The organism is Nocardioides sp. NPDC000445 (assembly GCF_040300245.1).
In the GTDB taxonomy this organism is placed as follows: Bacteria; Actinomycetota; Actinomycetes; order Propionibacteriales; family Nocardioidaceae; genus Nocardioides.
Map to the genome: position 1 here is coordinate 228323 of NZ_JBEPDH010000005.1, position 57671 is coordinate 285993.

A 57671-nucleotide genomic window follows, 5' to 3' on the forward strand; every position below is an offset into this window, starting at 1 on the left:
GTCACGCCCGAGCGGGCAAGATAGGTGCGCGCGGCCCGGACCGCGGCAGCGGAGTCGATGCGGGCATACCGTCCCTCCACCGCTGGTGCTGCCAGGACCTCCTCGGCGCCGGCGCGGGCGGCCTGGGCGGCGAGGTCGTGGGCGCGCTGCTGGGCGTGCACCTGCCCGCCGAGGTCTACCGCGAGGCCGACGAGCATGGACATTGCGAAGGCGGCGGTGACCAGCCAAATGGTCGCCGAACCGCGCTCGTCACGTGCCATGGCCGATGTCATGACTGCCCCCAGACATCCGCGTACGCGTCAGGAATCCTGAACCCGCGAGCTGCCCGCTCACGCCAGGTGTCGATGGGGCTGGACATGGTGGCGCGCACGACGCGCGATCCGGGTATCCCGGGGACGGAGAGATCAGAGAGGTCCAGGCGGCAGCTGACGGTGACCGTGACATCAGCGGCCTGCCCGACGGGGACACGGAAGGCCGCGGTCGACACGGAGACACGAGTGCTGCGGCAGTCGATCTGCTGGTTGGCCAGGCTGGCTTCGGCCTCGCGCCGAGCGGTGGCATCGGCTGTCCTCGCATCGCGGGAGATCGACGCGGCGCGCGCCGCATCTGCGGCTGCGGCCTGGACGGACTGGTGGGCGATGGCGAGGCGTCCGCCGGCGATGATCATGCCAACGAAGAGGACGAAGGCCGGCAGGCCGATAGCTGCCTCGATCGCTGCTGAGCCACGTTCGTCGCGTACGCGGGTGGTCATCCTGGTTCCCCGGGGGCGGTGGTGCGTTCGCGCTCGGCGCGTCCCTGCTGTTGGACGGTGGGTCGCCATCCTGGGATCACGGACAACGACCGTCCCCGGACGGTGACGATGGCTGTCGTCGCGGTGTGACGGGCGGTGACCGAGGAGGACTCCAGGGCGTCAGTGCCCGCGTCGGCGAGGTAGGCGCGTGCCGCCGCTGTTCCGGAACCGGCGGTCCCGTGCTCGGCTGCGGCGGCACGGGCTCCTTCCTGTGCTGCGGCGATGGCGACGGTGCGGGCGTGGTAATAGAGCGCGGCCTGCATTCCGAGGAAGAGCACGGCGAAGAGAGCGGGTAGCAGCACGACCATCTCGAGCGAGGCCGCGCCCCGCTCGTCGCGTAGCCGCTCTTCCGACGCCATCGGTCCTACCTGATGTTTCCGGACTGAGAGGTGACGTACGCGCGGATAGCCGCGACCACGATGGCGACGATCGCGATCACGGCCACGGCCCACAGGACGTTCTCGATCGTGACCGAGCCGCGCTCATCCCTCTGCTGGGGTGGGCGGACCAGGCGAGTGAAGAGAGCGGCGGTGAGCGTGGTCAGCCGGACGTAGGTGCGGAGCATGGGTGTGTCCTTTCATCCAGGGAGTCAGGCGGGGAGCATTCGGAGCAGGGAGGGGGCGAGCAGGATCGCCATGAAGATCACGCCGAGGAGGGATCCGGGGATGGTCATGCGTTCGCCGATGGCGTTGGCCTCGGTGAGCTCGTCGTTGAGCATGGCGGTGCGCATCGCGGCCGACCGGGCGCGGAGGGTCGCGTAGCTGGCGGCTCCTTCCTCTCCGGAGAGACGCATGATGTCGGCGAAGTCGTCGAGGTCGGGCAAGCCGAGTTCTCCTGCCAAGGTGTGCAGGGCGTCCCATGGCGGGAGACCGGACCAGCGGGACCGGGTGAGCTCTTCGGAGAGACGGGTGAAGACCCACGAGTCGCCGATGCTCGCGGCGGTCTCCATTGCTTGGCGTACGCCGGCGCCGTTGGTCCGCTCGAGGGCGACCAGGTCGATGTAGGCGCCGAGGGCTCGGTTGAACTCGAGCCGGGCCTTCTTGGCATCGTCGATGGCGTTGTAGTTGGGGATGAAGAACATGACCACGGCAAGCACAAGACAACCGAGGACGGGGATCGGGAAAGGGAGAGGCATCCCGAGCAGGCCGAGGAAGCCGGCCAGACCGACCGGGATGACGAATCCGAGCAGCGCGAAGATGAGCTTGTCGCCGTAGAACCGGACTAGCGGGATCCGCAAGAGCGCCAGTTCTCGGGTCGGGGTGCGGATCCATACACCGGCAGGGAGGGTGCGCATCGCCCATAGGCCGAGGCGCTCCTTGCCGGTCGTGGAAGCGGCGGCGACGCCCGCCTGGTGGGTCGGGGAGCCGGAGAGACGTCTGAGCGCGTCGGCGAGGTCCGGCACGGCCGGGGTGAACCATATGACGGTCCCCGCCAGCCCGAATCCGATGAGTGCTCCGGCGATCAGCACCAGGGAGAGTTCCGGGATCATGAGCCGGCTCCCGGGACCGCTTGCAGGCGGCTGGAATCAGGATCGGCGAACTCACGGCCTTTCCCGATGATCCGCGGGATTCGCCGTCCTTCAGCCATGCGCCGCATCCACAGGAGCGTGGCGACGTAGGCGGTGAGGAGCAGGGCAAGGATTACCTGACCGAGCGGGCTGGAGTACGGGGCCACGTACGATCCCGTCAGCCCGAGCACGAGGAGGACCGAGGCGCTGATGATCGTGACCCAGCGGGCAGTGGCGCGGGGTTTGGCGCGGTCGGCCTCGACCTGTCGACGGGCGCGTACGTCGGCGGCGACCGACTCTGCCAGGCCTTCCAGGACAGCCGCGAGGCCGGCGCCGCGGCGGCGGGCCCCGAGGATGAGGTTGGCGGCGACCAGGTCGCCGGTGGCGTCATCGAGGTCGTCAGCGAACGCGCGTAGTGCTTCCTCGGTCACCCACCGGGCGCGGAGACGGGCGACGAGCCGTCCGACCTCCTCGGCGATCGCGTCGGGGGTGGAGCGCAGAGTGTTGACGAGCGCCTGCTCCAGGCCGATGCCGACAGTGAGCACTCCGGACAGCGAGCGTGTCCACTCCTCCAGGGCCTCGAGCCGCTCGATGCGGTCGCGGGCGTCGGGCGCAGCCAGCAGGTAGGGCAGGCCGACGGTCGCGGCCGGCGCGATGACCACGGCCAGCGGCCAACCAGTGACGAGCCAGCCAAGGGCACCCACGACGATCCCGGCCACGAAGAGGAATTGCGTACGCCGCGACAGGGCGGGCAGGCGAAAGCGTCGGCGCGGCTGGCCCTCGGTCACGGGTACGCCGCGGAGCTCACGCACCAGGTTGACGACGCCTCCGAAGGCGAGGGCGCCGCCGAGGCCGACCAGCATGAGCGAGATGTTCATCGGAGGGCGCCTCCAGGACCTTGGGAGGCAAGGTAGCCGGGCAGGTCGAAGCCGTGCTTTGTGAGGGCGCGGTACTCGTCAGGCAGGACGTGTGGCATCGCGGTGCCTGACGCATCAGGTCCGAAGACGTGGGTGGTGGCGAAACCCGTCTCCCGTTCGCCGGGGGTGAGCGCGATGACCTCGGCGACGCGGCGGGTCCGCTGGGGTCCGGCACCGTTGGTGGTCGTCTCCAAGTCGAGCTGCACGATCAGATCGATGGTGGCCGCGAGTTTGGACGTGGCGAGGTCGTGGGTGACATGAGGTCCGGCTTCCATCGCACAGGTCACCAGCTTGCGGATGGCGGCGACCGCGTCGGAGGCGTGGGTGGTGGAGATGGAGCCGGTGCCGGACTCCATCGCCTTGATCATCGCCCAGATCTCCTTGCCGCGGACCTCGCCGACGATCTGACGCGACAGGTTGAACCGGAACGAGTCGACCAGCGCCTCGTCCAGCGTGAACTCGCCAGCTTGGCGACCACCAGGGCCGCGCTCCCCGGAGCCTGGGCGTGCCTCCCACGCGTGGACGACCCTGTGACGCTCAGGGAGCAGATGGAGGTGCAGCTCGTACTCCGTCTCGAAGGTCCCGATGGCCTCGGCCGGATCGATCTCGCCGCACAGCGCTCGGACGAGCGTGGTCTTGCCGGCGCCCTGCGCGCCAGAGACAACGATCGACTTACGTGCCTTCACCGCGGCTCGGAGGAATGAGGCCGCGACGGGGGTGAGCATGTGCCGGCGTACGAGGTCTTCGAGGGTCACCTCCATGAGCCGGTGGCGGCGAATGACGACCGATGGGCGGGGCGTCACCCAGGCAGCGGCGGCGAGGCGGGAGCCGTCATCAAGGCGCAGGTGGAGACGGGGTTGGGCTTCGGAGAACCCGCGGGCATTGACCTCGCTGCGGGAGGCGAGGAAGACCAAGAAGTCGATGAGCTCCTGATCCGACTCCGCCACCGGCGGTCCTGGGACTTGTGAGCCATCGACGAGGTCGAGGGTGACGTTGTCGTGGCCGCAGATGATGATGTTCTCGACCCGATCGTCATCGACGAGCGGCTGGAGCCGGCCTAGCCGGAACAGCGAGTCGAACACCGCCCGGGCCATCGCGCGCTGCCTGGGATAAGACCAGGACGGGTCGCCCTGCTTGACCGCCCCGGCCATCGTCGCCTCGACCTGGTCCAGGATGACCGACCGGCCGAGCTCCTCCTGCGCCTGACGATCGAGCTGTGTCGGCTGGGCCGCCACCGCGCGGGAGAGCTGCTCGGACGCCTGAGAGCGCAAAGTCGCGACCACGGTCCAGTCGACCGACTCCGCATCGAGTTCGGGGTCGGGGACCGCGTGGATCGGCCTCGTGCGCCTCGGGGTGTCGTCGGCCGGGGTCTGTCCGTTTGACGTACTACCGGTTCCCTCGACGGGTCTCAAGTGCGGGGCGAACAGGGGCAGGTTGGTGATGTCGGGACGGTAGGGCTCCCAGTTGTCCGTCATCGGTCGGCCTCCTCGGCGAGTTCCTGGCGGGAGCGGTCGATCTCGGTATGGAGCGCCTCGATGGCCGCTCCCAACGCCCGCGCGTAGCTGCCGGTCTCGAAGCGCTTGGGCCTCAGCGACCCGCGATGGAAGACCGCCGCAGCCACCGGGTCATCGGCTAACTCGGCCACGATCGGCAGACCGAGGACCCGCGTCACCTCGCGTGCCGTGTAGGGCTGGCCCTCGCCGACCAGCATGAGCCCGCCCCGACGCCAACCAATACCCGGTTGGCGCACCGTCTCAGCCCATGAGCGAGCTGCCGAGATCGCCGGGAGGTCCGTGCGAACGACGAGCATGGTGATGTCGGCGGCGGCTAGAAGCGGCTCCGGCGACCCGATGAGCCCCAGACGGCCAGCATCGACGAGGACGTCCTGGCCCGTCTCCTCCAGGTTTGCCAGGGCCGCGGCGAGGCCCGCCCAATGATCCCGCAACGCTCCGGCCTGCTGGTGCGTGCGCGGCCCGGCGACGTACGAGACCGAGGTGCCGGAGATCGGACGGACGACTTGCGGGAGCGCGTCGGTGATTCCGGTCGGCGAGAGCGCGAGATCGACCAGGTCAGGACCAGGTTCGACGTGCCCGCGCAGGTAGCCGGCCAGGATCGCCGATCCACCGGTCGGATCGGCCTCGACCACCAGCACCGGGCGAGGCCATCCGATCGCCAGACCGAGTGTCGTCGTCGTGACACCGGGGGAGCCCGAGGCGGAGCAGAGCGCGATGACAGCCATCTCAGTGCTCCCGCGGGTCGACCACGACTGCCACGTCTCCTGACGCGGCCCGGGTGGCAAGGACAGACGCATCGGCGTACGACACCAGCACGTTGACCACGGTCTCGCCGGAGACGTCATCGATCTCCATGCCCACCACCTCCGCGTCCGTCGTCAACGGGGCGCCAGAGGCCGGCTCCTCACCCTCGGCCGGTGTCGAGACGACTCGGACCAGATCCCCGGTCTCGAAGTCGACCTTCGGCGCTCTCCCGAAGGTCAGCGGAATCCCGACCAGCGAGCGACCCGACGGCGGCCAAGCTTCCTCGGTAGTCGCTGTCGGCGTCAGTAGGCCACCTTCCGCGATGTCGAGCGCGGCCCGCTTCCCGATCAGGTCATTGAGGTCGGAGCCGGGCACGACCGCGACCGTCGCATCACGGGAGACTCGGGTTGTGGCGAGGTCGTCGGCTGTGATGACCTCGCCCCGGTGAATCGTCGAACTCGCCACGACGGCCTCCTCGCTGGTCGTCGTCCCCAACCAGGCCCACGAGGCGATCGCGGCGCCGACGAGTGTCGCCACGATCGTGGCAACGATGTGTCCGGGGCGTCGGCGGATCTTGACCGGAGGTACGAGGCGGGGTCCGGGCGGCCCGCTGCGGCCGGTGAACCGGCTGTCGTCGGTGGCTGTCCTGCTCATGCTTCGATCCCGCTCCCCGCGCTGCTCGCTACTGCACGAGCACCTGCGCTTCTCCAACCGCGATCTGGACCGAACGGCTCAACCCGTCCAGCCGGATCGTCCCGGTCTGACCTGCCCCTTGCCAGTTGACCACCCAGGACGAGGACGCGGTGACGGTGTACTTCTCGCCCGGCTTCCTCGAGGAGCTCAACGTGTAGACGTGGCCGCAGTCGGGCGACGCCTTCCTCCCGTACGACGCCTCGTACGGCGTCCCAGGCGTATCGCAGGTGATGGTTGTGCCGTCACCCATGTCCCAGGTGATCTGGTGAACCCGCGCCGTCGCGGTCACTGTGATCCCACCCGCCGATGCCGAGGCGGTCGCGGGACCGTACGTCTGACTGTTGGGTTGTTGCACCCACAGCCAGACCGGCATGCCGACCAGACCGACTCTGTCCTCGCCTGGCTCGGGGGTGATGCCGATATCGATGGCGGATAGGTTCATCTGCTCCACCGCCATCTGTGCCACTTCACGAGGCGACGGTCCTGATGCGGCGCCCTCAGGTGGATCGGCCGACCAGATCTGGGTCAGCAAGGACGTCTGCGGCTGGTAGCAGTTGTAGACCGCACCATCGCCAGGCTCATGCCCCTTCCACACCGGATCACCCGCCGGCGGCGCAGGGTCGACTGCCTGGATGTAACAGTTATACGCGTTCGACCATGAACCGTAAGGCGAGGTACACGGCACCGTCGCGCCGCTTCCCGACAATCCCTGCTTAGAAGGGTCGAAGTAGCACGAATGTCCGCTACCGGTGTCCTTCGGACCTCCGTCGCCCGTCTGCTCATTGTTACCGGATCCGCCGCTGCTTCCTGGCACCTCGACGGAGAGCTTGCACTGGCCCGTCAGCGGGTCGGTTACTTTGCAGACGGTGTCCGCGTACGCCAGACCCGGGCCAAGCACTGCCAGACCTGCGACGAAGCAGGCCAGGACGAGTGCTCGGATCAGGCTTCGCATGGCTGCTGCTTGAGATCCTCTGCGGAAGCGACACGCCAACCGGTCAGCGGGTCCGTGCGATAGCGGTAGTTGGCGACGATGAAGCGAGTCCAGCCGACATCGGCACGGTCAGGGCTGACGACCGACTTGCCATCGGCGTCGACAAGGTCAGCCGCGCTCACATCCCAGCAAACGTCGACCGTCACGGTCGGGACCTTCCCCGCGTCCGGATCGGAGTTGTCGAGGCTGACGCTCTCAACCGATGTGTCGGCCACCTCGGTGTCGCCGACCTGGCGCAGCTTCTTCGACCGCTCGCCCTCGAGGAGGTGGCGATCTGCGCTGAGCATCGAGCTCGTCTCGACCTTCGACAACGCGTCCAGCGACCTGCCGTGGTCTTGGCGAAGGCGATCGAGGGTCTCGTAGTACGCGTGGACGGTAGCTGTCGCTGCTGTTGCGGCAGCGTCGGTGTCGGAGGTCGGGGTCGCGCCCGGCTTGGACGCGCTGTGCGTTGGCGCGCTCGTCGGTGAGGTGCCCGGATCGCTCTGGGCGCACGAGGTAAGAGCGGCAAGCGCCAGAACGCCAGTCGCCATGACGGGAACTCGGTGGGACCGCATTTGTGGGTAGACCTTCCTCGGCAAGCGGATGGGGGCTGTTCGAGGCTGCGCATCGTTTTCGGGAACATCGCCCGAGATCTCTGCGTATCGCCCTATTAGGCACCCGTTGTTTCCGCTTGCGCAATAGCAAATTTCGTACTCGCGTCATTCAGTTACCTATCGAAACCGGCAAGACCGGCTTTGCTGTAGCGCTTGGCATCCTGCAGTACACATGCTCCCCCTGGGGCGTCCGTAGCCAGGGGAGCAGTTCGGGGGAGCAATGTGTTTTCGCAGGTCAGCCGGGTGCTCCCCAAGAACCTCCGCGCGTTGTCAACGAACACGCGGATGTGCGCGCCGAGCGGCTCCAGCGACGTCCGGCGGTCGCGATGATCAACCTTCAGAACGGATCCGAGAAATCTGGCCTGGTAGACCTCAGATCTGTCGACGATCAGAGGTGCCCAGCGTCTCCTGTGCAACGAGCTCGCTTTGTCCATCCTGTCGGATACCTCGGTCCGCTTCGCCCTCGGACTGCCAGGCACTCTGCGGTCCACCACTCGCCCGTCGGCTCACACACTTGCAGATCGAGGGGCAGTCCTGGTGCTCCTCGCGCACCTCCTTGCTGGAGGTGAGCGCTGTGACCGTCTCGATGAAGGTGATGTCAGCTGGCGACGGCTACATGTACCTCCTGCGCAGCGTGGTCGCCGGGGACGGTGACCGGGCGCTCACTACGCCGCTGACCCGTTACTACGCCGAGTCCGGTACACCGCCAGGAAGATGGCTCGGGAGCGCGGTCGGGCGGCTCGGCGATGGTCGCCTCACCGCGGGCGACCAGGTGACGGAGTCGCAACTCGGCCTGCTGATCGGTCAGGGACGCGACCCGATCACGGGGGAGCAGTTGGGTCGGGCGTACCCGGTCTACAAGTCCACCGAGGAGCGAGTCGCCGACCGGGTCCGCGAACTCGACACCGACTTGAGCGTCCAACAGCATGCCACGGAGATGGCGAGGATCGAGGCCGAGGAGACTGCCGTCTCCGGGCGACGTCCCGTGGCTGGCTTCGACTTCACGTTCAGTGTGCCGAAGTCGGTCTCGGTCTTGTGGGGCGTGGCCGGCGCCAACCTCCAGGAGATGATCGTCGAGGCGCACCACACCGCGGTTGCGGAGGTGATCGGGTTCCTCGAGCGAGAGATCGCTGCCACCCGTACCGGCGTCGCCGCAGGTGATGGCGCGGTGGCCCAGGTCGCGGTGCACGGGGTCTCGGCGGTGGCCTACGACCATTGGGACTCCCGTGCTGGCGACCCACAGCTCCACACCCATGTGGTGATCTCCAACAAGGTGCAGACCGTGCTCGACGGCCGCTGGCGCAGCCTGGATGGGCGCCCGATCCATGCCTGCGTGACCGCGCTGGCCGCCTATTACGACGCGGTGCTGGCCGACCGGTTGACAGCCACGTTCGGGTTCGGCTGGGAGCAGCGACTTCGAAGAAGGAACATGCACCCGCATGCCGAGATCACCGGCGTTCCCGAGGCTCTGATCGCTGAGTTCTCCAGCCGCACCCGAGATATCGACCGCGAGGCCGAACGGATGATCGAGGCGTACGTCGCCAACCATGGCCGTCAACCGTCCGATGCCCTGCGGATCCGCATGCGCGCACAGGCCACGGTCGAGACCCGTCCCGAGAAGCAGGTCCGATCGCTCGCCGATCTGACCGCCGATTGGCGTGGACGTGCGGTGGTGGTGATGGGGGAGGACCCCACAGCATGGGCCCGTACGCTCGCGGCCAGCGGCACCCCGGCCTCGATCTCACCAGACCAGATCACCCCGGACAGGATCGCCGACCTGGCTGCTCAGGTCGTGACCGCGGTCGGGAGGAAGTGCTCGACCTGGCGCCACTGGAACCTGTGGGCCGAAGCCTCACGGCAGACCGCGCTATGGCGCTTCGCCACCATCGAGCAACGCGAGCGGTTCGTCGCCCAGATTGTCGAGGCGGCCGAGCGAAGATCGGTGAGGCTGACCCCGCCTGAGCTCGCCCCGAGTCCGCCGGAGTTCCAACGTGAGGATGGCACCAGCGTCTTCCGCCCCCGCCACGCCGAGGTCTACTCCTCCCAAGAGATCCTCGCCGCCGAGGACCGCCTGCTCGCCCGTGCCGACGACCTCACCGCCCCGCGGGTACGGGCGGCTGTCGTCGATCGCGTCGCGCGTCGCGTACACGAGGGTTACCGCCTGACAACCGCCCAGGCCGAGGCACTCGAAGAGATCGCGACCTCGGGCCGCCAGGTCGACGTACTCGTCGGACCGGCCGGCGCCGGTAAGACCACCGCCATGTACGCCCTGCGACGAGCCTGGGAGACCCAGTACGGCCGACGCAGCGTGATCGGACTCGCCCCGTCCGCAGCAGCCGCCGCCGTACTCGCCGCCGACCTCAACATCCCGTGCGAGAACACCGCGATGTGGCTGACTCAGCACGCTCACGGCTACACCCGGTTTGATCCAGGCCAGCTTGTCATCGTCGACGAAGCCTCCCTCGCCGACACCACCACCCTCGACCGCCTCACCGCCCTGGCCGCCGAAGCCGGTGCGAAGGTGCTCCTGGTTGGAGACTGGGCCCAACTCCAGTCCATCGACGCAGGCGGCGCCTTCAGCATGCTCGCCCACGCCCGCCCCGACGTCGCCGAGCTCACCGACATCCACCGCTTCACCCACGACTGGGAGAAGTCCGCCTCTCTCGACCTCCGCTCTGCCCAGCCGGAGTCGATCGCCACGTATGCCCGCCACCACCGCCTCCGCGACGGCACCACCGAGGAGATGCTCGAGATCGCGTACGAAGCATGGAAACGCGACACCGAGGAAGGCCGCGCAAGCATCCTCGTCGCCGAGTCCACCGAGTTCGTCCGCTCCCTCAACGCCCGCGCCCGCGCCGACCGCATCCTTCACGGGACGACGGACGCCCCCCGCGAAACTGCATTATCCGACAGCACCTACGCCTCCCCAGGCGACACTGTGATCACCCGCCGAAACGACCGCAGCCTCCGCACGTCGGGCGGCATGTGGGTCCGCAATGGCGACCTCTGGCGGGTGAAGGCCACACGCCGCAACGGCAGTCTCCTCGTCCACGCCCCCGGACATCCCCACGCGACAGTCGTACTCCCGCCCGAGTACGTCGCAATCGATGTTGAACTCGGCTACGCCATCACCGCCCACCGCGCTCAAGGCGTCACCGTCGAAACCGCCCACGTCCTCGCCTCCTCCCGAATGACCAGGGAGAGCCTGTACGTCGCAATGACTCGCGGCCGTGACGACAACACCGCCTACGTCGCTCTCGACCAGCCCGACGAATCCCACGCCGCCCCCATTGCCGACGGCGAGCTCACTGCCAACTCTGTCCTCCAGGGCGTACTTCGGCACACCGGTACTGAGCTCTCCGCCCATGAGGCCATCACCACCGAACAGGCCGCCGCCAGTTCAATCGCCCAACTCGCCGCCGAGTACGACACCCTCGCCTCGGCTGCCCAGCGACCACGCTGGAAGGTGCTCGTACGACGCTCTGACCTGACCAAAGAGCAGGCGGAAGCCGTCATCGCCTCGGACGCCTTCGGATCGCTTACCGCCACCCTCCGCCGCGCCGAAGCCACCGGCCACGAGGTCGACAAAATCCTCCCCGACCTTGTGCGTCGTCGTCGCCTCAACGACGCCGAGGACCCCGCCGCCGTTCTCCAACACCGCCTCCACCTCGCCACCGCTGGCCACGGCGGGGGAGAGCAGCACTTCATTGCAGGCCTGATCCCCGAGGCCTGCGGTTCGATGCCTGGAGCCATGCGCGCCGCACTCGACCAGCGCCGCGATCTCATAGAAGCCCGAGCGCACGACCTTGCTGACGAAGCAACGCACCGTGGGCCGTCCTGGCTCCGCGGCCTCGGCCGACCACCCACCGATGCCGTGCTCCGCGCCCGCTGGCTGCGCGAGATTACAGTCGTCCTCGCATATCGCGACCGCTACCAGATCCGCAGCGACCTCGTCCTTGGCTTTGGTGCTGCGTCGGCGGTGCAGAAGATGGACGCCGCACGAGCCGAGGCGGCCTACCGGCGCGCCGCGACTATCGCCCAGGAGGCGGAGCATTGTGCGCGTGGGTTGGGGCATGCGACTGCGTTCGCTCGCTGACGGCCATCAGCAGCGGCAGAGATCAACACCTCCAGCGCTGCCTTCGCAGATCACCTTGCTCCGCGACCTCTTCGAGCAGATCTACTGCGACCAAGCATGATTCCGGCACCAATAGCGTGGATCCATCGATGAGCGTGAGTCGGCGTAGGTGCCGTCGGTGTATGAGTGATCTCCGGAAATATGGGTCTTTGCCTTGATAGGTTCAGCGCATACACGGGGCGCTCACCGGAGTGGTCCCAGGCATCAAGATGAAGATGGCAAGGGATCAGTGGACGCGTTCAAGGTTCATCGGAACCTGATTGACGACTATCAGCGGTTTACCACCGGATACTTCGATCTGCGTGACGAGCGGATCAGAGGGTCCGTAGATGAGCAGGTGGCCCGCGGGGCGCAGTGGCCCGATCCATGGCTGGCGCTCAACCCTTCGTTCGCCTCCGGCGGGACCGTCGACGACCTGGTTGCCCAGGGTATCCTCCACCCCCGAACGAGCGAGATCTTCCGCGTCGGCAAGGACAAGGACCCCGCCGCTGCGTTCCCGATCACCTTCCACCGCCACCAGGCCGACGCGATCGACGCGGCGAGGACGGGGGAGTCCTACGTTCTCACCACCGGCACCGGTTCCGGCAAGTCGTTGGCCTACATCGTCCCGATCGTCGACCACGTCCTGCGGAACGGCTCAGGCAAGGGCATCCAGGCGATCATCGTCTATCCGATGAACGCGCTCGCCAACAGCCAGATGGACGAGCTCGAGAAGTTCCTCGTCGCAGGGTTCGGCGACAGCGATCAGCCAGTAACTTTCGGTCGATACACCGGCCAGGAGAAGGGCGACGAGCGTCAGCGGATCCTTGACAATCCGCCGGACATCCTGCTGACGAACTACGTGATGCTGGAGTACGTGCTCGTTCGCCCGAATGAAAGAGAACGACTGGTTGAGGCCGCCTCCGGCATGCGCTTTCTCGTCTTGGATGAGCTCCACACCTACAGAGGCCGTCAGGGCGCCGACGTGTCGCTGTTGGTAAGGCGAGTTCGGCAGGCCACAGGCACGGGCGGCTCCCTCCAGTGCGTCGGCACGTCCGCGACGATGGCGACCGCTGACACCGTTGCAGAGCAGCGCCAGGAGGTCGCCGCTGTGGCGTCGACGATCTTCGGGACCACGGTCACTCCGGAGCGGGTCATCGTCGAGACACTCGTGCGGGCCACGTCGATGGCGGACCCGAGTCCGGCTGCGCTAGCAGCGGCGGTCGACGCACGCGGCGATGCCGAAAGCCTCGACCCGGTCCTTCACGCCGGTTATGAGCCGCTGCGCGGCGATCCCCTTGCCGGATGGATAGAGGCCACCTTCGGGATCCGGGAGGAGTCCCGCGACCTCCTTGTGCGCACCACGCCCGTGACGGTCGAGGAGGCGGCCCGACAGCTCGCTGTGAGCATCGACCGCGAGGAGTATGTCTGTGCTCAGGCGATCCGAGCGACCCTCATGGCTGGTGCCACCAAAGCGTTCCACCCCGAGACCCGCCGCCCACTTTTTGCCTTCCGTCTCCATCAGTTCATCTCTAAGGGAGCCTCGGTCTACGTCACCGCCGAGGCCGAGGAGACCCGGCTGATCGAGCATGACTATCAGGTGTACGCCGAGGAGCAGGGCGCCGAGCGGCGTCTGTACCCGCTCGCCTTCTGCCGCGAATGCGGGCAGGAGTACCTGATGGTGACCCACGATCGCGCCACCGGCGATTTCAAGGCCCGGACCACCAGCCAGGTGAAGGCGGTCGAGGGTGATGGCTACCTCTACATCAGCACCGGCAACCCGATGCCGGTCGACATGACCAGCCGGCTCCCGATGACCTGGACCGACCCTGCCGGAGCCGTGATCAAGTCCCGCCGCGACCGGATCCCGAACGCGTACCGAGTGGATCTACTCGGCCACGCCCAGCGGATCACCGACCGCAACGAGCCGACCGAGCCCAATGAGGCAGGCACGTACGCCACCTTCGTCCCAGGCGGGATGCTCTTTTGCCTGCGCTGCGACATCGCCTACAACAACCCAAGGCAGAGCGAGATCTCGAAGCTCGCGACCCTCGATATGGAGGGTCGTTCCAGCGCAGTCACGGTCCTCTCGACCAGTATCATCCGCTCGCTCAACGCTGCATCGGATCTCTCGGACGAGGCTCGTAAGCTCCTCACCTTCGTCGACAATCGCCAGGACGCGAGTCTCCAGGCCGGCCACGTCAACGACTTCATGCTGGTGGGCCTGCTCCGCTCGGCGCTTTTTCTGACTGCCCAGGCTGCAGGAGAGGACGGCCTGGATCCGTCGGAGGACTTCGTCTCGAAGATCATCAACCATCTTCCGCTGGAACCCAAGGACTACATGCGCGCGCCGGAGGCGTTCGACACGACCCAAGCGGACAAAGCGCTGCGTCAGGTCATCGAGTTCCGTGCAATGCAGGACCTGCGCCGAGGTTGGCGTGTCACGATGCCCAACCTAGAGCAGACCGGTCTGATCAGGATCGAGTACCCAACCGCTCGGCGTTTTAGCCACGCTGAAGACAGGTGGAAGGGTGCGCACCCGCTGTTGCGGGAGCGCACCCCGGAGGAGCGCTACGAGTACATTCGAGTCCTTCTCGACGAGTTCCGCCGCGTGCTCGCCCTGGAGACGGAGGTCTTCACCGAGGAGCGGCTGGAGACCATCCAACGCCTGAGCGAGAACCATCTCTCCGGCGTATGGACGGTCCCTGACAACGAGAAGCTTCCGACGCTCGGTTTCGGCTCGTTGGTTTCGCAGAAGGAGGGCGGCGCCCCCGGCGGCCTGTCGCTCACCCCGAAGGGTGGCTACGCACGCTGGCTCGCACGCAAGCTCAACGACGGCGGATTGCCTCTCAACGACTCCGAGCAGGTCATGGACTCACTCGTCGAACTCCTGGTCGGCGCCGACATCCTCGCGAAGCTCAAGGGCCAGAAGAGCAGCGCGGACATCTACCGGCTGCGGGTCCACCAGATCCGTGTCTACGCCGGCGATGGCACCGTCGCTGCTCCGGATCCGATCCGACGCACCGTCGACCCCGAGCATGCCGGAAGAGTGCTGCCGTTCTTCCGCGACATGTACAGAGAGATCGGCCACGACCTGATCGGTCTTGTCGCGCGAGAGCACACCGCCCAGGTGCCGGCGAAGGATCGTGAGGAACGCGAGGACGCCTTCCGTAACGGTGAGCTGAAGCTCCTCTACTGCTCGCCGACCATGGAGCTCGGCGTCGACATCGCCAAGCTCAACGCTGTAGGCATGCGCAACGTCCCTCCGACACCGGCCAATTATGCGCAGCGTTCCGGTCGCGCCGGACGATCCGGCGACCCGGCCCTCGTCGTCACCTACTGCTCGTCCGGCAACGCGCACGACACGTATTACTTCAAACGCGGCAGCGAGATGGTCTCTGGGCGTGTCCAGCCGCCCCGCATCGACCTCACCAACGAGGAGCTCGTCCGCTCGCACGTCCATGCCGTCTGGCTCGCGGCCTCAGGAGCAACGCTGGGCAGGTCGATGAGCGAGGTTGTGGACACCACGAGCAAGTCCTACGAGATGCTCCCGGAGATCAGGCAGAAGCTCACCGCTGGTGGCCTGATCGAGAGCGCGGCGCAGGCAGCCCGAGCCGTCCTCACTCCGCTCGCGCCCGTGCTTGTCACCGCGCCCTGGTACGAGGAGGGCTGGCTCGAGGCCGTCCTGAAGGAGGCGCCGGCGGAGTTCGACAGAGCTTGCGAGCGCTGGAGGGGACTGCACCGCACCGTCAGTGCCGAGATGGACCTCGCCAACGCGCAGGCGCAGGCCGCTTCGGCGGTGAAGAAGGAGCGCCAGCAGGCCTCCTATCGACACCGCGACGCCCAGCGACAGCTCGAACTCCTGCTCAACTCCGCCGAGCAGGTAGGCCAGGGCGACTTCTATCCCTACCGCTACTTCGCCTCGGAGGGCTTCCTCCCTGGCTACTCCTTCCCCCGCCTGCCACTTGCCGCCTACATCCCGGGCATCGCCAACGCCCGCAACCGCGACGCGACCTGGCTCCAGCGCGCTCGGTTCGTTGCCGTACGCGAGTTCGGACCCCGAGCCCTCATCTACCACGAGGGCGCCCGCTACCGAGTCGTACGTGTCAACCTGCCCCGCGACAACGACGCCGAGCCCGGTGCGCTCACCCTGCACAGAACCTCCTACTGCACCAGCTGCGGCTACCACCACGAGCGCCGCGTCGGCGTCGACGTCTGCGAGAACTGCAGCGCCCAGCTCACCGAGGTCATGGACCGACTCCTCCCGCTCCAGGCCGTCGTTACCCGACGGGCCGAGCGCATCTCTGCCGACGAGGAGGAACGCACCCGCGTCGGCTTCGAGATCCTCTCCAGCTACCGGTTCCTCCAGCGCGGCACGGACCCGGGCTTCGCAGACGCTGACATCACCGACGGTGCTGGTGCACCGCTGTTGCATCTTCGTTACGGCGACGCCGCCGAACTGCGGATGACGAATGTCGGCGAGCGCCGCCGTCGGCTCAAGGAGGACCGCGGCTTCTGGCTCGACACCGTCCGCGGAACGTGGCTGACTGAGACGAAGGCCAAGGAGCTCGACGAGTCAGCCGACGAGGACGAGACGATCATGACCGCCGAGGACAAGCGGCGCTCTGAGAAGGTCATCCCGTTCGTCCAGGACCGTAAGAACATCGCCGTTCTGCGATGGGAAGATGAGATCTCCACCTCCGAGGCCCTCACCCTGATGTACGCCGTCGAGCGAGGCGTCGAGGCTACTTACCAACTGGAGGACTCCGAGCTGACAAGCGAGCCGCTCCCCGACAATCTCGCCGTCGCGACTAAGAGCGAGGTCACCCGGGGACGTTTCCTCCTGGTCGAGTCGGCCGAAGGTGGAGCCGGCGTGCTCCGCCTGCTGCAGTCCGACCCCACTGCCCTGGCCGCGGTCGCCCGCAAGGCTCTTGAGATCATGCACGTCGACGCCGACACGGGGAAGGAGGCCGACGACGCGTGCGTCCGCGGCTGCTACCGCTGCCTGCTCACCTACGGTAACCAGAGCCACCATGAGTCCATCGACCGACGAACTGCGGTACGCCGCCTGATCCGGCTGGCGTCGGCCGTGACCGCCCCGCAAGCGTCCACCTCGAACGGCCAGGGGGCCAGCACCGGCGGCAGCAGGAGCTACCCGACCCCCGCCGAGCACGTCGCCCAGGAGCTGGCCGGTTTCCTCGCCGAGCGCCAACTGCGACTTCCCGACCGAGTCGACGAAGAGGTCCACGGGCAGCATGCCGACCTCATCTTCGACGAGACCAAGAGCGTCGTTATCGTCGAGCGAGCAGACGCCCCGGCGGACATCTCTTGGGAGCTGATCGCCGACGGCTGGCACGTAATGAGACTGACCCCAGACACGGACCTGGAGACCTTCGTGCGTGAGAACCCTTCGGCCTTCGGGAGCCTCGTCTGATGGCGTACGCATCCGGCGCCCTCGTCCGTGCCCGCGGCCGTGAATGGGTTGTGCTGCCCGAGAGCAGCGACGACTTCCTCGTCCTACGGCCCCTCGCCGGAGGAGAGGCAGACATTGCGGGCGTCCTTCTACACCTGGAGCACGTCGAGGACGCGACCTTCCCGCCGCCGAGTCCCGACGACCTCGGTGACTATCGCTCTGCCAACCTGCTGCGCGACGCGCTGCGCATCGGTTTCCGCTCCACCGGGGGGCCCTTCCGTTCGCTCGCTTCTCTCGGCGTCGACCCGAGGCCGTACCAGTACGTCCCGCTCCTGATGGCCCTGCGTCAGGACGTCACTCGGCTCCTGATCGCCGACGACGTCGGCATCGGCAAGACCGTAGAGGCCGGACTCGTCGCCAGCGAGCTCCTAGCCCAGGCCTCCGCCAAGCGTCTCGCCGTGCTGTGCCCGCCCTCCCTAGCGGAGCAGTGGCAGAGCGAGCTGCGCGAGAAGTTCGGGCTCGACGCGGTTCTGGTCCTGGGGTCGACCGTGGCCCGTCTCCAGAGGGGCCTCGGCCACGATGAGTCCATCTTTGAACGTCACCCGATCACGGTGGTCTCCACGGACTTCGTCAAGTCCGACCGCCGCCGCGACGAGTTTCTCCGCACTGCCCCCGACCTCGTGATCGTCGACGAGGCGCATACCTGTGTCTCCGACGGCACTATGGGCGGCGACCGGGGACGCCAGCAGCGCTATGAACTCCTCCAGCGTCTCGCCGCCGACGAGGACCGTAACCTCATCCTGGTCACCGCGACCCCCCACTCCGGCAAGGAAGCCGCTTTCCGCAACCTCCTCGGCTTGCTCGGCCCCGGGCTGGAGAGCATCGACGCCGCGAGCGAGGCTGGCCGACGTCGTCTGGCTCGCTACATGGTGCAGCGTCGTCGCGCCGATATCCGCAACTACCTCGATGAGGACACCCGCTTCCCGTCCGACCGTGAGTCCCGCGAGGTCGCCTATCTGCTCTCTCCGACTTACAAGACATTCTTCGAGGACGTCATCGCCTACGCCCGCGGTCAGGTCCAAGACAAGTCCGGTACGACGCTCGACCAGCGCGTCCGCTGGTGGTCGGTCCTCTCGCTGCTCCGATCGGTCGCATCCTCGCCCGGGGCAGCCGTCGCTACCCTTACCGTCCGCTCGGCAGCGCTTGCGGCAGGAACCACCGACGCCGCCAACGCGCTCGGCGCCTCCGCCGTGATGGACCAGGTCGAGGACGACGCCAGCGATGCCGACGACACCGTCCCCGGAGCCGTCCCGATACCCGATGACGCCTCTCCCCAGCTTCGCGCCCTGATCGGGCTCCGTGAGACCGCCGTCGGCCTCAACCCCGCCGACGACGCCAAGCTGACCACTCTGACCAAGGAAATCAAGAAGCTCCACAGGGACGGTCAGTCATCGATCGTCTTCTGCCGCTTCATTCCGACCGCCCACTACGTCGCCGACCAGCTCCGCGCCGCGTTCCCCAAGGCGAGCGTCGAGGTCGTAACCAGCGAGCTCGCCCCCGACGACCGCGCCGCCCGCGTCCGCGACATCGTCGCCACTGACGCACCCAAGGGTCGCATCCTCGTCGCCACCGACTGCCTCTCCGAGGGCGTCAACCTCCAAGACGGCTTCGAAGCCGTCATCCACTACGATCTCGCCTGGAACCCGACCAGGCACGAACAGCGCGAAGGCCGTGTCGACCGCTTCGGCCAGCAGGCCGACATCGTTCGAGCTCTGACGATCTACGGCGAGGACAACGGTATCGACGGCATCGTCATGAACGTCCTGCTGCGCAAGCATGCCCAGATCCGCAAGGACCTGGGCATCAGCGTCCCCGTCCCCAACGACGCCAGCGACAAGGTCCTCACCGCACTCCTCGAAGGCGCCCTCTTGCGCGGCGAGGGAGCAGATCAGCTCAGCCTCGACCTCGGCCTGCCCGAGGCGACCAGCCTCGACGGCGAGTGGCGCTCGGCCGCAGACAATGAGAAGGCATCCCGAGCCCGCTACGCCCAGCACGCGCTGAGCCCGGCCGAGGTCTCCGTCGAGGTCACCGAGGCCCGCCGCCGCCTCGGACGCCCCGACGACGTCGCGCGCTTCGTCGACTCGGCCCTCGCCCAGCTCGGCGCCGAGACCAGGACCAGCACGAGCGGCTTCGACTTGGAGACGCACACCGTCCCTGTCGGCCTGCGCGACGCGCTCGGCACCACCAAAGACGTTCTCCACTGGTCCCGGGATCTGCCGGCACCCACGGGGACAGCCATCCTGCACCGCACCGACGACAGGGTCGCCTCGCTGGCCCGGTTCGTCCTCGACGGAGCCCTCGACAACCGGGTGCCCGAGAAGCAGCGACCCGCCAGGCGGGCCGGCGTCATCACCAGCAGGGACGTCTCCACCATGACGGTCCTCCTTCTCGCCCGCTTCCGTGTACACGTGACCATTCCCGGCCGCTACGGCACCACCACCCAGATCGCCGAGGAGGCGAGGACCCTCGCCTTCACCGGCAGTCCCGCCGCGCCGCAATGGCTCGACCACGACCAAGTCGACGCTCTCCTGGACGCACAGCCGAGCATCAACACCCCGGCCGACCGAGCCCGGGGCCTGATCACGGCGATCGCTGGGGCACTCCCCGGTCTTCAACCTGCACTCACCGAGGAGGCCCACCGGGCCGCCGACGAGCTCCGGGACGCACACACGCGAGTCCGCCGAGCCGCCCGCGGCACCGACCGCGCGCACGGCACAGAGATCCGTGGGCTCACCGTCCGGCCGCAGCTCCCGATCGACCTGCTCGGCATCTATGTCTACCTTCCCGACGCCGCTCGAGGAGATCACGCGTGAGCACCTCACTCCAAGCGATCCGCATCGAGGGCGGCATCGCGCCGGCCACCCTCTTCCAGCGGCTCCAGGGCGGTGAGCTGCCCCCAGAATCGCTCACCCCGGCGGCCTACCACCTCGCTGGCCGCGAGACCCTTCGTGACTCCGCCAACCGTGCCTGGTCCTACCTCACCGGTGTCTACAACGACTGGCGTGAGGCTCAGCTCCGCGAGCCGGGCGGACTCGACGCGACCAGCGCAGCCACGACCCGCGACCGATGGCTCCTTCCACTACTCGACCAGTTCGGCTACGGCCGTGTACCCGTCCACCCAGGCCCCCTGGTCGTCGACGGCAAGGAGTTCCCCCTCTCCCACCTGTGGCAGCAGGTTCCCGTCCACCTCGTCGGCCCCGGCATCGACCTCGACCACCGCCACCCCGGTGTTGCCGGAGCAGCCCGAGCACCCCAGGCGATGGTCCAGGAGCTCGTCAACCGCTCCGAGCCACATCTGTGGGCGATCCTCGCCAACGGGCGCCGCCTCCGCCTCCTGCGCGACTCCACCGCGCTGGCCGGATCCGCCTACATCGAGTTCGACCTCGAGACCATCTTCGAGGGCGAGCTCTTCGCTGAGTTCCTCCTGCTGTGGATGCTCTGCCACCAGTCCCGCCTCGAAGTACGCACCATCGAGGCTGGCACCGACCCGAACCCGGCCGACTGCTGGCTCGAGGCCTGGCGCGCAGACACGGTCAAGGCCGGCGCCCGTGCCCTCAACGGCCTGCGCGACGGCGTCGAGCGAGCCCTTGAGCAGCTCGGCACCGGCTTCGTCGCCCACCCGGCCAACGCCCACATTCGCGACGACCTCGGCACCGGGAAGCTCACCGACCGCGATCTTCACCGCCACCTCCTGCGCCTCATCTATCGCCTACTCTTCCTCTTCGTCACAGAGGACCGAGGCGTCCTCCTCGACCCAGCAGCAGAGGTGGGGGCACGCAAGCGATACGAGACCTACCTCTCCACCCAGCGACTGCGACAGACCGCCCGCCTCCGGCACGGCTCCACCGCCTACAGCGACCTGTGGCAGGCCCAGCGCCTCGTCTTACGCGCCCTCGGCGGCGACGGCGAACCCAGCCTCGCCCTCCCCGCTCTCGGCGGCCTCTTCGACCCCGAGGAAGGTCAGGAGGAGCCACTTTTGGAGGCAGACCTCGCCAACGACTTCTTCCTGGAAGCCATCCGCTCGCTCTCCTGGATCCAGCGCGGCGAACGTTTCCAGCCCGTCGACTACCGCAACCTCGGTGCCGAGGAGCTCGGCAGCGTCTACGAGGCCCTCCTTGAGCTCGTCCCGCAGATCTCGCTCGAGGACCGCACCTTCAGGCTCGCGCACCTCAGCGGCAACGAGCGCAAGACCACCGGCTCCTATTACACGCCGCCCGCTCTCGTCTCCGCGCTTCTCGACACCGCCCTCGATCCCGTCATCGACCGAGCGGTCGCCTCAGCCGCCGACGCCGCCGAGGCCGAGCACAACCTGCTCGCGCTCACTGTCTGCGACCCCGCCTGTGGCTCTGGCGCCTTCCTCGTTGCCTCGGCACGTCGAATCGCCCAGCGTCTCGCTGCGGTCCGCGCAGGCGACGACCAGGCCACCCCCGCTGACGTACGTCACGCCCTGCGCGACGTCGTCGCGCACTGCATCTACGGCGTCGACATCTACCCGCTATCAGCTGAGCTCGCCAAGGTCTCCCTGTGGCTGGAGGCGATCGAGCCCGGCAAGGCCCTCGGCTTCCTCGACGCCCACATCCGCGTCGGCAACTCCCTGCTCGGCGCCACCCCATCCCTCCTCAAGAACGGCTTGCCCGACAAGGCCTTCGAAGCCCTCGCCGGTGACGACAAGAAGTACGCCTCGGCCGTCAAGAAACTCAACAAGCAGGAGCGCGGCGCCTTCGGCAGCGTCCAGGACCAACTCGACCTCGATTTCGGCGGGGGAGTGGTCCACAGCCTCGCCGCCGCCCGCACCGGATTCGCCGATGTGTACGACGACGCCGCGTCAGTCCGCCGCCAGGCCCGCCAATGGCGTGCCTACGCCACCAACCCCGACTACCTGCACCGCAAGCTCCACGCCGACGCCTGGTGCGCTGCCTTCGTCTGGCCGCTGCGCCCCAACAACCTCTCCACCGCCACCAGCGAGCGCGACCATATCGCCGAGCCTCCCACCTCCGCGATCGTGCGCCGCTTCGAGACCGACCCCGACTCTCCACTTCTCGCGGCGACTCGCGCCCAGGTCGAGGCCATCGCCGAGGAGTACCGATTCTTCCACTGGCACCTGGAATTCCCAGAGATCTTCGACCGCGCCGGTGGGCGAGCCGGCGGAGCCGGATGGACCGGCGGCTTCGACTGCATGATTGGCAACCCGCCCTGGGAGAGGGTCAAGATCCAGGAACAGGAGTTCTTCGCCGGCCGCGACCCGGAGGTCGCCACCGCCCCCAACGCCGCCGCCCGCCGCAAACTCATCGACGCGCTCGCGCACAGCGATGACCCCATTGAACGGGCACTCTTCCGCGAATGGACCGCTGCCCACCGTCGGTCGGTCGGCGAGCGCGAGATGCTTCGCGGCTCGGGCTCCTTCCCGCTCGCCGGCCGCGGAGACGTCAACACCTATGCCGTCTTCGCCGAGCTTTTCCGTACCCTCACCGGACCCACCGGCCAGGCCGGCATCATCGTCCCGACCAACATCGCGACGGACGACACGACCAAGTTCTTCTTCCGGGACATCGCCGAGTCGAAGAGCATCGCCGCGCTCTACGACTTCGAGAACGCTGCGCCGATCTTCGAAGGCGTGCACCGGAGCTTCAAGTTCTGCCTGCTGACCATGACAGGTCGAGATCGACCTGCCGAGGATGCGACCTTCGCCTTCTTCCTGCACGATGCCAAGGACATCGCGACGCAGGCGTTCTCGCTTGCCCCGGAAGAGATCACGCTGCTCAACCCGAATACCGGCACGCTGCCGATCTTCCGCACCAGACGGGACGCCGAGATCACCCTCGGAATCTACCGCCGCCTCCCGGTCCTGATGAACGAAGCCCTCATCGCCGCTGGCGACCCCACCGGCAACCCGTGGCAGGTCGAGCTCGGCCGCATGTTCCATATGTCCGAGGACTCCCACCTCTTCCGCTCCCGCGAGCAGCTCGAGGCCGACGGCTGGGTGCTTGACGGCAATGTCTTTATCCGTCCGGAAGCCGTCAGAGAGAGAGAGAGAGAGAGAGAGAGAGAGAGAGACAACCGCTGGCTCCCGCTCTACGAGGCCAAGATGATGCACCAGTATGACCACCGCTGGGCCACGTACCAGCTCGACGGCACGACCCGCGACGTCAGCGCCGACGAGAAGCGCGACCCGTCGTACGTCGTCATGCCCCGCTACTGGGTCCACGCTAGCGAGCTGGAGGAGGTCCTCACCGACCGCCCTGACCGCGGGTGGCTCCTCGGGTGGCGCGACATCGCCCGCGCCACCGACGAACGCACTAGCCTCGCCGGTCTGCTGCCGCGACTCCCTGTCGGCCACACCTTCCCGCTCGTCTGGGCCGAGCACGGCGACCTGCTCTTGGCGCAGATGAACTCCTTCGCGTTCGACTTCGTCGCCCGCCAGAAGGTGGGCGGCACCCACCTCACCTACGGCGTGCTCACCCAGCTGCCCATCGTCCCGCCCGTCGTCCTCGACGCCCCCGCACCCTGGGACGACGCGCAGACGATCTCCAATTGGCTCAGAGCACGTGTCGTAGACCTCGCCTTCACAACCCCGGACCTCGCCGGGATCGCGCCCGCCCCTGGGCAGAGGCCATTCCCCTTTGACCCCGAGCGCCGTGCCACGCTCCGTGCCGAGATCGATGCCGCCCTCTTCCACCTATACGGCGTTGAGCGAGACGAGATCCTCCACATCCTCGCCACCTTCCCGATCATCCGGCGGAGGGACGAGTCCGCCGACGGCACGTTCCGCACCCAGAAGTCGATCCTGGCGGCCTACGATGCGATGGCGAGAGCCGCCGCATCGGGCATCCCGTACGTCTCGCCGCTCGACCCGCCCGCCGGCGTTCAACCCGATACCACCAAGTCAGGAGAGGTCGTCCCGACATGATGGACACACCCCAGCGCTACGTCCCGCTCTACGAGGCGAAGATGCTCCACCAGTTTGACCACCGGTGGGCAACGTACGAGGCAGATGGCACCATCCGGGACTCCACCATTGCTGAGAAGGGCGATCCAACCTACTCGGTCATGCCGCAGTACTGGGTCCACGAGGAGCACGTGGTTGAGTCGCTGGAACGGCGTTGGAGCGAAACTTGGCTCTTCGGGTGGAGGGAAATTGGCCGCGCGACAGATGAGCGAACGATGATTGCTCCCGTCTTTCCATCTGGAGCGGTCAACAACAAGATCCAGTTGATGTTGAGCCCAGACGGCTTGCTCCTCTCAGCGGTGCTCAACTCGTTCGTCACGGACTTCGTGATCAGGCAGTCAGTCGGTGGCACGAGCCTCAGCCACTTCATCATCAAGCAGACAGCTGTGGTGACTCGCGCGATGATCGAAGACGCGACATGGGTGGCGGACAAGCCGGTCGATTGGGTTCTTCGTCGGGTGCATGAGTTGACTTCAACTGCTGCAGACATTCACGTTGATGCTCGCATCGGAACATACGAGTTCGACGCAGAGCGGCGTGCCTTGATCCGAAGCGAGATCGACGCGGCTCTGTTCCATCTCTATGGCGTCAACCGCGATGATCTTAGCTACATAATGGATTCCTTCTCGGTAGTCAGGCGGAAGGACGTCGAGACCCACGGCGAGTACCGCACCAAGCGACTCATCCTCGAGGTCTACGACGCGATGCAAGCAGCGATCGACTCGAAGACCACGTACCAGTCGATTCTCAGCCCGCCAGCGGGCGAGGGTGCTCGTAACGTCGCCGTGGTGGTGGCATCATGAGCGACCTTGAGAAGCGTCTTCTGGCAACCGCAGCCGCAGGTCGTCTGGTTATCGACAACATCCTCGGGGACGGTATGTCGGTCATCGATCCGACTGCTCAGATCTGGCGGCCCGACACTGCGGAGTATGTGCGGGCGGCGATCGAGGACTATCCGGACGAGAGCGACGCCTCGTTCATGGACAAGTTCAAGCGGCAGCTCGCTGACGCGGACCGCGACACCAAGCTGCTCGCTGCCGAGCTGATCTACCTTCGGCTCATTCCGCTGGAGAACGTCGGTGCGGCTACCAAGCGCAAGCGCTTGGAGGAGGCCCTTTCCTGGATCAAGGAGACGCCGGCTGTACCTCAGGCGATGCTCGATGGGATGTCGAGTGGGGGCGCCTTCCACGGTGGCGCCGGCTACAACATCAACGCGTGGCGTCACATCCCCTGGTTGGCTCAGTTCGTCATCACGATCCGGTCCCTATCTGAAGACGAGAGGGCACGCGCTGCCACTGACCCGTGGACGTTCCGTGACATCGTGCGAGGGATACCCGCTGACGCTGCGCTCATCCGCAACACCGTGCTGTTCCTCGCCTTCCCGGAAACCTTCACCCGAGCCGTCAAGGACCAGCACCGGCAGCAGATCCGAGACGCATTCATCTACGAGATCGGGGAGTCCAGTGGCAACGACCCTGTCGCGCTCGACGACGACCTCGACCAGATCCGTACGAAGCTGGAGAGCAAGCATGGCGGGTTCGTCGACTTCTACGAGCAGCCCTTCGTCGGCGTCTGGTGGCGAGGACCGCAGAAGTCTGCCGGCGAGCGAGCCTGGGCGGTCCGTGCGAAGCCGGGCGGCAAAGACCTGATCGATGCCTGGCTTTCCGAAGGCTACGTGTCACTTGCTGCCACCCACCTCGGCGAGATCGATTTCGACCTGACCAAGTCCGAGCTGCGCCAGATCATCAACGATCGCTACAGCCACGTCGACTACGCCCAGCGCATCGGCCTCACCGAGGACTACGCCGCCTTCCTCTCTGTGATCGGCGATGACGACGTCGTCATCGCACGCCTCGACGACGAGGTCTGGCTCGGCTACGTCAGCGGCCCACCCCTGCGTTACGAGCAGGAGCCTCATCTTCGCCGCGCCGTCCAGTGGCAGCCGGAGTCGGTTCCAGCCGGATCGCTGCCGGCACCGGTCCCGAGCCTGCTAACCACGCCGTCGCGCAACGTCATCGACCTGACCGATGCTCACGACGCGCTTCTGAAGTTGTTTCCGACCCCGGACGTCGAACCCGACGTACCGGACGAGCCCACGGATACGCCGCAGGTGCCCTCGGGGCCACTCGAGCTCCGTCGCGCCGACGACGATCTGGAACGCACGACCTTCACCGACAAGGCTTGGCTCGATGAGTACATCTCCCTGCTGGAGACCCGCCGTCAGGTCATCGTTCACGGCCCGCCCGGCACCGGAAAGACCTACCTGGCACGCCGCATCGCCCGCCATATCGCTGGCGACGAGCAGGTCCGGCTGGTGCAGTTCCACCCGTCGTACGCCTATGAGGACTTCTTCGAGGGCTTCCGGCCACGGGCCCAGAACGACGGCAGCCTCACCTTCGACAAGGTCCCTGGCCCGCTGCGTCGCATCGCAGCCGACGCCGCCGCCGACCGGGCGACGCCGTACGTGCTCATCATCGACGAGGTCAACCGCGGCAACCTCGCGAAGGTCTTCGGTGAGCTGTACTTCCTGCTGGAGTACCGCGACGAGAGTGTCACCCTCCAGTACTCACCCGAGGCGTCCTTCAGCCTGCCGAAGAACCTCTTCATCATCGGCACGATGAACACGGCTGACCGTTCCATCGCCGTGGTCGACGCAGCCATCCGTCGCCGCTTCTCCTTCATCGAGATGCACCCCGACGTCGAACCAGTCGCCGGCCTGCTGGGGCGATGGCTCAAGAAAAACGAGAAGGACGGCATCCGTGCCGAGCTCCTCGCTGCGCTCAATCGCGAGATCGGTGAGGAGGACCGCGAGTTCAAGATCGGCCCGTCGTACCTGATGCGCGAGGATGCGGCCACCGACCGTGGCCTCGAACGCGTCTGGCATCACGACATCCTCCCGCTCCTGGAGGAGCACTACTACGGTCGGCTCACCCGCGCCCAGATCGCGGCCCAGTTCGGATTGGACGTTCTGCACAAGAGACTTGTCCAGGATGCCCCAGCCAGCAGCGAGGACGGCGCGACGAACGACGGTCCGACGGCGAGCTCGTGACCCGCCACGAGTTGCCTGAGAACGACAAGGACGGTCTTGTCCTGTCGCTCTCGGCAGAGTCCGCGGTCACGGTCGCCGGCACGGGGCTGGTCGACGTACAGCCCTACGGTCACGGCACCTGGCGCCTGGTGCCCCGCCGCAACATCGTCGGTGCAGCCCGCGTCGCCGACCTCGACCTCGTCGTACGTCCGAAGGCCCCGTTCTCATCGGTGCTCTTCATGCTCGGCTACGCATCCGATCCCGGTTTTTTGCCGACTGAGCTCGACGGCGCCGCCGACGATGACCTCTGGCCGGCGCTCGGTGAGACCCTTGCACGGCTGGGAGAGCGGGCACTGAGGCAGGGCGTTCTCCAGGGTTACGTCACCCGTGACGAGTCGCTTGCTGTTCTGCGCGGTCGTCTCCGGGCCGCCGACCAAGTGGCTCGGAGGCCCGGGGCATTGCTCCCACTGGAGGTCACCTACGACGAGTACGAGCCGGACATCGCCGAGAACCGGATACTCCTTGCCGCGCTGCACCGAATGTCCCTCGTGCCCCGTATCCCGGCGCCGGTTCGTGCCCGTCTCACGCACCTGGCTGGCCGCCTCGATGGCGTCACGAAGATCGCTCCGGGTGCTCCGCTCCCAGACTGGAGCCGATCTCGCGCCAACGTGCGCTATGAGGCTTCGCTACGGGTCAGCGAGGTGATCCTGCGCAATGTCGGCATTTCGACGTCCGCGGGCGGGATCGCGGTCGCCTCTTTCGTGGTCAACATGGCCACCGTGTTCGAGGAGTTCCTCACCACCGCCTTACGTGAGGCATTCAGATCCATCGACCCGCTCGGTCGGACGGTTGCTCAGGATCGGGACTGGCTGGACGAGGCATCGCGGGTCGAGATCAAGCCCGACATCATTCACCGAAGCGGCGGCGAGATCGTCGCCGTTGTCGACGCCAAGTACAAGCTGGTCGGCTCGGAGGGTGCGTACCCGAACGTTGACGTCTATCAGATGCTCGCGTACTGCGTCGCGCATCGGCAGACGTTGGGGTGGCTGGTCTACGCCGGGCAAAGTGGAGCCTCGGGACAGTTCCACGATGTGCGTAACGGTGCTGTCCGCATCGCGCAGGCGCCTGTGGAAGTCTCACTCGAGTCGAATAAACTGCTGTCGCAGGTAGGAGCCCTGGCTGCGGCCATCCTGAATCGGTCAGTTGAGAGCTTCGCGGCTGGTCAGTGACCCACCCTGGAGATTCTTGGGTAGGCAGGGTCGTGGGGCCCGAGCTCAACATTCTCGATGCATTTCGTTGGTGTGTCGGAACATGCATCACCAATGTCGAGTCGGCACTGAGCATCCGTGCTAGTCGTCCGCGCCGGTCTCTGGGATGAATCTCGGGTGATCCTTCACAGCAGACATCGCGAGGTGTAGCGGGACCGGATGGCGAGTTCGATCGTCCCATGAGACCGACTGGTGGCACAGGCGAGCGGTAAGTACCGCGAGCTGGTCCGGCAAGAATGAGGCGCCAGCCTTGGGCACGGCGATCTCGACGGCGTTGAGGAGGTGCCAGTCCTCCTTCATTCGGGCTTTGGGCAGATCATCGGCCCAGCGGGTCTTGGCCGCGCCGATTCGTGAGTTCGGGCTGCTTCCGCGGAAGGCCCGGGATTTCTGGGCCAGGATCCAGGTCGCAGCCGTGGCCTCGTGGTGTACATACAGCTCCTGGCCCGGCAGGGCGGGCTGGGCCGGATCCCTCGGGGACGTGCCGCGGTCGGTCGGCCGAAGCGCATTGACGGATGTACGTACGGTCACGATCGACAGGTCGGGGTGCTCGAAGCCACGGCCGGGCAGCCACCCGCTGCCGTCGTCGGTTCGCTTCAGGCCGCGCCAGGTGTTCTCGGCTGGCCCGGCGTGAGGGTCGATGAAGAGTACGATCGGGTGGTCGTAGGGCAGTTGTTTGAGTGCGGTGTCGATCTTGGTTCGGAGCGCGTCGAGCCCGTCGTATGATCCGGTGATCGACTCGTCTCCGATCGGTTGGGTGAAGTAGCGGGCCAAGCCCTCGCGGTACAAGAGCCAGGCGCCGACCTGGGGGTCGTACATGCGCAACGGCCAAGGTGCATCGGGGTCGTCGCTTGCGAAGAGTGCGACCAGGCGGATGATCATCGCGGGCTTGCCTTTGCCCTTGGGAGGGGTGTGCTTGCGAAGGTGGAGTCCGACGAAGATCGCAGGGTCTGTCAGCGCGATGTTGCCTGATTTCTTCTGCGTGAGGGAGTTCGGCACCCGGCGGTCCATGACGGCGGCGGCGCGGAAGAGGTCACGCACAGCGGCGATGCTCTGGTGGTCAGGTTCTCCGGCATTGTCAGTCGGACTCGGGGCCTCGAAGTCGGCGTCGATGAACTGGGAGACGATGCCGAGTTCGCCGAGGGCTCGTCGCAGGCGGGGTTTGGCGTCGACGTTCTTCTCTGCCTGGGACGGGTACGTAGTCTCGACGAGCGCAATGGCCGCCTGTCCTGGAGACGTTTTGAGTGATTTCAGGCCTCCGAGATCGCGGGAATGGTCGCCGTGACGGACCAGGTCTGGGGTGTGTTCGAAGACCACGTCGACTCGGGGCGTGAGTGCGGTCGGGACGAGGTCCTTGGCGGCGCCCCAGACCGTCTCGATGGGTGCATACTGCCGTAGTGCGTTGATCATTCGGCCGCGGGTGGGCAGATCCGAGTAGAGCCCGACGATACGGATGCTGTCAACGCCGGAGGCCAACACTGCGGTGTCGAGATCAGCGGTCGCGATGCGGCCTGTCACCTGAGGTCCTGCGGACAGGCCAGAGCGCGCGAATCTCAGGGCCTCGAGGCCGAGTGCCGTCTCCACCTGTTGGCGGATCTGGAAGGCGAAGCGGACCCCGACAGCCTTTCCGATCGGGTAGGCGCCGGAGGGCTTGCCTTTCAGGCGGAAGACGTCGGGGTCTCCCTGCAAGGGATCCTGTGGTGGCGTCGGCAGTTCCTCGATCTGGCATGCCTGGACGATCGCGGCGGTGTGATGGCGGTAGCTCGGGTCGGGGCGCCCTCGGGCCTCCCAAGGGCCGTCGACGGGAAGACAGAGGATCGGTGAGTCTTCGTCTCTGGCGACCCACGCGTGTCGAGCCTTGAACCAGCCACGAGGAACGCGGGCTACATGCGGCTGGAGAGTGAACCAGAGGTCTGCGCTACCGCGCATCCTCTGTACTCGCGTCTCGAGGTAGATGGTCGCGATTCCTGATCGGCGTGGGGGCCTGCCGGTATCGACCAGGATCGGTCGATCCCAAGCCAGCAGATCGCCGTTCGTGTCGAGTCGGAACCGGACGGCCTTGCCGTCGATGTTGAGGGGTGCCGAGGCGAGTTGTGCGGCGTACGACCATGCGGCGACGTCGTTCACCCATCTTGGGGCGTCTCCACCGCCTTGGCGCGCGGCGTCGATGATGGCGGGTAGTTCCACCTCGTGGACGGATGCTTCGGTGATGAGCCGCCCGAGCTTACCGGCGTCGTCCTTACGGACCCGACTTTCGAAGGCTGAGAAGGCGTTCTCCAGGATTCCCGGGTCGATCGGGCGTGTGGTGATGAGAAGTTCCTTCGTCCGATCGCCAGCCTCGATGCCGGTGTACCGGAAGAGCTTGACCGGTTGGGAGGTGACGGCGACCAAGGCGTCCGCGAGCGCGGAGTACGGCGGTGCCTGGCGACTGTCGGGATCCCTTCGGACCCGGCTCTCCAGGTTCTGCCACTCGCTCTGGAACCGTTCATCGAGTTCGTACACGGTGACCGCGCCGAGGGAACTCGGCTCGATCCGATACGCGAGCGTGCTCAGGTCATTCGTGGTCTTCGTCGAACCAGTCATCGGGTTCGGTGGTCCTCTCATCAGCGAATTCGAAGATCTGGGTCAGGGTGTCGCCATAGAGCGACTGGAGCAGGGGGAGCGGTTGCTCGTGGTGGTCGTTCCATTGGCGTCGGAGGCCGTCGATGAGCTCACGGAGCCCGGAGCCGCCGGGTGCGTCGTTGAACGCCCCGTCGACCAGATGGATGCGTGCGACGGTCCCGCCGCGGCGGGCGCGCCCAGCCAACTGGATGATCCCGACGATTGTCTCGGCGACGATCGAGATCCGGGTCTCGCGTGGTAGGTGACTGAAATAGGGGAGGGTGTTGAAGAGTTCGTCGAACTGTTTGGCAGCGTTCTGTTTGATGAGTTCCAGTGTCGACCCTGGGTCGGAGGAGGGTGCGACCGCGTCTTTGGTGGCCGCGTGGACGTGGGCGAGAATTTCTTGTGGTTCGTCGATGATCGGGACCGGCCGCACGATGAGCCAGACGGAGCCGAGCAGAGACCTGCCTTCGTCGTCGGCCATGTTGATGCCTCGCGCCGCTCGGGCCAACGGTGCGATCAGGATCTTTCCCTCGATGTCCTTGCCGAATCGTTCGAGCTGGTCGGCTGGAAGCACCTGCCAGTTCGACCATGCAGCGTCATCGGTGTCGCTGTTCGGCGGCACTGCGACGACGATGTCACTCTTCGAGACGCCCGCTTGGCTGATCCCGTCTGCGAGGTCACGCGCTCCCTCATAGGACGATGTGGCCAGCAGAAGGCGTTGCCTGGTCACGGTCTCCTCCCGGGATGCCAGGTAGCGAAGTTCGGGTTCGAGTTGCCGGGTCCACAGGTGAAGGCCGAGCAGGCGCATGGTGTTGCGGCGCTCCTGGCCGGCTGTGCCGGAGACTCGGATGAACTGTTGGGTGTCGCTCGGAACGGGCGAGGAAATGAGCTTGAGTCCGCCGGTGGCGCTGTCGGGGACCCACCAGGTCGGCGGCGTGAACACATGGTGATGCGGCGCGCCTGGGAAGAAGGAGGTCGCGGAGAGGCCGAGCACACAGCGGCGGATGCCCGTGTGGGCGAGAGCGGTTGTCTCGCCGATCAACGGCACATACGTGTGCGGATCGCCGCCGAAGGCGTTCACGGTGAGGGAACTGTCGTTGGGCCGGTCCTCGTCGTAGACCTCGGAGAAGGCGAACAGTGTGCGCCCCAGAGGTCCGAGGGGCGCTGCGCGCCACTGCTTGTAACGGCTGAGCGTGTCGGAGATCTCTCGTGCGGAGACCACGCCGGCCGATACGAGAGCAGGGCCGAGATAGATGAACCGGGTGAGAAGATCCCGCAACTTGCCGAAATACGCCCGGCGCAACAGCCTGTCGGTGACCCGTGCGCGCAGAGCGTCGTCCTTGAGACGCTCATGCGGTGAGGCCGCAAGGGCTTGTGTGATCAGAGCACGTGCCAGTTCGAAGGCGTCGTCGCCGCTGTTGACCTGGATTGCGGCGACGGCGTCTCTCACAGGCTCAAGCCACGCAGGCACAACAACGGTGGAATCGCTGGGGCCGACGAGAGCCTGGAACACGGCGTAGTCGTCGCGCTGAGCCGGTTCGTCGTCCTCAAGGCCAGCGAGTGCCGCGGTCAGGAACCCGTCCCACTTCTGAGGGAGCAGCCAGCGTCGCTGAAGCGGGTCACCCGCTCCGGAGGTGGCGCGGAGCCTGGCGAAGTCGCCTGCTGCCAGATGCTGCACGTAGTTCTCGGCCAAGTGCATCATCAAGCCGGTGCTGGTGTGCGCGGCTTGGCCGATGAGTCGGTCGATCGAGTTGCGAGCACTGCGCAATTCGGACCAGATGCGACGTGCCACGGGCTCCTCGGGCCGATTGTCCTCCAGAACGATCCTCCCGGCCTGCCCCTTGATCATCGTCGCCTGGAACTCGTCCACCTCGTCGATGAGAACGATGTGGCTCCGACGGAGGAGCATCTCTTCGACCGGAATCCCCGATCGAAGGTTTCCGTCGACCTTCACCGGGAGAGGAACGATGCCGCTCAGCCAGTTGTGGAACGTGGTCACGACGACCGTGGCCGAGGCTGCGGCACGTACATTTCGGAACTTGCCGCACCCCCCGATCCATGGGCAGTCGTGCGCACGTGAGCTGTGATCGCCGGTTGCGACGGGTCGAAGCTCGGTGCACGGCTCTTGGCCCGGTTCCCAAGCGTCAACTCCGTCCGAGGCGGCAGCCGCCGTGAGCGCGCAGCCGTACGCCATCGTCTGCAACGCCCACATCCCGTGCCCATCGGGCGAGGGGTCGCCGGCGGCTGCGGTCTCAGCGGCCCTTTGAGCCGACTTCGGCGACGTCAATGGAACAACGGTGTTGCCGTCGACGAGTCCCAGGTCGGCGAGGTGGCGCGAGATCGAGTGCGCCGTCTTGATGACGCCCGCGTTGGTCGTCACCAGGATCGTCATGACCTGGCCGTTCTCGGCCGCCCAGCACGCCAGGAGCTCGGTCAACACGCTCTTCCCGAATCCTGTCGGTGCGTGAAGGACCTCCATCGGACCAGCCGTGAGCGTCCACCGATCGTCGACCTCGTGGCCACGCCGAGTCTCAAGATTGTCGAAGATCTTCTCAAGACTCGCGGTCCGGTATGTCGTGCCACGGACATCATCGAGCGTCCGGGCGATGCGGCGCAGGTCGTCCAAACGAACCGAGATCGATGCTGCGTTCGCGGGCCGGCCGATCTCGAGTACCTCGTCATCGATGCCGTGGGTGACGGAGGTGAGGTCGTAGGTCACCTGAGTGAGGTCGGAAGGGCGAGCACCCTTGCCGCGGTGGAGCGGCGCGGTGAAGACCCCGTTCTGGGCGATCGGCACCGTCCTGTTGCGGCGGAGACTTCGGTCGAGCCTGAGCGTTGTGATCCACTCGTGGGCGACCTCGAGCGCTGGCCGACCGAGCGCCAGGTCGACCTCATCCTCAGAATCATCCAAAGCCAGCCTGACGGCTGCAGACGGGCTCCCGCTAGTGGTTCGAAGTACGTTGCGAACTACCGTGGCATTGGCAAGGTCGGCGTCACGAAGGCGCAGTAACTCAGTGATGAGGACTTGCTGGTCGGCTGGAAGAACCGGCCACTCCTTCCACACCTCCACGTGGCCTGAGAGGAAGAACACCACGTCCTGCAGACGCACGAACGGCGCTCCGCTCGGCCTCTGACGGGGAAAATAGTGCCCGGCCAACGCAGCTGCTGCCTCCACTTCCTGCAGTCGTGGATCGGGGCGTGCCGACTGGCTCATCTGACGACCTCCGAGGCAGCGATCCGCTTCACATGACCCAGGAACTGGCGTGTGGACCGGACCTCCTTGGAGGGCAGGCGTTCGGCGAGGACCGAGAGCTGCTTCTTCCGGGCGTTCGGCACGACAAGCCATCTGACCGACGGAGGGTCCTTGATGATGCTGGTAGCTCGGGCATGGTCCTTGACGTCGACCTCGAGGAAGGTCGAACCGACAGTGACCGCCAAGTCACAGCGGTCTCGGTTAGGCCACATCTCAACCTCGACTCCGGCGACCTTCTGCAGGTTGTCGCGAAGACGCAGTTCGGCGAGACCCGGAACAACGATGAATCTCCAGATCGACTCAGAAACGCACTTCGAGCCCTTCGCCGGAACCGCTCGCGGTGCGCCCCGACCGCCGACACGTCGTTGAAGCGTGGGGCGGCCATCCACACGCGATGGGGTCTCGACGTCGAAGTCCGACTCGTGACTGCGGATGTCACAACGGACCCGAGCACCGTTGACCCGCATCGGCCACCGGCACACGGGGCACGGCCACCATGAGCCGCCAAGGACGCGGTCCACAGGGATAGCGCCGAAGTTGCCTGCGGGCAGCGCGTTCATCCGGTTCCGATCTCTGATCAGAGTGGTTTCGATACCTGCGGGGTGGGTGATTACGAACTCGCGAGTCGCCGCGTAATCCATGTCCGTGCCCCTGCGAATCGACGCGTTGAACTCGCGCTCGACCTGCTCGCCACGTTGCCATGCCCACGGCGGAAGCCATCGAGAGCCGACGTCGTCGCTCCCAGAGAAAAGTGCGTTGCCGTAGTCGCCCGCCCATTCATGTACGTCCGGCGTAACCGTCCCAGTGCTCCCGATGAACGCCACCTCGCCGAGGGGCTCATCGGACCAGTCGAGGTCGGGGGCAAGATGACGAAGAGGCTCGTGCAGAGAGTCCACCAGCATGATCGGTCCGGGCACCAGACCCGGTGGACCCGAGGCGAAGTTCACCACGCCAACCATGCGGCAGATCTCCTGCCACGCACGCGTCGGCTCAACCTCCCGCATCGACCATGCGACCGCCGCGCGGACGCTAGCTGTCACGACGAGGCTGACCTGATCGACGCTGTGGCTGGAGTTCTCCTCGAGCACCATGAGCATGAACGATAAAGAAGACCACCGACAGTTTTGCTTGCGCTCGCGCCAGCTAGGTCCGGGTTCGGCAATTTTGGGGAGCCCTGGTGCATCTGGCGGCGGTGCTGTCTGGCTGTGCCTCGGTGATGGAGAACGGCACGGGTGCGGATCAGCGGAGGTACGGAGTTGGTGAGATCGCTCGCCAGGACGGGCTACTCTTCACGGTGCCCGAAGAGGTTCGAGAGCCGCTGCATCGCCTGCGCCGTACGGGCCCGTTGCTCAGCCTCCGGGAGATACAGGGTCGCGATCTCTTCCTTGCATCGCTCCCGGTTGGCGTCGATGTCGAACCAGTGCAGCGGATGGCGGGGGTCGGTGGGGTCGTAGACGCCCTGGCCATAGGCGTTCATGAGGATCAGCTCGGTGTAGCGCGGCTCGTCGTCCTCCTCGGTACAGACCAGGGCGCCCGCGACGCGGTCCATCCACTCGTAGTCGATGGATCCGTCTTCGGGGAAGTCGGTGTCGGGGTCGTAGCCGTACACGTCGCTGGCGTACTGGATGCCGGGATAGAAGTCGTCGAGATCGCCGGGTTCAGGGACGTCGGTGTTGCTGATCACGATCGAGGCCGCGAAGCGGTCGGCGAGGCATTGAGGTTTGGGGATCCGACCCTCTTCGAGCTCGATGCCGATGCGCATGATGCGTTCACCCATCCGGATCAGCCAGTAGTTGTTGACCTGGGTGAGCACGAAGTCGGGCAGGTCGCACAGTAGGTCGACCTCCCGGATCGACGACTCGCTGCGGAGGTAGGCCTCGAAGTCATAGGACGTCTCGGGGTGATACCTGCCGTCGACGGTTGGAGGAAAGCCCGAGGAGGCTACCGTCAGGTGGAGTGCCGCGGCATCGGCCGCGGTCAGCGGGGCGCCGGTGAAGGCACGGTTGAAGTCCCGTGCTGCGCGTTCGGCCTCCAGATCGATCGCCGTGGTCCGGTTCGATCCTGTGGACGGTTCGGTGCCCTGGGTGACAAGCTCGTGAAGGCCAGTGCTGTTCACCTTGAGCGCTCGTGCGAAACCTTGGAGCGTCTCGGCCCGGAAGCCTTCGAGGGCGACCTTGCTGCTCGCTGCGTTCTCGAATCGTCGCCAAGTTGCCAGAGAGGTCCCGGCGCGTTTCGCTGCGTCCTGCTGTGTCAGGTTCAGCTCGGCGCGGCGAGCCCTGATCGATTCGATCCCAGCCATCATGCCTCCAGTGAGTACTCAGTTAGTGCTCACTAAATTAGCACTCATTGAGTGTTCGTCAAGCGTTCAGAGATGGTCTTCAGCCCCATCTGGCAGAGGTTGGGAGGGGTGTCGAGATCAATTTGGCCCTCTTGGTGGACGCCTGCTGGCGACCAGCGCACGTCTGTTTCCTGAGTAGTTCGACTCTTCGGCGGTTCCATCGTGGGTCTTGCGGACCTCCAGGTCGACAACGTCAACGGTGTTGGAGGGGAATACCTGTCATGAATCCATGTCATATGACAGGTTTGCATCACTTGTTCACGTGCGTGCAAGGCTGGGGGAGTGGCCAACCGACTCGCGTCTGCAACCTCGCCGTATCTGCTCCAGCACGCTCAGAACCCGGTGGACTGGTGGGAGTGGGGACCCGATGCCTTCGCGGAAGCCAAGCGCCGGGGAATACCTGTCCTGCTGTCGGTCGGCTATGCCGCCTGCCACTGGTGCCACGTGATGGCCCACGAGTCGTTCGAGGACGCGACGACCGCGGCGTACATGAACGAGCACTTCGTCAACATCAAGGTCGACCGGGAGGAGCGGCCGGATGTGGACGCGGTCTATATGGCGGCGACGACGGCGATGACCGGGTCGGGTGGGTGGCCGATGACGGTGGTGCTCGACCACGACGGCAACCCGTTCTTCGCCGGCACCTACTTCCCGGACATGCCGCGCCACGGGCAGCCGGCGTTCACGCAGGTGCTGCAGGCGCTCTCGGCGGCGTGGACGCAGCGGCGCTCGGAGATCGGGGCGGTAGCGGAGAACGTACGTCAGCACCTGGCCAACATCTCCGGGGCGGCCGGGTCCGCGGGCAGCTGGCAGGTGGACGTCGATGCCGCGGTCGAGACGCTGGCGGCGGAGTTCGACCCGATGGCGGGCGGGTTCGGGGGTGCTCCGAAGTTCCCGCCGTCGATGGTGCTGGAGTTCCTGCGGCGTGCGGCCGGGGCGCCCGGGGCGGACTCACGGGTCTCGCACATGCTCTCGCGGACCGTGGCCGCGATGGCCGGTGGCGGGATCTACGACCAGATCGGGGGTGGGTTCGCCCGCTATGCCGTCGACCGCGGCTGGGTCGTTCCGCACTTCGAGAAGATGCTCTACGACAACGCCCAGCTGATCGGCCTCTACGCCCGCCTCGGCACCGAGCTCGGCGACCGGGTCGCGCGGGAGAGCGCCGACTGGATGATCCGCGAGCTCGGCACCACCGAGGGCGGGTTCGCCTCCGCGCTCGACGCCGACAGCGAGGGAGTCGAGGGAAAGTTCTATGTCTGGACCCCGGGCGAGCTCGTCGACGTCCTCGGTGCCGACGACGGAGCCTGGGCCGCGGAGGTCTTCGAGGTGACCGAGGCCGGCACCTTCGAGGAAGGAGCCTCGACCCTGCAGCTGCGGCACCGGCCCGAGGACACCGAGCGGCTCGAGTCGGTCAAGGCGCGGCTGCTGGCGGCGCGCGCCGATCGGGTACGCCCGGCCCGCGACGACAAGGTCGTCGCGGGCTGGAACGGGCTGGCGATCAGCGGGCTGGTCGACGCCGGACTGCTGCTGGGGGAGCGGCGCTACGTCGACGCCGCGTTCACAGCCGCGGAGCTGCTGTGGCGAACGCACTGTGTTGGTCTCGACACGCCTCCGCCTAGCGGCTCCGGCGGCTCGACCAGCGAAGCGTCGGTCCGCCTCCTCCGCGTCAGCCGCGACGGCGTGGCCGGGGCCCACGCGGGAGTGCTGGAGGACTACGGGTGCGTCGCGTCGGGGTTCCTGGCGCTGACCCAGGCGACCGGCGACAGCACCTGGCTCGACCGGGCGACAAGCCTGCTCGACACCGCACTGACCCACTTCCGCGCGGAGGACGGCGGCTTCTACGACACCGCCGACGACGCGGAGGCACTGGTCACCCGGCCCCGGGACCCCTCCGACAACGCCAGCCCCAGCGGCACCAGCGCGATGGTCCACGCGCTCGTCACCGCCCACGCGCTCACCGGAGAGGGCCGCTACCGTACGGCCGCCGAGGAGGCGCTCGCTGCCACGAGCAACCTGATGGCCAATGCGCCCCGGTTCGCGGGCTGGTCGCTGGCGGCCGCGGCGACGATGGCTGAGGGTCCGCTCGAGATCGCGGTCGTCGGACCGCCGGGACCCGACCGCGACGCTCTCGAGGCCGCGGCCCGGCGCAAGCCGGGTGCGGTGGTGGTCGTCGCCGACGAGGCGCGCGAGGACATCCCGCTGCTGAGCAGCCGCACTCCCGTGGACGGGAAGGCGGCGGCGTACGTCTGTCGGGGGTTCGTCTGCGAGCGTCCGGTCACCACCGTGGAGGAGCTGGCGAAGACCCATACTTGATCCCGGGCAACTATGTGGTGATCCCCTATGTCGGTGCGCGCGTAGAAGTGTAACTTCGGTCACATGACGGTCGATGTGGTCGCGTTCCTGGAGCTGCTGGCCGGGGATGCCGCGGAGGCCGACTTCGAAGGACCGTCGCAGGCCGCGCGAGCAGCGGGGGCGACCGCCGGGGAGCAGGAGCGGATCGACTACGCCAAGAGGCTCGCGCTGCAGGTCAGGGCGACTCTGGAGGCGCGCCGCCGGCGCGAGGGCGAGCTGGGGGCGCTGTTCGAGTCGGCCAACGACCTGGCGATGCTGACCAACCTGGAGGCGGTGCTGCAGGCGATCGTGACCCGGGCGAGGCAGCTGCTCAACAGCGACGTCGCCTATCTGACCCTCAACGACGAGCGTCGCGGTGAGTACATGCGCGTGACCGAGGGCATCCTGACCGCGGCCTTCCGGTCGACCCGGATCCCGTACGGCATCGGGCTCGGCGGCCTCGTCGCCCAGACCATGAAGCCCTACTCGACAGCCGACTACATCCCCGACGAGCGGTTCCGGCACGCCCCCGACATCGATGGCGCGGTCAGCGGCGAGGGCATCCGCGCGATCATCGGCGTACCCCTCCTGCTCGGCACCCAGGTCATCGGCGTCCTCTTCGCCGCCAACCGCACCGTACGTCCCTTCGGTGCCGAGGCGAGCGCGCTGCTCGTCTCACTGGCGGCCCACGCCGCGATCGCCGTGGACAAGGCGCGGCTGCTGGAGGAGACCCGGGCCGCGGTCGCCGAGCTCGAGGTCACGACCCGCAAGCTGCAGGCACGCAACGAGGCGGTCGAGCGCGCCGCGGACGCCCACGACCGGCTCACCCGGATCGTGGTCGAGGGCGGCGGGGTGGACGACGTCGTACGCAGCGTCGCCGAGGTTCTCGGCGCCCGGGTGGTGGTGCTGGACCTGAGCGGCGAGACCATCGCCAGCAGCGCCCCCGACCAGCCCGTCTCCGACTACGAGGCCGCCGTGACCCGGCGCAGCCTCGACCTGAGCCGTACCGCCGGCAGCGGCGACATCTACGCCACCCCGGTGCTCGCCGGCGCCGAGCAGCTCGGCTCGATGCTCCTCGGCCCGCGTGAGGTCGACCGCGAGGACGGGGACCTGGACGACGGCGACCAGCGGATCCTGGAGCGGGCGGCGCTGGTGACGGCGCTGCTGCTGCTCTTCCGGCGCAGCGTCGCCGAGGCCGAGGGACGCGTACGCGGCGAGCTCCTCGACGAGCTCCTCTCCGGCACCACGCCGGACCCGGAGACGCTGCGTGAGCGCGGCCGGCTGCTGCAGGCGGACCTGTCCCGGGACTATGCCGTCGTGGTGGCGAACGTCCCCGGCGACCGGGCCCGGGTCGGTCAGGCGGCGACGTTCGTCGCCGCCACCCACGACGGGTTCGCGGCGGTGCGGCAGGGGCAGGTCGTGCTGATCTTCCCCGACTGCGACGCCCGTGCCGCCGGCGAGCTGGTGGTCGAGGGACTGCGGCTGTCGGCCGGCGCCCCGGTGACGGTCGGCGCCGCCGGCCCGGTGCCAGGACCGCTGAGCAGTCCCGACGCCGTGGTGAAGGGCTACGACGAGGCTCGCCGCTGTCTGGCGGCCGCGATGACGCTGGGTCGTGAGGGCCAGGTGGTCACCGCCCAGGACCTCGGCTTCGTGGGGCTGCTGCTCGGCTCCGACGGCCACCCGGCGACGTACGTCACCTCACGGCTGGGTCCGGTGATCGACTACGACGTCGCGAAGGGGTCGAAGCTGGTGGAGACCCTGCGGGCCTACTTCGCCGCCGACCGCAACCTCACCCGCACCGCCGGAGCGCTGCACGTACACGTCAACACCGTCACCCAGCGTCTGGAGCGGGTCACCCGGCTGCTGGGCAAGGGCTGGCAGGAGCCGGAGCGCCAGCTCGAGGTGCAGCTGGCGCTCCGGCTCCATCAGCTGGTCGCCTAGAGCGAGCTCAGGAACGACGACGGGTCAGCCAGAGGTGGCGGGCGGTGCCCCAGATCCCGCGACGGAAGAGCAGCACCACGGTGACGAACACGGCACCGGTGACGATCCCGATCCCGTCGAACCCGGACGAGGCCAGGTAGTCGGCGAGCATCACGATCAGGCCGGCGCCGATGACGCCGCCCCACAGGGTGCCGATCCCGCCGAGCACGGTCATCAGGACGACCTCGCCGGAGGTGGCCCAGTGCAGCTCGGGCAGCGCGACGAAGCCGTGCGAGACGGCGAAGACGCCGCCGGCGAGCCCGGAGAGCCCGGCCGAGAGCACGAAGACGATCAGCTTGTAGCGCTCGACGTCGTACCCCAGCGCCCGGGCACGGGGTGCGTTGTCACGGATCGCGACCAGCACCCGCCCGAAGGGGGAGTGGACGATCCGCCACGCCGCCCACATCCCGAGCAGGATGATCGGCAGCGCGGCGTAGTAGAAGAAGAACGAGTCGGTCTCGACGGCCTCGATCCCGAAGAACGATCGCGGCACGCCCTGGAGCCCGTTCTCGCCGCCGGTGAGCGATGAGGCCTGGTTGGCGATGAAGAAGAGCATCTGCGCGAAGGCGAGGGTGACCATCGCGAAGTAGATCCCCGACCGCTTCACCGACAGGTAGCCGATCGGCACCGCCAGGAGCATCGCGAAGAGCGCCCCGCCCAGGACCGCCACCGGAAACGGCACGCCGAGGTGGATCGCGATCAGTCCCGTGGCATAGGCGGACCCGCCCCAGAACGCGGCGTGGCCGAACGAGAGCAGCCCGCAGTAGCCCAGCAGCAGATCGAGGGCCACCGCGAAGAGCGCCCACGCGGCGATGTCCATCGCCACCGGCGGATAGACGAACCACGGCAGCGCCAGCGCCACCACCAGCCCCACGGCCAGCAGGACCAGTCGCTGCCACGGGCGCGCGCCCGCTATCGCCGCATGCTGCTCGGTGACGCTCGCACCGGCCGTCGCGATGGACGTCATGCCGTCGCCTCCTCTCGCCCGAAGAGCCCGGCCGGCCGTGCCAGGACCACCACAGCCATCAGCACGAAGATGAGCACCTGCGAGAACGTCGGTGCGTACGCCTGCCCGAAGGCCTCCACGAGCCCGACCAGGAACCCGCCGACTACGGCGCCCACGATCGAGCCGAGCCCGCCGATCACCACGACCGCGAACAGGATGATGATGAAGTCGCTGCCCATCTCGGCGGTGATCGCCCGGAACGGTGCCGCCAGCACCCCGGCCAGTCCGGCGAGCGCGACCCCGAAGCCGAACACCGGCGTCACCCAGCGCCCGACGTTGATGCCGAGTGCACCGGCGAGCTCGGGCCGCTCGGTCGCGGCGCGGACGATCATGCCCACCCGCGTACGCGTCATCAGCAGCCAGACGCCGAGGCAGACGAGCAGCGCGACACCGATCACGAAGAGCTGGTAGACCGGCAGCCCGACGCCACCCACCTGCACCCGCCCGGTCAGCGCCTCGGGGCGCTCGTAGGGCAACCCCGAGACTCCGTAGCGGCGCTTGACGAGGTCGACCAGCAGCAGGGTCAGCCCGAAGGTGAGCAGCAGGTTGTAGAGCGGGTCGAGCGGCAGCAGCCACTGCACCAGCAGCCGCTCGACCAGCATCCCGAAGACCAGCATCAGCAGCGGCACCACGATCAGCGCCAGCCACAGGCTCATCCCGACGGTGTCCAGGAGCACCGCGGCGGCGACCGCTCCCAGCATGTAGAAGGCGCCGTGGGCGAAGTTGACCACGCCCAGCACCCCGAAGATGACGGCCAGGCCGAGCGCGGCCAGCGCGTAGAAGCTGCCGGCCGCGAGCCCTTGGACGGTGTACTGCAGAACCGCGTTCATACCAATCCCTCTAGACCTCGCGCCTACATCGAGCAGCCGGACTCAGCTGCCGGGCGGAACGCCTCCTCGGCTGGGATCGTCTTGATGATCTCCTCGTAGTCCCAGTCCTCCTTGACGTCGTCCGGTCCCTTGACCCGGGCCAGGTAGGCGTCGTGGATGACCCGGTGGTCCTCGGCGCGGATCTCACCGTTGCGCAGGAACATGTCCTCGACCTTCTTGCCCTCGAGCTCCTCGACGATCTTGTCGGCATCGTCGGTGCCGGCGGCCTGGACCGCCTCGAGGTACTGCGTCGCCGCCGAGTAGTTGCCCGCGTGGGCGTACGTCGGCCGGTCGCCGGTCTCCTCCATGAAGCGGTCGGCCCACTCGCGGGACTTCTCGTCGAGGTTCCAGTACCAGGCGTCGGTGAAGATCGTGCCCTCGAACGCCTCGACTCCGAGCGAGTGGATGTCGGAGATGAACATCAGCCCGACGGCCAGGTCGATGCCCTGGTCCTTGAGCCCCGACTCGTTGTACTGCTTGACCAGGTTGATCAGGTCGCCGCCGGCGTGCATGGTGCCGATGACCTGCGGTTTCGCCGCTCCCGCCTTGGTGATGTACGTCGCGAAGTTGTCGTTCGGGAACGGCGTCGCGATCGTGCCCGCGACCGTGCCGCCGCCGGCCTCGATGGCGCCGGTGAACGACTTCACCATGTCCTGGCCGAAGGCGTAGTCGGGGTAGATCAGCTGCCAGTTCTTGTCGCCTTCCTCGGTGACGACGGTGCCGGTGCCGTTGGCCAGCATCCAGGTGTCGTAGGCGTAGTGGAAGGTGTACTTGTTGCACTGCGCGCCGGTCAGCTCGGTCGTGCCGGCGCCGATGTTCATGTAGAGCTTCTTCTTGTTCTTCGCCTGCGTCGCGACGGCCAGCGCCGCCGACGAGGTCGGCACGTCGAGGATGACGTCGGCGCCCTCGCGGTCGTAGAGCTCCTGGGCCTTGGTGTTGGCGATGTCCGGCTCGTTCTGGTGGTCGGCCGAGGTCACCTCGATGTCGTCGACGACGGCGTCCTCGCCGTACTTCTCCTGGTAGTCGTCGATCGCCATCTGGATCGCGATCTTCGAGTTGGGGCCGGAGACGTCCTTGTAGACACCGGAGGCGTCGTTGAGCAGGGCGAGGACCACCTTGTCGTCGGTGAAGTCACCTCCGGCAGCAGCCGGCCCACCGGCACCGCAGCCTGCGGTGACCAGAACACCTGCCATCAGTATCGAGGCGCCGGCAGCTGTGCGTCGCTTGTTCATCGTGTCTCTCCTCGTGGGGTAGGGCTGTGCTCGATCTCTGGAGACGTACGTCAGATCCCGAGGTGTTCGAGTAGCTCGTCCTGACGTTCGACGAACTCGTCGTTGTCGAGGCTCTCGACCAGGCGGCCCTGGGCGAGCAGGTAGTGGCGGTCGGCGACGGTGGCGGCGAAACGTACGTTCTGCTCGATCAGGAGCACGCCGATCCCGGACTGCTTCGCGGTCCGCACGATGTCGCCGATCTGGGCGACGATGACGGGGGCGAGCCCTTCGGAGGGCTCGTCGAGCAGAAGCAGGCGGGCGCCGGTGCGGAGCACCCGGGCGACGGCGAGCATCTGCTGCTCACCGCCCGAGAGCGTCGTCCCGCCCGCTCGCCGACGGCTGCCGAGAGCCGGGAAGGCGTCGTAGACCTGCTCCAGCGTCCACGCCGACTCGGAGACCTTCGGCGGCAGCAGGAGGTTCTCCTCCACGCTCAGGTTGGCGAAGATGCCGCGGTCGTCCTGCACCCAGCCGAGCCCGGCGCGCGCCCGCTTGTGCGCGGGCAGCGAGGTGATCTCGCGGCCGTCGAGCCGGATCGATCCGGTCAGGTGCTTGTGGAGGCCCATCAGGCAGCGGACGAGCGTGGTCTTGCCGGCGCCGTTGCGGCCGACGAGGGTGACCACCTCGCCCTCGGCCACGCTCAGGGTGGCCTCGCGCAGGGCCTGGGCCTCGCCGTACCAGGCGCTCAGGTTCTCGATCTCAAGCACGGTGAGCCTCTCCGAGGTAGGCGGTGATGACCCGCGGATCCGCGCGGACCTCGTCGTAGGGGCCTTCGGCGAGCACCGAGCCCTGCTGCAGGACGGTGACCCGGTCGGCGAGGTGGGCGACGACGTGCATGTTGTGGTCGACGAAGACGACCGTGCGGCCCTCGGCGATGCGCCGGACGAGCTCGATGGTGCGGTCGACGTCCTCGATGCCCATCCCCGCCGTCGGCTCGTCGAGGAGCAGCAGCCGGGGCTCGACAGCGAGGACGAGGGCGAGCTCGAGCGCCCGCTTCTGCCCGTACGCCATCAGCCCGGTCGGCTTGTCGGCCAGCTCGGTCAGGCCGACCTCGGCCAGCAGCCGGTCGACCTCCTCGCGGCGGCGCCCGAGCAGCTTCTCCGAGCGCCAGAACCTCAGCCCCTGGTTGGTCAGCCCCTGGAGCGCGATCTCGACGTGCTCGCGCGGAGTGAGGTTCTCGAAGAGGCTGGTGATCTGGAAGGAGCGGGCCACCCCGTGGCGGGTGATCCGCTCCGGCGCCATCCCGGTGACATCGTCACCGAAGACCGTGATCCGTCCGCCGGTGGGCTTGAGGAAGCCGGTCAGCAGGTTGAAGAGAGTCGTCTTGCCGGCGCCGTTGGGGCCGACGAGCGCGTGTACGGTGCCCTCGGCGACCTCCAGGTCGACGGAGCTGACCGCGCGGAAGCCGCGGAAGTCCTTGGTGAGACCCTCGGTCCGTAGTGCGCACCTCGGGGTCGATGTGGTGCTCGTCACAGGGGCGACGCTAGGGAAGTGGTGAGACGTACGCCATAGGGGTTCGAGACACACTGAGCCCGGTCGTTGTGTGGCTCGCCGCCATGCCGGCTCTCCGGCGCCCGGCTCAGGTCTGGCCACATCTCGCGCACCGGAGTTGTGTGCGGCGGCCACATGGCGCAGGTCACACCGCGTCGCGATCCTTGAGCAATGGCCCCCACCCACGTACGCAGATTCCTGACCGTCGGCTCCGCGCTCGCCCTCGCCGCCGCGGCCCTGGTCGTCGGCCAGGTGCCCGCGAGCGCCGCGCCGTCGACGGGCACCGCCGACTGCTCGTCGCTGGTCGGGCTGAGGATCCCCGCCCACCGCATCGGCCTGCCGACCACCGGTGCCGAGGTCACCGCGACGACGTCGATGCCGGCCTCCGGGACCGGGCCGACCGCGCTCCCGGCGTACTGCCGCGCCGACATCGCGATCCATCCGGTCGACCCGGCCGCGCCGGACATCCGGATGGGCCTGGCCCTGCCCCAGGGGTGGAACGGGAAGACGATGATGTTCGGCGGTGGCGGCTACAACGGCACCGTCCCCAATCTCGCCCAGAACGTGCCCTTCGGGCCGGTCGACCAGCGCACCCCGCTCGGCCGCGGCTATGCCACCTACGCCAGCGACTCCGGCCATCAGGCCGACACCAGCCGCCACCCGATCGCCAGCCTGGACGGCTGGTTCGGCCAGAACGACGAAGCCGTGCGCAACTTCTCCGGTGACGCGCTCAAGAAGGTGCACGACACCGCCACGTACGTGATCTCGAAGGCGTTCGGTCGGGCGCCCGGCACGGCCTACTTCGCCGGCGGCTCGACCGGTGGACGGGAGGCCCTGGCGGTCGCGCAGCGCTGGCCGCGCGACTTCGACGGGGTGATCTCCGCGTACCCCGCCTGGAACGCTGCCACCCTCGACCTCTTCTTCGGCCGGATCACCCACGAGTTCGGCAAGCCCGGAGCGTTCCCGTCGAAGGCGCAGCAGGACCTCGTCGCACAGCGGGTCCTGGCCGCCTGCGACGGCGGCGACGGGGTCACGGACGGGGTGATCTCCGACGAGGCCGGCTGCGACTTCGACCCGGAGACGTTGCTGTGCGGCGAGGGCGAGACGCCGGGGGACACCTGCCTCTCGCGTGAGCAGGTGGATGCGGTGGTAGCGGCCGACAGCAGTTGGCGGCTGCCCTACCGGGTGGCGAGCGGGGAGTGGGGCTATCCCGGGTTCCCGGTGCTGTCCGGGGCACGCATGTCGACGCCGGTCCTCGGCTTCGGCACCGCCGCGCCGGCCGACCCGATGCCGGTGACCGCCGGCTACGGCATGCAGTTCTGGAACCAGTGGGCCAAGTACTTCGTCGCCCGCGACCCACAGATCAGCCCGTTCGCGATCGACCCGGCCGACCCGGGGGAGTGGCAGCGCCGGATCAGCGAACTGACCGCGCTCCAGGACGTCAACGACGCCGACCTGCGCCCGTTCGCCCGGTCCGGCGGCAGGCTGATCCTGGTCCACGGTGCCGCTGACGAGCTGGTCAGCCACCGCTCCACGATCGACTACTACCAGCGCGTCCAGCGGGTGATGGGCAAGCGGGCGACCGACGGGTTCTCCCGGTTCTATCTGGTGCCGGGAGCCAACCACGCCAACTTCGCCCCGGTCGCCTTCTCCGCCTCGTACGACTCGCTCACGGCCCTGGAGAAGTGGGCCGAGCGCGGCGTCGCGCCGGGCGAGAACCAGGTGGTCGCCGACGGAAACGCCGGTGCCGGCCGCACGCGGCCGTTGTGCGAATGGCCGGCCTGGCCTGCGTACGTCGGCGGCCCCGCCTCGGAGGCCACGAGCTTCCGCTGCAGCCGATAGCGGTTGCCCCCCGACCTATCGAGTCCGCCGATCGAGATGGTTTGCTATCCCCTATGTCCATTTGGCGAACAAAGTCCATCGAGCAGTCTCTCGCCGATGCCGACCACCCTGATTTCAAGCTCAAACGGCGGCTCACCTCCGTCGACCTGACCGTCTTCGGGATCGGCGTCATCATCGGAGCGGGTATCTTCACCCTGACGGGTCGGGCCGCGGCCGAGTATGCCGGTCCGGGTGTCGTCTTCTCCTTCGTCATCGCCGCGATCTGCTGCGGCCTGGCGGCGCTGTGCTATGCCGAGTTCGCCTCGACCGTGCCGGTGTCGGGGTCGGCGTACACCTTCTCCTACGCCACCCTCGGCGAGATGCTCGCCTGGATCATCGGCTGGGACCTGATCCTGGAGATGGTGCTCGGCGCGTCCGTGGTCGCGCAGGGCTGGAGCAGCTACCTGGTGACGTTCCTCGAGGAGATCGGCCTCGGCTGGCCCAAGGGCTACGGCCCGGACGCCAACGCCGACTTCGGTCAGCCCAACCTGGCCGCGCTGCTGCTCGTCGTCGTCCTGGTGGGCCTGATCGCGATCGGCATCAAGGAGTCGCTGCGGGTCAACCTCGCGCTCGTCGCGGTCAAGCTCTTCATCGTCCTGTTCGTCATCGTCGCCGGCATGTTCTACATCACCGGCTCCAACTACGACCCGTTCATCCCCGAGCGCGCGGGTTCGGTCAGTGGTGAAGGCATCCACCAGCCGCTGATCCAGTGGGCCTTCGGCCTCGAGCCGCAGACCTTCGGTGTCCTCGGCATCATCTCGGCGGCGTCGGTCGTTTTCTTCGCCTACATCGGCTTCGACGTGGTCGCCACGACCGCGGAGGAGGCCAACAACCCGCAGCGTGACCTGCCCCGCGGCATCATCGGCTCGCTGGTGATCTGCACGATCCTCTACGTCGCCGTCGCCCTGGTCATCACCGGCATGGTGAAGTACGACCAGATCGATTCCGAGGCCGCGCTCGCCACCGCGTTCCGAGACGTCGGCCGCGGCGGCTTCGCGACCTTGATCTCGGCGGGCGCCGTCGCCGGTCTGACCACCGTCGTGATGACGCTGATGATCGGCGCCATCCGGGTCATCTTCGCGATGAGCCGCGACGGTCTGTTCCCGGTGAGGTTCGCCCACGTCAACCCGAAGACCGGCACCCCGGTCCGGATCACCCTCACCGTCGGTGTCTTCGTCGCGATCGTGGCCACCTTCACCCCGATCGGCAAGCTGGAGGAGATGGTCAACATCGGCACCCTGACCGCGTTCGCGCTGGTCTCGATCGCCGTGCCGATCCTGCGCAAGCGTCGCCCGGACCTGCCGCGCTCCTTCAAGGTGCCGTTCAGTCCGGTGCTGCCGATCGTGGCGGCGCTGATCTGCATCTACCTGACCCTCAACCTGAGCGTCGAGACCTGGCTGCGGTTCCTGGTGTGGATGGCGATCGGCTTCGCCATCTACTTCCTCTACGGCTACCGCAACGCGCGGGTCGGCAAGGGCGGGAACGACGACGTCGTCGAGCCGCTGCAAATGTGAGGATTTCGTAGACGAGAAGGGGCGCGTGGCCGGGATGGCCGCGCGCCCCTTTCTCATCTGGACGTCATCTGACGGCGTCGACCAGACGGTCGCCGAGGTCGGAGCGGAGATACAGCACCGATCGACCGTGGCGGGCCGAGGTCAGCAGCCCTGCCGCGCGCATCGCGCGTAGGTGCTGGTTGACGGCCGTGGGGGTGACCCCGAGGCGTACGGCCAGCTCGGTCGACGAGGCCGGAGCCGCCAGCAGCGTGAGGAGCCCGGAGCGGGTCTCGCCGATGAGGTCGCTCAGCGCCCGCGGCGCCTGCGGCCGGTCGCTGGTCCACAGCGTGCCGAGCCCGCGCGCCGGGTAGAACATGACCGGCGGCTCCTCGGGCGAGATCGGCGTCGACGGATTGCGGGTGAACAGGGTCGGCACCACGGTGAGCCCGACTCCCGCGGTCGTACGCCGATAGTCGACCTTCGACGTGGTGAGCCGGATCGCGAGGACGTCGTCGGCGAGGGTGACTCGCGGCGAGATGTCGGCGAACATCGACGCCATGCCGGAGTGGACGATCGTCCGGCCGCGATGGACGATGTCGGCCTCCAGCACCGCTCGCATCCGCTGCCAGTGCGGTTCGAAGCAGGCGTCCCAGTAGCCGCGGAGTGCGGTGAGGACGCGGCGCAGCACCACCTGCGGAGGCCCGTTCAGGACCGGCGGCGGGCCGCCCTCGAAGTGGACCGCGGCGAGGTCGGCGCGTACGCGCTGCGGCGAGGTCGCCGCGATCACCTCGAGCTCGTCCTCGAGCCGGGCGAGCGGGGTGCGCGGGCGCGGGTTGAGGAAGTCCGGTGTCCAGAGTCGGTCGTTGGTCAGCGCCAGCAGGGTCTCGCGATCCAGGTCGGCGGTGCCGACACCGCGGAGCCAGGGCAGGTGGAGCGGGAACCTGCCGGGGTCGCGCAGCGCCCGCAACGAGAGGGTGAGCTCGTTGAGCGGCGAGATGGCGAACCGGACTTCGCTCAGGTCGGGGCCGGCCAGCTCGTACCTGATCATGAAGCAATACGCTACATCGTTAGCGCGCGCAGTCGTGGGGTGCGACAACTGGACCCGTGATCCGACCTCCCAGCGACCCGGTCGAGCGCCCGCTCGTCGGCGTCATCGCCGCCCTCTCCCTCGCCCGTGGCATGTTCTTCGCGGTCAGCGCGCTCTACTTCACCCGCACGGTCGGACTCTCGGCGGTGACCGTCGGCATCGGCCTGACCATCGCCGGGGGAGTCGGCGTCGTGGCGACGTACGCCGGTGGGCGGCTCAGCGACAGGTGGGGCGCCGACCGGGTGCAGCTGTGGGCGATGACGAGCTACGGCATCGCCCTGCTCGCCTACGCGCTGGCCCGGGACGTGGCCGCGTTCGTGCTGGTCGCGACCTGGGTCTCGGCGTCGCGAGGCTTCCAGTCGAGCGCGCAGTCGACGCTGATCGCGCGCTGGTTCGACGGCCCCGACCGGGTTGCCGTACGCGCCCGGCTGCGCGTGGTCATGAACGTGATGATCGGCGCGGGCACCCTGCTCGCCGCACTGGCGCTAGCGGTCGACACCGGGACCGCCTACCGCACCACGATGGTGCTCGTCGGGGTGCTCACCACGCTCGCGGCCGTGCCGCTCATCGGGCTCAGGCGCCGGGTCGCCGGGCTGGCCGAGACGATGGACGCCGGCTCCGGTCCGACGGCGGCCACGGGACCCTCACCGCTGCGCGACCGCACCTATGTGACCGCGACCGTGCTCAGCGGCGTGATGGCGATCCACTTCGGGTTGACCTCGATCGGGGTGCCGCTGTGGGTGGCCGACCACACCGACGCGCCGACGGTCCTGGTCTCGCTCCTCCTGGTGGTGAACACCGTCTACGTCGCGCTCTTCCAGGTGCGGGCCTCGCGTGGCACTCACGACATCGCCACGGCGGGTCGGGCCGTGCGGGGTGCCGGGTTCCTGCTGCTCGCCGCCTGCCTGCTCTTCGCGGGGGCGGGCTATGCGGGCCCGGTGTTCGCCACATGCCTGTTGCTGCTCGCCGCGCTGGCCGCCTCGGCAGCCGAGACGCGCGGCGAGGCGGGCAGCTGGGGGCTGGCCTTCGAGCTCGCCGACCAGCAGCGGGCCGGTGCCTACCAGGGCGTCAGCCAGATGGGCTACGCGCTGGCGCACATGCTCGCGCCTCTGGTGGTGACCGCCACCGCGATCGACCACGGCACCGGTGGCTGGATGGTGCTGGGCGCGCTCTTCGCCGTCACCGGCATCCTCACCGCGGTGCTCGCCCGGCACGCGGCCACGGCACGCGACCAGGCTCAGGCTCAGCGCAGCGAGTACGTCGCCAGCGAGACGCCGGTGTAGTGCACGATGAACGCGAGGATCGTGAAGGTGTGGAAGACCTCGTGGAAGCCGAACCACTGCGGCCACGGGTTGGGCCGCTTGAAGCCGTAGATGACGCCGCCGGCGGTGTAGAGCGCGCCGCCGACACAGATCAGCGTGAAGGTGGCGATCCCGATGCCGACACCGAGCGCGACCGCGCCGGAGAAGAAGGACGGGATGAAGAAGATCGCCGCCCAGCCGAGCGCGATGTAGTTCGGGACGTACAGCCAGCGCGGCGCCTCGGGCCAGAACACCCGGAAGAAGACGCCCAGGATGGCACCGGTCCAGACCACCGAGAGCAGCACGACCTGGGTGACGCCGTCGAGGAGCAGCAGCGAGAAGGGGGTGTAGGAGCCCGCGATCATCAGCATGATGTTGGCGTGGTCCCAGCGCTTCAGGATGGTGTGGGAGCGTGGGCTCCACTTACCCATCGCGTTGCCGCGGTGGTAGACCGCGGAGACTGTGAAGAGCAGCAGCGCGGCCATCGTGAACACCGCCGCGCCCAGCCGTGGCGCACCCGCGGGGGCCAGGACGATCAGGACGATCCCGGCAGCCAGCGTGAGCGGGGCGCTGGCCAGGTGGATCCAGCCGCGCAGCTTTGGCAGGGCCTCGTGAACGGTCGAGGAGACCGAGTCGGTGATCGTTCCGACCTTGAGGCGCATCGCGTCCGTCATCTCGCTCATAAGGGCCAAGGCTATCGGTCCACCCTGAAGATCGGGTGAACCCCGTCCCGCTGGGAGATGTGGGCGCGGCGCCGATACCCTTCTGCACGTGGCAGACTGGAAGGAAGGCGTACGTCGGGTTCTCTACCCAGCCTACGAGGCGCGGATGCTCCGCAAGCTCGATGCCTCCAAGCTGCCCAAGCACGTCGGGGTGATGCTCGACGGCAACCGTCGTTGGGCCAAGGAGGTCGGCCAGTCGACCGCCCACGGCCACCGTGCCGGCGCGGCCAACATCGAGCCGCTGCTCACCTGGTGCGACGAGATCGGCATCGAGGTGGTCACCCTGTGGCTGCTCTCCACCGACAATCTCAACCGCCCAGCCGACGAGCTGGCACCGCTTCTCGAGATCATCGCCGACGCGGTCGACTCGCTGGCAGACGTACGCCGCTGGCGGCTGCACCCGGTCGGCGCACTCGATCTCCTGCCCGACTGGCTGTCCCAGCGCCTCAAGGCCGCCGAGGAGGCGACCCGGGACGTCGACGGGATGCTGGTCAACGTCGCCGTCGGCTACGGCGGCCGCCGCGAGATCGCCGATGCCGTACGCGCCCTGCTCAACGAGCACGCCATCCGCGGCACGTCGCTGGAGGAGCTCGCCCAGATCATCGACGTCGAGCACATCGCCGACCACCTCTACACCAAGGGCCAGCCCGATCCCGACCTGGTGATCCGTACGTCCGGGGAGCAGCGCCTGGGCGGTTTCCTGCTGTGGCAGAGCGCGAAGTCGGAGTTCTATTTCTGCGAGGCCTACTGGCCCGACTTCCGGCGCACCGACTTCCTGCGGGCCCTGCGCGCCTACGCCCACCGCGAGCGTCGCCTCGGAAGGTGACCGCTGGCCGGAACATTCGGTCGTGTCACCAGGAGTTCACAAAGAAAAATCGTTCGTGTTGCCACAGACCGTTGGTCCGGCGTCGTAGCGTTGTACCAACGGCGGGGAACAAATTCCCGTCGCACCTGGAGGCCCGTTACGTGAGTAGTCACGAACCGAACCTGCGTCAGGATCTCATCGATCCCGACGGGTGTGAGGCGGTCGGCACCCCGACTGACGGTCCACCGTCCGGTCCATCTGATTAACGATGAAATGGCCGGACTCATGGGTGTATGAGCCGGTCGCGAGAGGTGATCCGCGTGGCCAACCGAACCACGAACGAGCATGTCACCGAGGCCGATACGTCGGCCGCTCCGACACCGGCGTCGGATGCCCCAGAATCGGACACAGCCCCGGAGAGCGAGTCGCCTTCTGTGCGCACGTTCGTTCTCGACACCAGCGTCCTGCTCTCGGACCCGAAGGCCATGACGCGCTTCGCCGAGCACCAGGTCGTCCTCCCGGTGGTCGTCATCACCGAGCTGGAGGGGAAGCGACACCACCCGGAGCTGGGCTACTTCGCCCGCTCCGCGCTCCGGCAGCTGGACGGGCTGCGGGTCACCCACGGACGCCTCGACACGGCGGTCCCGGTCGGCGAGGAGGGCGGCACGATCCGTGTCGAGCTCAACCACACCGACCCGTCCTCGCTGCCGAGCGGATTCCGGCTCGGGGACAACGACACCCGGATCCTCGCGGTCGCGCGCAACCTGCAGGGCGACGGGCTCGACGTCACCCTGGTCTCCAAGGACCTGCCGATGCGGATCAAGGCGTCCGCGGTCGGGCTGAAGGCCGAGGACTACCGCGGTGAGCGGATCAACGACTCCGACCCGGGCTACTCCGGGATGGCCGAGCTGGACGTCGCCTCCGCGTCCCTCGACGAGCTCTACGACGACGGCGTCCTCGAGCTCGACGCGGCCCGCGACCTGCCCTGCCACACGGGTCTGGTGCTGATGTCGGACCGCGGCACCGCGCTGGGTCGGGTCGGACCGGACAAGCAGGTGCACCTCGTCCGCGGGGACCGGGAGGTCTTCGGGATCCACGGCCGCTCCGCTGAGCAGCGGATCGCGCTGGAGATGCTGCTCGACCCCGAGGTCGGCATCGTCTCCCTCGGTGGCCGGGCCGGCACCGGGAAGTCCGCGCTCGCGCTGTGCGCCGGGCTGGAGGCGGTCATGGAGCGCAACCAGCACAAGAAGGTGCTGATCTTCCGCCCGCTCTTCGCCGTCGGCGGCCAGGAGCTCGGCTACCTCCCCGGCACCGAGGGCGAGAAGATGTCGCCGTGGGGCCAGGCGGTCTTCGACACGCTCTCCGCGGTCACCACGCAGGACGTGATCGACGAGATCATCGACCGGGGCATGCTGGAGGTGCTGCCGCTGACCCACATCCGGGGCCGGTCGCTGCACGACTCGTTCGTGATCGTCGACGAGGCGCAGTCGCTGGAGCGCAACGTGCTCCTGACGGTGCTCTCCCGCATCGGCGCCAACTCGAAGGTCGTGCTCACCCACGACGTCGCCCAGCGCGACAACCTCCGGGTCGGACGCCACGACGGCGTGGTCGCGGTGATCGAGAAGCTGAAGGGCCACCCGCTCTTCTCCCACGTCACCCTGACCCGCTCCGAGCGCTCGCCGATCGCCGCGCTCGTCACCGAGATGCTGGAGAACGTCGTCCCGTAATCATTGTCACGTCAACGGCCCCGGACCTGTAAGGTCTGGGGCCGTTGTGATTTCTGTGACTCATGTTACGGAAGTGATGCTCAGGACGGTCATTTCTGACCTACAAACGGTGCGTCCGGTTTGATACGAGGTTGGTGCTCATGCATTGTTTGCGGGTCTGTAATGCCTCAGCCCCCGAATGAGAGCCCGTGACCAAGCCTGTTCATCGTGCCCCGCGACATCGCGGTGCGCCAGCGAATCCGCTTGTCGACGTTCCGCACAAGGCTGCGCGTACGACCGCCAAGACAACCCTCCTCCTCTCCGTCCTCGCCCTCGGCGGGACCGGCGCCGCAGTCGCAGGCGGGGTGGCCTACACCGGCCCCGCCACCGACGACCCGACGCTCAGCGCGGGTGAGTCGGCAGCCGCCGACATCCCCGAGCTCACCGACGCCCAGCGCGCCGCGATCGAGGCCGAGTCCGCCGCCCGCGGCAACGAGACCTCCCTGTCGCGTTCGGCCGGTGACCGCCGCGAGGTCGCCGACCCCGGCAAGCAGGCCGCCCTGTCGGCCGGCAACGAAGTCCGGGCCATCGCCGGCGTCGAAGAGATCGAGATCGATCTCCGCAACCCCAAGGACATCGCCAAGTCGATGCTCGGCGACTTCGGCTGGGGGATGGACCAGTTCTCCTGCCTCGAGCCGCTCTGGGAGAAGGAGTCGGGCTGGAACCCGACCGCCGCCAACCCCTCCTCCAGCGCCTACGGCATCCCGCAGGCCCTCCCCGGCTCCAAGATGGCCTCCGCCGGCGACGACTGGGAGACCAACCCCGCCACCCAGATCGAGTGGGGCCTCGGCTACATCAACGACCGCTACGGCTCCCCCTGCGGCGCCTGGAGCCACTCCCAGTCCGTCGGCTGGTACTAGGCCGAATCTGTCGGCCAGGCGGCCGAGTCGGCTCGTCCTGACGTGAAATCTCGCCGAGTCGGCGCGTGAGAACGCGCCGACTCGGCGATGTTTTTGGTCAGGATGAGCCGACTCGGCGGTTCAGGGGTGGGTCATCGACTCGACGTCGAGGGCTTGATCCAGCTGGGCCTCGGTGAGGGTGCCGTCGGCGACGTAGCCGAGCTTGATGACGGTGTCCTTGATCGTGGCACCCTCGGCGAGGGCCTGCTTGGCGACCTTGGCAGCGGCCTCGTAGCCGATGTACTTGTTGAGCGGGGTGACGATCGAGGGGGAGGACTCGGCGTAGGCGCGCAGGCGCTCGGGGACGGGGACGATCCCGTCGACGGTGCGCTCGGCCAGCACGGTCATCGAGGTGGAGAGCAGGCGGATCGACTCCAGGATGTTGCGGGCCATCACCGGCATCGCGACGTTGAGCTCGAAGGCGCCCGAGGCACCTGCGGCGGTCACCGCGGCGTCGTTGCCGATCACCTGGAAGGCGACCATCAAGGTGGCCTCCGGCACGACCGGGTTGACCTTGCCGGGCATGATCGAGGAGCCCGGCTGGAGGTCGGGCAGGTGGATCTCGGCCAGGCCGGTGGTGGGGCCGGACGACATCCAGCGCAGGTCGTTGTTGATCTTGATCAGGCCGACCGCGAGCGTCTTCAGGACGCCGGAGAGCTCGACGAGCGAGTCGCGGGTGCCCTGGGCCTCGAAGTGGTTGCGGGCTTCGGTGAACGGCTGGCCGGTGCGGCCTGCGAGCTCGGCGATCACGGCCTGCGGGAAACCGGCGGGCGTGTTGATGCCGGTCCCGACCGCGGTGCCGCCCAGCGCCAGCTCGCGCACCCTCGGGAGCGCCGACTCGAGCCGCTCGGCCGCGTAGCGGACGGTGGCTGCGTACCCTCCGAACTCCTGGCCGAGGGTGACCGGCGTGGCGTCCATCAGGTGCGTACGTCCCGACTTCACCAGCCCGGAGAACTCCTCGGCCTTCGCCTCGAGCGACCCGGCCAGCACGTCGATCGCGGGCAGCAGCTGCTCGGTGACGGCGACGGCGGCCGCGACGTGGATCGCTGTCGGGAAGGTGTCGTTGGAGGACTGGGAGGCGTTGACGTGGTCGTTGGGATGTACGTCCCGGCCCGTCCGAGCCGCCAGCGACGCGATCACCTCGTTGGCGTTCATGTTGGAGGAGGTGCCGGAGCCGGTCTGGAAGACGTCGATCGGGAACGCGTCGTCGTGGCGGCCCTCGGAGACCTCGCCCGCAGCCGCGATGATCGCCTCGGCCTTGTCGCCGGGCAGGACGCCGAGATCGAAGTTGGCCTTGGCGGCGGCCGCCTTCACATGACCGATCGCGTGGATCAGCGCCGGCTCGATGGGCGTGCCCGAGATGGGGAAGTTCTCCACGGCCCGCTGGGTCTGGGCGCGCCACAGCGCATCCTTCGGGACCCGGACCTCTCCCATGGAGTCGTGCTCGATGCGAAAGCTCATGTCGTCCATGTCTGATTCAACCTTTGACTAGTTGGTGCCATTCCCTCGCGAGGCCCCGGCGGCAGAGAGCCGGCCCACATAGAGCCAGTAGGTCTCGGAGTGCCCCTGCAGGTCGACCGGGTAGGAGAGCGCCTCGGCCTCGTCGAAGACCTGCGCCATCACCTCCAGCAGCGCCGGAGCCTTCGCCGCCGACCACACCACCACGGTGCCACCCGCGGCCGTCGCCCGCCGCGCATCCGCCAGCGCGGGCGCCTCGTAGAGCGCTCCATTGGCGTCGTGGACCAGGTAGCCGGGGCCGTTGTCGACGTCCAGCAGCACGACGTCGTACGCCTCGGGCCGGCTCTCCCGCAGGACCACGGCCACGTCGGCCACCTCGATGTGGACGCGCTCGTCCCTGAGCAGGTCGGGGCCGTGGGGGATCCGGCCGGTCCGCATCCACTCGACCAGGCGCGGCTCGATCTCGACGACCGTGACCGCCTCGACCCGTGGATCGGTCAGCACGGCCTCGAGGGTGAAGCCGAGCCCGAGGCCGCCGATGAGC

Annotated in this window: 39 protein-coding genes (2 of these 39 running past the window's edge); 15 read left to right on the forward strand and 24 right to left on the reverse strand. The window is 67.7% G+C overall.

The genetic code is table 11. The features are described from left to right. The 11 genes in view from ABT304_RS08995 to ABT304_RS09045 are tightly spaced (at most 28 nt apart) and all read right to left on the reverse strand, a layout consistent with a single transcriptional unit that may run on beyond the window. Positions 1–260 carry the 5' portion of a pilus assembly protein TadG-related protein gene (locus tag ABT304_RS08995; protein ID WP_350714564.1) on the reverse strand. 154 nt of this gene lie to the left of the window's left edge, so 260 of the gene's 414 nt are visible here — the first part of the coding sequence; it begins with the start codon at positions 258–260; its stop codon lies off the left edge, out of view. Between the two features lie 8 nt (positions 261–268). Continuing rightward, entirely contained in the window at positions 269–751 is a 483-nt protein-coding gene (locus ABT304_RS09000) for a TadE/TadG family type IV pilus assembly protein (protein WP_350714566.1), read from the reverse strand. Continuing rightward, on the reverse strand, positions 748–1149 hold the full coding sequence (locus ABT304_RS09005) for a TadE/TadG family type IV pilus assembly protein (RefSeq protein ID WP_350714568.1): 402 nt from the start codon (positions 1147–1149) through the stop codon (positions 748–750). The genes ABT304_RS09000 and ABT304_RS09005 overlap by 4 nt, the downstream gene beginning before the upstream one ends. A 5-nt stretch (positions 1150–1154) precedes the next feature. Further along, entirely contained in the window at positions 1155–1355 is a 201-nt protein-coding gene (locus ABT304_RS09010) for a hypothetical protein (protein WP_350714570.1), read from the reverse strand. 24 nt (positions 1356–1379) lie between these two features. Then, positions 1380–2279 carry a type II secretion system F family protein gene (locus ABT304_RS09015; RefSeq protein ID WP_350714572.1) on the reverse strand — a complete coding sequence of 300 codons (900 nt, stop codon included), beginning with the start codon at positions 2277–2279 and terminating at the stop codon, positions 1380–1382. Continuing rightward, positions 2276–3175, reverse strand: coding sequence for a type II secretion system F family protein (locus ABT304_RS09020; protein WP_350714574.1), 900 nt, complete (start codon positions 3173–3175; stop codon positions 2276–2278). The genes ABT304_RS09015 and ABT304_RS09020 overlap by 4 nt, the downstream gene beginning before the upstream one ends. Beyond that, positions 3172–4689 (reverse strand): TadA family conjugal transfer-associated ATPase, encoded by a 1518-nt coding sequence (locus ABT304_RS09025; RefSeq protein ID WP_350714575.1) that lies wholly within the window; start codon positions 4687–4689, stop codon positions 3172–3174. The genes ABT304_RS09020 and ABT304_RS09025 overlap by 4 nt, the downstream gene beginning before the upstream one ends. Next, positions 4686–5453 (reverse strand): CpaE/TadZ family protein, encoded by a 768-nt coding sequence (locus tag ABT304_RS09030; RefSeq protein ID WP_350714577.1) that lies wholly within the window; start codon positions 5451–5453, stop codon positions 4686–4688. Before ABT304_RS09030 ends, ABT304_RS09025 begins: the two co-directional genes overlap by 4 nt. A gap of 1 nt (position 5454) precedes the next feature. Further along, positions 5455–6126 carry an SAF domain-containing protein gene (locus tag ABT304_RS09035; RefSeq protein WP_350714578.1) on the reverse strand — a complete coding sequence of 224 codons (672 nt, stop codon included), beginning with the start codon at positions 6124–6126 and terminating at the stop codon, positions 5455–5457. A 28-nt stretch (positions 6127–6154) separates the two neighbouring features. Continuing rightward, the gene (locus tag ABT304_RS09040; RefSeq protein WP_350714580.1) at positions 6155–7117 is read right to left on the reverse strand and encodes a hypothetical protein; all 963 of its coding nucleotides are present in this window, start codon (positions 7115–7117) and stop codon (positions 6155–6157) included. After that, positions 7105–7467, reverse strand: coding sequence for a hypothetical protein (locus ABT304_RS09045; protein ID WP_350714582.1), 363 nt, complete (start codon positions 7465–7467; stop codon positions 7105–7107). Before ABT304_RS09045 ends, ABT304_RS09040 begins: the two co-directional genes overlap by 13 nt. Positions 7468–8323: 856 nt before the next feature. Here ABT304_RS09045 and mobF point away from each other — a divergent pair. From mobF to ABT304_RS09080, 7 genes are all read left to right on the forward strand, one after another. Further along, entirely contained in the window at positions 8324–11845 is a 3522-nt protein-coding gene (mobF, locus tag ABT304_RS09050) for a MobF family relaxase (RefSeq protein WP_350714584.1), read from the forward strand. A 376-nt stretch (positions 11846–12221) separates the two neighbouring features. Next, positions 12222–17297, forward strand: coding sequence for a DEAD/DEAH box helicase family protein (locus tag ABT304_RS09055; RefSeq protein WP_350714586.1), 5076 nt, complete (start codon positions 12222–12224; stop codon positions 17295–17297). Next, positions 17297–20149, forward strand: a complete 2853-nt coding sequence (locus ABT304_RS09060) for a DUF8741 domain-containing protein (protein WP_350714588.1) — start codon at positions 17297–17299, stop codon at positions 20147–20149. The genes ABT304_RS09055 and ABT304_RS09060 overlap by 1 nt, the downstream gene beginning before the upstream one ends. Continuing rightward, on the forward strand, positions 20146–24243 hold the full coding sequence (locus ABT304_RS09065) for an Eco57I restriction-modification methylase domain-containing protein (protein ID WP_350714589.1): 4098 nt from the start codon (positions 20146–20148) through the stop codon (positions 24241–24243). Before ABT304_RS09060 ends, ABT304_RS09065 begins: the two co-directional genes overlap by 4 nt. Further along, positions 24243–25085, forward strand: coding sequence for a hypothetical protein (locus ABT304_RS09070; RefSeq protein ID WP_350714591.1), 843 nt, complete (start codon positions 24243–24245; stop codon positions 25083–25085). The genes ABT304_RS09065 and ABT304_RS09070 overlap by 1 nt, the downstream gene beginning before the upstream one ends. Continuing rightward, positions 25082–27331 (forward strand): McrB family protein, encoded by a 2250-nt coding sequence (locus tag ABT304_RS09075; RefSeq protein WP_350714593.1) that lies wholly within the window; start codon positions 25082–25084, stop codon positions 27329–27331. The genes ABT304_RS09070 and ABT304_RS09075 overlap by 4 nt, the downstream gene beginning before the upstream one ends. After that, the gene (locus ABT304_RS09080) at positions 27328–28539 is read left to right on the forward strand and encodes an McrC family protein (RefSeq protein WP_350714595.1); all 1212 of its coding nucleotides are present in this window, start codon (positions 27328–27330) and stop codon (positions 28537–28539) included. The genes ABT304_RS09075 and ABT304_RS09080 overlap by 4 nt, the downstream gene beginning before the upstream one ends. Before the next feature lie 120 nt (positions 28540–28659). Here ABT304_RS09080 and ABT304_RS09085 read toward each other — a convergent pair whose 3' ends face one another. The 4 genes from ABT304_RS09085 to ABT304_RS09100 all read right to left on the reverse strand — a co-directional run bounded on the left by ABT304_RS09085 (position 28660) and on the right by ABT304_RS09100 (position 36731). Next, entirely contained in the window at positions 28660–31158 is a 2499-nt protein-coding gene (locus tag ABT304_RS09085) for an RNaseH domain-containing protein (RefSeq protein ID WP_350714597.1), read from the reverse strand. Beyond that, on the reverse strand, positions 31130–34288 hold the full coding sequence (locus ABT304_RS09090) for a hypothetical protein (protein WP_350714598.1): 3159 nt from the start codon (positions 34286–34288) through the stop codon (positions 31130–31132). The genes ABT304_RS09085 and ABT304_RS09090 overlap by 29 nt, the downstream gene beginning before the upstream one ends. A gap of 101 nt (positions 34289–34389) precedes the next feature. Then, positions 34390–35523: a restriction endonuclease-related protein gene (locus tag ABT304_RS09095; protein WP_350714599.1), complete on the reverse strand. Its 1134-nt coding sequence runs from the start codon at positions 35521–35523 to the stop codon at positions 34390–34392. Between the two features lie 191 nt (positions 35524–35714). Then, positions 35715–36731, reverse strand: a complete 1017-nt coding sequence (locus ABT304_RS09100) for a helix-turn-helix domain-containing protein (protein WP_350714601.1) — start codon at positions 36729–36731, stop codon at positions 35715–35717. Between the two features lie 321 nt (positions 36732–37052). Here ABT304_RS09100 and ABT304_RS09105 point away from each other — a divergent pair, with 321 nt between their 5' ends. Both ABT304_RS09105 and ABT304_RS09110 read left to right on the forward strand, forming a co-directional pair. After that, positions 37053–39083, forward strand: coding sequence for a thioredoxin domain-containing protein (locus ABT304_RS09105; protein ID WP_350714603.1), 2031 nt, complete (start codon positions 37053–37055; stop codon positions 39081–39083). A 63-nt stretch (positions 39084–39146) separates the two neighbouring features. Then, on the forward strand, positions 39147–41042 hold the full coding sequence (locus tag ABT304_RS09110; RefSeq protein ID WP_350714604.1) for a helix-turn-helix domain-containing protein: 1896 nt from the start codon (positions 39147–39149) through the stop codon (positions 41040–41042). A gap of 7 nt (positions 41043–41049) precedes the next feature. Here the strand turns inward: ABT304_RS09110 and ABT304_RS09115 are convergent, their stop codons facing one another. From ABT304_RS09115 to ABT304_RS09135, 5 genes are read right to left on the reverse strand one after another with little or no spacing between them, the layout of a single operon-like run. Further along, a complete protein-coding gene (locus ABT304_RS09115; RefSeq protein WP_350714606.1) occupies positions 41050–42048 on the reverse strand; it encodes a branched-chain amino acid ABC transporter permease in 999 nt (332 codons plus the stop codon). Next, positions 42045–42917 (reverse strand): branched-chain amino acid ABC transporter permease, encoded by an 873-nt coding sequence (locus ABT304_RS09120; RefSeq protein WP_350714608.1) that lies wholly within the window; start codon positions 42915–42917, stop codon positions 42045–42047. Before ABT304_RS09120 ends, ABT304_RS09115 begins: the two co-directional genes overlap by 4 nt. A 23-nt stretch (positions 42918–42940) precedes the next feature. After that, positions 42941–44188 carry an ABC transporter substrate-binding protein gene (locus ABT304_RS09125; protein ID WP_350714610.1) on the reverse strand — a complete coding sequence of 416 codons (1248 nt, stop codon included), beginning with the start codon at positions 44186–44188 and terminating at the stop codon, positions 42941–42943. Positions 44189–44238: 50 nt separating this feature from the next. Further along, positions 44239–44931: an ABC transporter ATP-binding protein gene (locus ABT304_RS09130; RefSeq protein ID WP_160024910.1), complete on the reverse strand. Its 693-nt coding sequence runs from the start codon at positions 44929–44931 to the stop codon at positions 44239–44241. After that, entirely contained in the window at positions 44924–45697 is a 774-nt protein-coding gene (locus ABT304_RS09135) for an ABC transporter ATP-binding protein (protein WP_350714612.1), read from the reverse strand. The genes ABT304_RS09130 and ABT304_RS09135 overlap by 8 nt, the downstream gene beginning before the upstream one ends. 189 nt (positions 45698–45886) lie before the next feature. Between ABT304_RS09135 and ABT304_RS09140 the strand changes: the two genes are divergently transcribed. Further along, the gene (locus tag ABT304_RS09140) at positions 45887–47557 is read left to right on the forward strand and encodes a tannase/feruloyl esterase family alpha/beta hydrolase (protein WP_350714613.1); all 1671 of its coding nucleotides are present in this window, start codon (positions 45887–45889) and stop codon (positions 47555–47557) included. Positions 47558–47610: 53 nt separating this feature from the next. After that, positions 47611–49110 (forward strand): amino acid permease, encoded by a 1500-nt coding sequence (locus tag ABT304_RS09145; RefSeq protein ID WP_350714615.1) that lies wholly within the window; start codon positions 47611–47613, stop codon positions 49108–49110. A 64-nt stretch (positions 49111–49174) separates the two neighbouring features. Here ABT304_RS09145 and ABT304_RS09150 read toward each other — a convergent pair whose 3' ends face one another. Further along, a complete protein-coding gene (locus tag ABT304_RS09150; RefSeq protein WP_350714617.1) occupies positions 49175–50137 on the reverse strand; it encodes an ArsR/SmtB family transcription factor in 963 nt (320 codons plus the stop codon). Positions 50138–50193: 56 nt separating this feature from the next. On the opposite strand from ABT304_RS09150, the gene ABT304_RS09155 reads away from it, so the two are divergent. Further along, positions 50194–51459, forward strand: coding sequence for an MFS transporter (locus ABT304_RS09155; RefSeq protein WP_350714619.1), 1266 nt, complete (start codon positions 50194–50196; stop codon positions 51457–51459). On the opposite strand, the gene trhA is transcribed toward ABT304_RS09155, so the two are convergent. Next, the gene (trhA, locus tag ABT304_RS09160) at positions 51420–52160 is read right to left on the reverse strand and encodes a PAQR family membrane homeostasis protein TrhA (protein WP_350714621.1); all 741 of its coding nucleotides are present in this window, start codon (positions 52158–52160) and stop codon (positions 51420–51422) included. The genes ABT304_RS09155 and trhA overlap by 40 nt on opposite strands. A gap of 88 nt (positions 52161–52248) precedes the next feature. On the opposite strand from trhA, the gene ABT304_RS09165 reads away from it, so the two are divergent. The 3 genes from ABT304_RS09165 to ABT304_RS09175 all read left to right on the forward strand — a co-directional run bounded on the left by ABT304_RS09165 (position 52249) and on the right by ABT304_RS09175 (position 55630). Further along, on the forward strand, positions 52249–53025 hold the full coding sequence (locus ABT304_RS09165) for an isoprenyl transferase (RefSeq protein WP_160024904.1): 777 nt from the start codon (positions 52249–52251) through the stop codon (positions 53023–53025). A gap of 299 nt (positions 53026–53324) precedes the next feature. Then, the gene (gene phoH2 / locus ABT304_RS09170) at positions 53325–54731 is read left to right on the forward strand and encodes an RNA 5'-3' helicase PhoH2 (RefSeq protein ID WP_350714623.1); all 1407 of its coding nucleotides are present in this window, start codon (positions 53325–53327) and stop codon (positions 54729–54731) included. A gap of 188 nt (positions 54732–54919) precedes the next feature. After that, positions 54920–55630: an aggregation-promoting factor C-terminal-like domain-containing protein gene (locus ABT304_RS09175; protein ID WP_350714625.1), complete on the forward strand. Its 711-nt coding sequence runs from the start codon at positions 54920–54922 to the stop codon at positions 55628–55630. Between the two features lie 120 nt (positions 55631–55750). Here ABT304_RS09175 and ABT304_RS09180 read toward each other — a convergent pair whose 3' ends face one another. Together ABT304_RS09180 and ABT304_RS09185 are read right to left on the reverse strand one after the other, a co-directional pair. Next, positions 55751–57139, reverse strand: coding sequence for a class II fumarate hydratase (locus ABT304_RS09180; RefSeq protein WP_350714627.1), 1389 nt, complete (start codon positions 57137–57139; stop codon positions 55751–55753). Between the two features lie 18 nt (positions 57140–57157). Next, on the reverse strand, positions 57158–57671 hold the 3' portion of the coding sequence (locus ABT304_RS09185; protein ID WP_350714629.1) for a spermidine synthase. The gene runs 173 nt beyond the window's last position; only the last 514 of its 687 coding nucleotides appear in the window; the start codon falls outside the window, past its right edge; its stop codon occupies positions 57158–57160.

What these genes read in the sequence shown, in the direction of transcription:
- ABT304_RS09025 (WP_350714575.1), bottom strand. Translation starts at nt 4,689, where the DNA reads ATGACGGACAACTGGGAGCCCTACCGTCCCGACATCACCAACCTGCCC.
- ABT304_RS09115 (WP_350714606.1), bottom strand. Translation starts at nt 42,048, where the DNA reads ATGACGTCCATCGCGACGGCCGGTGCGAGCGTCACCGAGCAGCATGCG.
- ABT304_RS09150 (WP_350714617.1), bottom strand. Translation starts at nt 50,137, where the DNA reads ATGATCAGGTACGAGCTGGCCGGCCCCGACCTGAGCGAAGTCCGGTTC.
- ABT304_RS09120 (WP_350714608.1), bottom strand. Translation starts at nt 42,917, where the DNA reads ATGAACGCGGTTCTGCAGTACACCGTCCAAGGGCTCGCGGCCGGCAGC.
- ABT304_RS09040 (WP_350714580.1), bottom strand. Translation starts at nt 7,117, where the DNA reads ATGCGAAGCCTGATCCGAGCACTCGTCCTGGCCTGCTTCGTCGCAGGT.
- ABT304_RS09015 (WP_350714572.1), bottom strand. Translation starts at nt 2,279, where the DNA reads ATGATCCCGGAACTCTCCCTGGTGCTGATCGCCGGAGCACTCATCGGA.
- ABT304_RS09010 (WP_350714570.1), bottom strand. Translation starts at nt 1,355, where the DNA reads ATGCTCCGCACCTACGTCCGGCTGACCACGCTCACCGCCGCTCTCTTC.
- ABT304_RS09095 (WP_350714599.1), bottom strand. Translation starts at nt 35,523, where the DNA reads ATGGTGCTCGAGGAGAACTCCAGCCACAGCGTCGATCAGGTCAGCCTC.
- ABT304_RS09140 (WP_350714613.1), top strand. Translation starts at nt 45,887, where the DNA reads ATGGCCCCCACCCACGTACGCAGATTCCTGACCGTCGGCTCCGCGCTC.
- ABT304_RS09110 (WP_350714604.1), top strand. Translation starts at nt 39,147, where the DNA reads ATGACGGTCGATGTGGTCGCGTTCCTGGAGCTGCTGGCCGGGGATGCC.
- ABT304_RS09020 (WP_350714574.1), bottom strand. Translation starts at nt 3,175, where the DNA reads ATGAACATCTCGCTCATGCTGGTCGGCCTCGGCGGCGCCCTCGCCTTC.
- ABT304_RS09035 (WP_350714578.1), bottom strand. Translation starts at nt 6,126, where the DNA reads ATGAGCAGGACAGCCACCGACGACAGCCGGTTCACCGGCCGCAGCGGG.
- ABT304_RS09085 (WP_350714597.1), bottom strand. Translation starts at nt 31,158, where the DNA reads ATGACTGGTTCGACGAAGACCACGAATGACCTGAGCACGCTCGCGTAT.
- ABT304_RS09145 (WP_350714615.1), top strand. Translation starts at nt 47,611, where the DNA reads ATGTCCATTTGGCGAACAAAGTCCATCGAGCAGTCTCTCGCCGATGCC.
- ABT304_RS09070 (WP_350714591.1), top strand. Translation starts at nt 24,243, where the DNA reads ATGGACACACCCCAGCGCTACGTCCCGCTCTACGAGGCGAAGATGCTC.
- ABT304_RS09000 (WP_350714566.1), bottom strand. Translation starts at nt 751, where the DNA reads ATGACCACCCGCGTACGCGACGAACGTGGCTCAGCAGCGATCGAGGCA.
- ABT304_RS09030 (WP_350714577.1), bottom strand. Translation starts at nt 5,453, where the DNA reads ATGGCTGTCATCGCGCTCTGCTCCGCCTCGGGCTCCCCCGGTGTCACG.
- ABT304_RS09005 (WP_350714568.1), bottom strand. Translation starts at nt 1,149, where the DNA reads ATGGCGTCGGAAGAGCGGCTACGCGACGAGCGGGGCGCGGCCTCGCTC.
- ABT304_RS09060 (WP_350714588.1), top strand. Translation starts at nt 17,297, where the DNA reads ATGGCGTACGCATCCGGCGCCCTCGTCCGTGCCCGCGGCCGTGAATGG.
- trhA (WP_350714621.1), bottom strand. Translation starts at nt 52,160, where the DNA reads ATGAGCGAGATGACGGACGCGATGCGCCTCAAGGTCGGAACGATCACC.
- ABT304_RS09180 (WP_350714627.1), bottom strand. Translation starts at nt 57,139, where the DNA reads ATGGACGACATGAGCTTTCGCATCGAGCACGACTCCATGGGAGAGGTC.
- ABT304_RS09125 (WP_350714610.1), bottom strand. Translation starts at nt 44,188, where the DNA reads ATGAACAAGCGACGCACAGCTGCCGGCGCCTCGATACTGATGGCAGGT.
- ABT304_RS09100 (WP_350714601.1), bottom strand. Translation starts at nt 36,731, where the DNA reads ATGGCTGGGATCGAATCGATCAGGGCTCGCCGCGCCGAGCTGAACCTG.
- ABT304_RS09075 (WP_350714593.1), top strand. Translation starts at nt 25,082, where the DNA reads ATGAGCGACCTTGAGAAGCGTCTTCTGGCAACCGCAGCCGCAGGTCGT.